Source organism: Gottfriedia solisilvae, assembly GCF_002128405.1.
GTDB classification, from domain to species: domain Bacteria; phylum Bacillota; class Bacilli; order Bacillales; family Bacillaceae_G; genus Gottfriedia; species Gottfriedia solisilvae.
The window spans coordinates 230,686-288,356 of record NZ_NETJ01000003.1 but is presented as its reverse complement, the minus strand read 5'-3'; the positions used below and the strand labels follow the sequence as shown (position 1 = coordinate 288,356).

The 57,671-nt window shown below is 32.3% G+C and carries 57 protein-coding genes, 2 pseudogenes and 2 riboswitches (2 of these 61 only partly in view); of the genes and pseudogenes, 8 read left to right on the top strand and 51 right to left on the bottom strand.

Going from position 1 to position 57,671, the window contains the following annotated elements; all coding sequences use genetic code 11:
- The 4 genes from CAB05_RS10650 to CAB05_RS10635 all read right to left on the bottom strand — a co-directional run.
- Positions 1 to 774, bottom strand: partial view of a methyl-accepting chemotaxis protein gene (locus CAB05_RS10650; RefSeq protein WP_087999818.1) — the beginning only. It extends 927 nt beyond the left edge of the window; the window shows 774 of its 1,701 coding nt (coding positions 1-774); it begins with the start codon at positions 772 to 774; the stop codon falls past the left edge of the window.
- A 171-nt stretch (positions 775 to 945) separates the two neighbouring features.
- The gene (locus CAB05_RS10645; RefSeq protein ID WP_087999817.1) at positions 946 to 2,106 is read right to left on the bottom strand and encodes an MFS transporter; all 1,161 of its coding nucleotides are present in this window, start codon (positions 2,104 to 2,106) and stop codon (positions 946 to 948) included.
- Positions 2,107 to 2,241: 135 nt separating this feature from the next.
- Positions 2,242 to 2,610 (bottom strand): ArsR/SmtB family transcription factor, encoded by a 369-nt coding sequence (locus CAB05_RS10640; RefSeq protein ID WP_087999816.1) that lies wholly within the window; start codon positions 2,608 to 2,610, stop codon positions 2,242 to 2,244.
- Positions 2,610 to 3,035: an SRPBCC family protein gene (locus CAB05_RS10635; RefSeq protein ID WP_087999815.1), complete on the bottom strand. Its 426-nt coding sequence runs from the start codon at positions 3,033 to 3,035 to the stop codon at positions 2,610 to 2,612. The genes CAB05_RS10640 and CAB05_RS10635 overlap by 1 nt, the downstream gene beginning before the upstream one ends.
- Before the next feature lie 264 nt (positions 3,036 to 3,299).
- Between CAB05_RS10635 and CAB05_RS10630 the strand changes: the two genes are divergently transcribed.
- Positions 3,300 to 3,947 carry an HAD hydrolase-like protein gene (locus tag CAB05_RS10630; RefSeq protein WP_087999814.1) on the top strand — a complete coding sequence of 216 codons (648 nt, stop codon included), beginning with the start codon at positions 3,300 to 3,302 and terminating at the stop codon, positions 3,945 to 3,947.
- A gap of 140 nt (positions 3,948 to 4,087) precedes the next feature.
- On the opposite strand, the gene CAB05_RS10625 is transcribed toward CAB05_RS10630, so the two are convergent.
- The 7 genes from CAB05_RS10625 to CAB05_RS10595 all read right to left on the bottom strand — a co-directional run bounded on the left by CAB05_RS10625 (position 4,088) and on the right by CAB05_RS10595 (position 10,862).
- On the bottom strand, positions 4,088 to 4,630 hold the full coding sequence (locus CAB05_RS10625) for a histidine phosphatase family protein (protein WP_087999813.1): 543 nt from the start codon (positions 4,628 to 4,630) through the stop codon (positions 4,088 to 4,090).
- Between the two features lie 25 nt (positions 4,631 to 4,655).
- Entirely contained in the window at positions 4,656 to 5,084 is a 429-nt protein-coding gene (locus CAB05_RS10620) for an NUDIX hydrolase (RefSeq protein ID WP_087999812.1), read from the bottom strand.
- Between the two features lie 171 nt (positions 5,085 to 5,255).
- A complete protein-coding gene (locus CAB05_RS10615; RefSeq protein ID WP_087999811.1) occupies positions 5,256 to 5,546 on the bottom strand; it encodes a hypothetical protein in 291 nt (96 codons plus the stop codon).
- A 651-nt stretch (positions 5,547 to 6,197) separates the two neighbouring features.
- Positions 6,198 to 7,400 (bottom strand): CapA family protein, encoded by a 1,203-nt coding sequence (locus CAB05_RS10610; RefSeq protein WP_235821429.1) that lies wholly within the window; start codon positions 7,398 to 7,400, stop codon positions 6,198 to 6,200.
- 169 nt (positions 7,401 to 7,569) lie between these two features.
- Positions 7,570 to 8,616, bottom strand: coding sequence for a TolB-like translocation protein (locus CAB05_RS10605; RefSeq protein ID WP_087999810.1), 1,047 nt, complete (start codon positions 8,614 to 8,616; stop codon positions 7,570 to 7,572).
- A 90-nt stretch (positions 8,617 to 8,706) separates the two neighbouring features.
- Positions 8,707 to 10,170: a sensor histidine kinase gene (locus tag CAB05_RS10600; RefSeq protein WP_087999809.1), complete on the bottom strand. Its 1,464-nt coding sequence runs from the start codon at positions 10,168 to 10,170 to the stop codon at positions 8,707 to 8,709.
- On the bottom strand, positions 10,167 to 10,862 hold the full coding sequence (locus CAB05_RS10595; RefSeq protein WP_087999808.1) for a response regulator transcription factor: 696 nt from the start codon (positions 10,860 to 10,862) through the stop codon (positions 10,167 to 10,169). The genes CAB05_RS10600 and CAB05_RS10595 overlap by 4 nt, the downstream gene beginning before the upstream one ends.
- A 273-nt stretch (positions 10,863 to 11,135) precedes the next feature.
- Here CAB05_RS10595 and CAB05_RS10590 point away from each other — a divergent pair, with 273 nt between their 5' ends.
- A complete protein-coding gene (locus tag CAB05_RS10590) occupies positions 11,136 to 11,534 on the top strand; it encodes a hypothetical protein (protein ID WP_087999807.1) in 399 nt (132 codons plus the stop codon).
- Positions 11,535 to 11,567: 33 nt separating this feature from the next.
- On the opposite strand, the gene CAB05_RS10585 is transcribed toward CAB05_RS10590, so the two are convergent.
- The 5 genes from CAB05_RS10585 to CAB05_RS10565 form a co-directional block, all read right to left on the bottom strand.
- Positions 11,568 to 12,413: a class I SAM-dependent methyltransferase gene (locus CAB05_RS10585; protein WP_087999806.1), complete on the bottom strand. Its 846-nt coding sequence runs from the start codon at positions 12,411 to 12,413 to the stop codon at positions 11,568 to 11,570.
- 70 nt (positions 12,414 to 12,483) lie between these two features.
- The gene (locus CAB05_RS10580; RefSeq protein ID WP_087999805.1) at positions 12,484 to 13,203 is read right to left on the bottom strand and encodes a toast rack family protein; all 720 of its coding nucleotides are present in this window, start codon (positions 13,201 to 13,203) and stop codon (positions 12,484 to 12,486) included.
- A 156-nt stretch (positions 13,204 to 13,359) separates the two neighbouring features.
- Positions 13,360 to 13,857 carry a YfbM family protein gene (locus CAB05_RS10575; protein ID WP_087999804.1) on the bottom strand — a complete coding sequence of 166 codons (498 nt, stop codon included), beginning with the start codon at positions 13,855 to 13,857 and terminating at the stop codon, positions 13,360 to 13,362.
- A gap of 519 nt (positions 13,858 to 14,376) precedes the next feature.
- A complete protein-coding gene (locus CAB05_RS10570; protein ID WP_087999803.1) occupies positions 14,377 to 14,559 on the bottom strand; it encodes a hypothetical protein in 183 nt (60 codons plus the stop codon).
- A gap of 2 nt (positions 14,560 to 14,561) precedes the next feature.
- Entirely contained in the window at positions 14,562 to 15,818 is a 1,257-nt protein-coding gene (locus tag CAB05_RS10565) for a helix-turn-helix domain-containing protein (RefSeq protein WP_087999802.1), read from the bottom strand.
- A gap of 414 nt (positions 15,819 to 16,232) precedes the next feature.
- On the opposite strand from CAB05_RS10565, the gene CAB05_RS10560 reads away from it, so the two are divergent.
- Complete coding sequence (locus tag CAB05_RS10560) at positions 16,233 to 16,730, top strand: hypothetical protein (protein ID WP_087999801.1); 498 nt, start codon at positions 16,233 to 16,235, stop codon at positions 16,728 to 16,730.
- A gap of 44 nt (positions 16,731 to 16,774) precedes the next feature.
- Here the strand turns inward: CAB05_RS10560 and CAB05_RS10555 are convergent, their stop codons facing one another.
- The 10 genes and pseudogenes from CAB05_RS10555 to CAB05_RS10510 all read right to left on the bottom strand — a co-directional run bounded on the left by CAB05_RS10555 (position 16,775) and on the right by CAB05_RS10510 (position 24,398).
- Positions 16,775 to 17,242, bottom strand: coding sequence for a hypothetical protein (locus CAB05_RS10555; RefSeq protein WP_235821428.1), 468 nt, complete (start codon positions 17,240 to 17,242; stop codon positions 16,775 to 16,777).
- A 141-nt stretch (positions 17,243 to 17,383) separates the two neighbouring features.
- Positions 17,384 to 18,625, bottom strand: a complete 1,242-nt coding sequence (locus CAB05_RS10550) for an MFS transporter (RefSeq protein WP_087999800.1) — start codon at positions 18,623 to 18,625, stop codon at positions 17,384 to 17,386.
- 190 nt (positions 18,626 to 18,815) lie between these two features.
- Positions 18,816 to 19,304, bottom strand: a complete 489-nt coding sequence (locus CAB05_RS10545; RefSeq protein WP_158093243.1) for a GNAT family N-acetyltransferase — start codon at positions 19,302 to 19,304, stop codon at positions 18,816 to 18,818.
- Positions 19,305 to 19,497: 193 nt separating this feature from the next.
- Positions 19,498 to 20,217: a YebC/PmpR family DNA-binding transcriptional regulator gene (locus CAB05_RS10540; protein WP_087999798.1), complete on the bottom strand. Its 720-nt coding sequence runs from the start codon at positions 20,215 to 20,217 to the stop codon at positions 19,498 to 19,500.
- A 270-nt stretch (positions 20,218 to 20,487) separates the two neighbouring features.
- A complete protein-coding gene (locus CAB05_RS10535) occupies positions 20,488 to 21,420 on the bottom strand; it encodes a hypothetical protein (protein ID WP_087999797.1) in 933 nt (310 codons plus the stop codon).
- Positions 21,410 to 21,934: a sigma-70 family RNA polymerase sigma factor gene (locus CAB05_RS10530; protein WP_087999796.1), complete on the bottom strand. Its 525-nt coding sequence runs from the start codon at positions 21,932 to 21,934 to the stop codon at positions 21,410 to 21,412. The genes CAB05_RS10535 and CAB05_RS10530 overlap by 11 nt, the downstream gene beginning before the upstream one ends.
- A 120-nt stretch (positions 21,935 to 22,054) precedes the next feature.
- Positions 22,055 to 22,537 carry a GNAT family N-acetyltransferase gene (locus tag CAB05_RS10525; protein WP_087999795.1) on the bottom strand — a complete coding sequence of 161 codons (483 nt, stop codon included), beginning with the start codon at positions 22,535 to 22,537 and terminating at the stop codon, positions 22,055 to 22,057.
- Positions 22,538 to 22,692: 155 nt separating this feature from the next.
- The gene (locus CAB05_RS10520; protein WP_087999794.1) at positions 22,693 to 23,211 is read right to left on the bottom strand and encodes an LURP-one-related family protein; all 519 of its coding nucleotides are present in this window, start codon (positions 23,209 to 23,211) and stop codon (positions 22,693 to 22,695) included.
- Positions 23,212 to 23,269: 58 nt separating this feature from the next.
- Positions 23,270 to 23,725, bottom strand: a complete 456-nt coding sequence (locus tag CAB05_RS10515) for a hypothetical protein (protein ID WP_087999793.1) — start codon at positions 23,723 to 23,725, stop codon at positions 23,270 to 23,272.
- Positions 23,726 to 23,933: 208 nt separating this feature from the next.
- Positions 23,934 to 24,398, bottom strand: a pseudogene (locus tag CAB05_RS10510) (DUF2935 domain-containing protein).
- 215 nt (positions 24,399 to 24,613) lie between these two features.
- Between CAB05_RS10510 and CAB05_RS10505 the strand changes: the two are divergent.
- Positions 24,614 to 25,132 carry a cupin domain-containing protein gene (locus CAB05_RS10505; protein ID WP_088000394.1) on the top strand — a complete coding sequence of 173 codons (519 nt, stop codon included), beginning with the start codon at positions 24,614 to 24,616 and terminating at the stop codon, positions 25,130 to 25,132.
- An 80-nt stretch (positions 25,133 to 25,212) separates the two neighbouring features.
- On the opposite strand, the gene CAB05_RS10500 is transcribed toward CAB05_RS10505, so the two are convergent.
- Entirely contained in the window at positions 25,213 to 25,737 is a 525-nt protein-coding gene (locus CAB05_RS10500; protein ID WP_158093242.1) for an SH3 domain-containing protein, read from the bottom strand.
- 311 nt (positions 25,738 to 26,048) lie between these two features.
- Between CAB05_RS10500 and CAB05_RS10495 the strand changes: the two are divergent.
- Positions 26,049 to 27,611: pseudogene (locus tag CAB05_RS10495) on the top strand (catalase); the annotation flags it as partial.
- A gap of 180 nt (positions 27,612 to 27,791) precedes the next feature.
- Positions 27,792 to 28,286, top strand: a complete 495-nt coding sequence (locus tag CAB05_RS10490) for an acyl-CoA thioesterase (RefSeq protein WP_371870384.1) — start codon at positions 27,792 to 27,794, stop codon at positions 28,284 to 28,286.
- A gap of 69 nt (positions 28,287 to 28,355) precedes the next feature.
- On the opposite strand, the gene CAB05_RS10485 is transcribed toward CAB05_RS10490, so the two are convergent.
- The 4 genes from CAB05_RS10485 to CAB05_RS22345 all read right to left on the bottom strand — a co-directional run bounded on the left by CAB05_RS10485 (position 28,356) and on the right by CAB05_RS22345 (position 31,539).
- A complete protein-coding gene (locus CAB05_RS10485) occupies positions 28,356 to 29,249 on the bottom strand; it encodes a WD40/YVTN/BNR-like repeat-containing protein (RefSeq protein WP_087999789.1) in 894 nt (297 codons plus the stop codon).
- A complete protein-coding gene (locus tag CAB05_RS10480; protein ID WP_087999788.1) occupies positions 29,246 to 29,704 on the bottom strand; it encodes a flavodoxin in 459 nt (152 codons plus the stop codon). Before CAB05_RS10480 ends, CAB05_RS10485 begins: the two co-directional genes overlap by 4 nt.
- A 31-nt stretch (positions 29,705 to 29,735) precedes the next feature.
- The gene (locus tag CAB05_RS10475; protein WP_087999787.1) at positions 29,736 to 30,134 is read right to left on the bottom strand and encodes a hypothetical protein; all 399 of its coding nucleotides are present in this window, start codon (positions 30,132 to 30,134) and stop codon (positions 29,736 to 29,738) included.
- 802 nt (positions 30,135 to 30,936) lie between these two features.
- Positions 30,937 to 31,539 carry a hypothetical protein gene (locus tag CAB05_RS22345; RefSeq protein ID WP_188483357.1) on the bottom strand — a complete coding sequence of 201 codons (603 nt, stop codon included), beginning with the start codon at positions 31,537 to 31,539 and terminating at the stop codon, positions 30,937 to 30,939.
- A 392-nt stretch (positions 31,540 to 31,931) separates the two neighbouring features.
- Here CAB05_RS22345 and CAB05_RS10460 point away from each other — a divergent pair, with 392 nt between their 5' ends.
- On the top strand, positions 31,932 to 32,966 hold the full coding sequence (locus CAB05_RS10460) for a glycosyl hydrolase family 18 protein (RefSeq protein ID WP_087999785.1): 1,035 nt from the start codon (positions 31,932 to 31,934) through the stop codon (positions 32,964 to 32,966).
- Positions 32,967 to 33,016: 50 nt separating this feature from the next.
- Here CAB05_RS10460 and CAB05_RS10455 read toward each other — a convergent pair whose 3' ends face one another.
- From CAB05_RS10455 to CAB05_RS10390, 14 genes are all read right to left on the bottom strand, one after another.
- Positions 33,017 to 34,345 (bottom strand): LLM class flavin-dependent oxidoreductase, encoded by a 1,329-nt coding sequence (locus CAB05_RS10455; protein WP_087999784.1) that lies wholly within the window; start codon positions 34,343 to 34,345, stop codon positions 33,017 to 33,019.
- Between the two features lie 13 nt (positions 34,346 to 34,358).
- The gene (locus CAB05_RS10450) at positions 34,359 to 34,892 is read right to left on the bottom strand and encodes a GNAT family N-acetyltransferase (RefSeq protein ID WP_087999783.1); all 534 of its coding nucleotides are present in this window, start codon (positions 34,890 to 34,892) and stop codon (positions 34,359 to 34,361) included.
- Positions 34,889 to 35,389, bottom strand: coding sequence for a DinB family protein (locus tag CAB05_RS10445; RefSeq protein WP_087999782.1), 501 nt, complete (start codon positions 35,387 to 35,389; stop codon positions 34,889 to 34,891). The genes CAB05_RS10450 and CAB05_RS10445 overlap by 4 nt, the downstream gene beginning before the upstream one ends.
- Before the next feature lie 9 nt (positions 35,390 to 35,398).
- On the bottom strand, positions 35,399 to 36,565 hold the full coding sequence (locus tag CAB05_RS10440) for an amidohydrolase (protein ID WP_087999781.1): 1,167 nt from the start codon (positions 36,563 to 36,565) through the stop codon (positions 35,399 to 35,401).
- Positions 36,566 to 36,588: 23 nt separating this feature from the next.
- A complete protein-coding gene (locus CAB05_RS10435) occupies positions 36,589 to 37,599 on the bottom strand; it encodes an LLM class flavin-dependent oxidoreductase (RefSeq protein ID WP_087999780.1) in 1,011 nt (336 codons plus the stop codon).
- 21 nt (positions 37,600 to 37,620) lie between these two features.
- The gene (locus CAB05_RS10430; RefSeq protein ID WP_087999779.1) at positions 37,621 to 38,373 is read right to left on the bottom strand and encodes an amino acid ABC transporter ATP-binding protein; all 753 of its coding nucleotides are present in this window, start codon (positions 38,371 to 38,373) and stop codon (positions 37,621 to 37,623) included.
- Positions 38,370 to 39,080: an amino acid ABC transporter permease gene (locus CAB05_RS10425; protein ID WP_087999778.1), complete on the bottom strand. Its 711-nt coding sequence runs from the start codon at positions 39,078 to 39,080 to the stop codon at positions 38,370 to 38,372. Before CAB05_RS10425 ends, CAB05_RS10430 begins: the two co-directional genes overlap by 4 nt.
- Positions 39,077 to 39,859 (bottom strand): amino acid ABC transporter permease, encoded by a 783-nt coding sequence (locus CAB05_RS10420; RefSeq protein WP_087999777.1) that lies wholly within the window; start codon positions 39,857 to 39,859, stop codon positions 39,077 to 39,079. The genes CAB05_RS10425 and CAB05_RS10420 overlap by 4 nt, the downstream gene beginning before the upstream one ends.
- Before the next feature lie 25 nt (positions 39,860 to 39,884).
- Positions 39,885 to 40,712 (bottom strand): transporter substrate-binding domain-containing protein, encoded by an 828-nt coding sequence (locus CAB05_RS10415; RefSeq protein ID WP_087999776.1) that lies wholly within the window; start codon positions 40,710 to 40,712, stop codon positions 39,885 to 39,887.
- A gap of 27 nt (positions 40,713 to 40,739) precedes the next feature.
- Positions 40,740 to 41,300: an NADPH-dependent FMN reductase gene (gene ssuE, locus CAB05_RS10410; protein WP_087999775.1), complete on the bottom strand. Its 561-nt coding sequence runs from the start codon at positions 41,298 to 41,300 to the stop codon at positions 40,740 to 40,742.
- Positions 41,301 to 41,522: 222 nt separating this feature from the next.
- A complete protein-coding gene (locus CAB05_RS10405; RefSeq protein ID WP_087999774.1) occupies positions 41,523 to 42,401 on the bottom strand; it encodes a LysR family transcriptional regulator in 879 nt (292 codons plus the stop codon).
- Between the two features lie 234 nt (positions 42,402 to 42,635).
- The gene (locus tag CAB05_RS10400) at positions 42,636 to 42,803 is read right to left on the bottom strand and encodes a Fur-regulated basic protein FbpA (protein ID WP_235821453.1); all 168 of its coding nucleotides are present in this window, start codon (positions 42,801 to 42,803) and stop codon (positions 42,636 to 42,638) included.
- Between the two features lie 137 nt (positions 42,804 to 42,940).
- Positions 42,941 to 43,038: riboswitch (SAM riboswitch) on the bottom strand.
- A gap of 95 nt (positions 43,039 to 43,133) precedes the next feature.
- A riboswitch (SAM riboswitch) is annotated at positions 43,134 to 43,236 on the bottom strand.
- A gap of 185 nt (positions 43,237 to 43,421) precedes the next feature.
- A complete protein-coding gene (gene fumC / locus CAB05_RS10395; protein ID WP_087999772.1) occupies positions 43,422 to 44,810 on the bottom strand; it encodes a class II fumarate hydratase in 1,389 nt (462 codons plus the stop codon).
- A gap of 247 nt (positions 44,811 to 45,057) precedes the next feature.
- Positions 45,058 to 50,058: a pullulanase X25 domain-containing protein gene (locus tag CAB05_RS10390; protein WP_087999771.1), complete on the bottom strand. Its 5,001-nt coding sequence runs from the start codon at positions 50,056 to 50,058 to the stop codon at positions 45,058 to 45,060.
- Between the two features lie 411 nt (positions 50,059 to 50,469).
- On the opposite strand from CAB05_RS10390, the gene CAB05_RS10385 reads away from it, so the two are divergent.
- Positions 50,470 to 50,928 carry a hypothetical protein gene (locus CAB05_RS10385; RefSeq protein ID WP_087999770.1) on the top strand — a complete coding sequence of 153 codons (459 nt, stop codon included), beginning with the start codon at positions 50,470 to 50,472 and terminating at the stop codon, positions 50,926 to 50,928.
- A 235-nt stretch (positions 50,929 to 51,163) separates the two neighbouring features.
- Here the strand turns inward: CAB05_RS10385 and CAB05_RS10380 are convergent, their stop codons facing one another.
- The 6 genes from CAB05_RS10380 to CAB05_RS10355 all read right to left on the bottom strand — a co-directional run.
- Positions 51,164 to 51,385, bottom strand: coding sequence for an aspartyl-phosphate phosphatase Spo0E family protein (locus CAB05_RS10380; RefSeq protein ID WP_087999769.1), 222 nt, complete (start codon positions 51,383 to 51,385; stop codon positions 51,164 to 51,166).
- A 95-nt stretch (positions 51,386 to 51,480) separates the two neighbouring features.
- A complete protein-coding gene (locus CAB05_RS10375; RefSeq protein ID WP_087999768.1) occupies positions 51,481 to 52,395 on the bottom strand; it encodes a LysR family transcriptional regulator in 915 nt (304 codons plus the stop codon).
- A gap of 643 nt (positions 52,396 to 53,038) precedes the next feature.
- Positions 53,039 to 54,133 carry a Ger(x)C family spore germination protein gene (locus CAB05_RS10370; protein ID WP_087999767.1) on the bottom strand — a complete coding sequence of 365 codons (1,095 nt, stop codon included), beginning with the start codon at positions 54,131 to 54,133 and terminating at the stop codon, positions 53,039 to 53,041.
- A complete protein-coding gene (locus tag CAB05_RS10365; protein ID WP_268876407.1) occupies positions 54,126 to 55,220 on the bottom strand; it encodes a GerAB/ArcD/ProY family transporter in 1,095 nt (364 codons plus the stop codon). The genes CAB05_RS10370 and CAB05_RS10365 overlap by 8 nt, the downstream gene beginning before the upstream one ends.
- A 10-nt stretch (positions 55,221 to 55,230) precedes the next feature.
- Positions 55,231 to 56,838, bottom strand: coding sequence for a spore germination protein (locus CAB05_RS10360; protein ID WP_087999765.1), 1,608 nt, complete (start codon positions 56,836 to 56,838; stop codon positions 55,231 to 55,233).
- A gap of 236 nt (positions 56,839 to 57,074) precedes the next feature.
- Positions 57,075 to 57,671, bottom strand: partial view of a sensor histidine kinase gene (locus tag CAB05_RS10355; RefSeq protein WP_087999764.1) — the 3' end only. It continues 1,131 nt past the right edge of the window; only the last 597 of its 1,728 coding nucleotides appear in the window; the start codon falls outside the window, past its right edge; the stop codon is at positions 57,075 to 57,077.

The window sequence follows — 57,671 nt, the reverse complement described above, 5'->3', positions numbered from 1 at the left end:
GCCTTTTAAATTCTCTGTCATTGCATTGACATGATTTGCAAGCTCACCAATTTCATCTTTATTTTTAATGTGAATTGGGTCTATTCCTAGATTACCGTCAGCTACTTCTTTTACCTGACTAGATAATAAGATTAAAGGTCTTCTGATACTTCGAACTAATAAATATGTAATAGCGATTGTAAAAATTATCGAACCAATAACGATGTAAATGTTGATATTTAAAGCATTTTTAGATTGCTCATCACTCTCGATCGTTATCTTTTCTGAAACTTGGCTATTTAGCTTTGTTAATGCATCTAAATCGCCTTGCATCTTTTCAAAAAGAAGGACGCCATCTCTAAACGTTTGATTAGCCTCTTCTTTATTATTTCCATTGCTTTCACTGATCACTTTATCCTTCTTATTAAGAAAAATCGTCCATCTGTCCTTTAATTGATTATAGTAGTTTTTCTCATCGTCACTTTCGATTAACTTTCCATATTTTTGAAACGAATCATCTAATGCGGCTGTCGTTTCAGTTATTTTATTTTCGTATCCATCTTTTGTTGCTTGATCTTCACTTAGTAAATGATTTTGAGTTAATGTCATAACATGTTCAGTATAATAATTAATATCACCTATAAGTGATACTTTTGGTAGCACGGTTTTACTTAATTGCTGTGTATTATTGTTTAGTGTATAAGTATTTCTTAATGAAAAAGCACTTAGTGTAACCATGATTAACATGATTAACACTGATGTAGTAAATAATTTTTTACCTATCGTCCATTTCAATGGATGCTCCCCCCAGAGATAACAATTTTTTATATTTGATATCCATTTTATCGGCCATTTTCACTAAAGAATTTAGTTGTTTAATAGGTATTTAAAAATATAAATCGACAAATAAAATAAAAAAAGCGATACATTTATGCATCGCTTTTATCCTTCTTTATGCAATTATACCTAATTCGTTTTTGCCACTGTTCTACTATTTAGAGAAAATGAATAGGCAGCTGAGACCAATGCTAAAATGACAATTATGCCTCCCACTACTGCATTCGTCCTTGCAGTATATTCATTTATCAGAATCCCACCTAAACTAGATCCTAATGCGATTCCGATATGTGAAAAGGAATTATTTAGTCCTACCTGGATATCTGCTGTATCCTTCGCTGCTTTCGCAAGACTATCCTGAATGCTTGGGCTAAGAGACCAAGAAAAACAGCCCCACAAACAAAGGATTATCATTAAACTGATAATAGAATTAGTTGCAATCGGAAGTAATAAGATTGAAATTGCTAACAATCCTAATAAGATTAAAATCGTTTTAGGTCCTCCAAACCGATCTGTAGACCATCCGCCAATCCAACCGCCTAAAATACCAGCTACCCCAAAAATCAGTAATGAGATACTAATCATTTTTGTAGATAATCCCATCGTACTTTGCAGAAATGGAGTTAAGTAAGTGTATATTGTAAAATGACCAGTTAATTGTAAAAATGAGATTAACTGAATTGATAAAATGCGTTTATTTTTTAATGTAGCGATTTGTTTTATTAATGGAATTGAAGGCTGTGGATTCACCTTTGGAAGAAACTTAATAATCCCTAGCATTGATAATAAACTTAAAACGCCAACTAAAGCAAAAGTCATTCTCCAACCATAATGCTCTCCAATTAATGTGCCTAAAGGAACTCCAAACACTAATGAAGAACTGATTCCCATAAAAATAACGCCGATTGCTCTCCCTCTAATTTCATTAGACACGATATTCGCTGCAGTAGTAATTGAAACGACAATGACAACTGAACAACTTGCTGCAAGAATGATTCGAGCTATTAATAAAATAGTAAAGTTAGGACTGACGATTGATAAAACATTTCCAATGAAGAATACGGTCATTGCAATTAGTAATAACTTTCGTCGCTCCACTTTTGATGTAATCGCAATAAATACAGGTGCTCCAATAGCAAAAACTAAAGAGAAGATCGAAACTAATTGGCCAACGATTCCTACAGATACATGTAAATCACCTGCAATCATTGCCAATAAACCTGTAATAATAAATTCTACTGTTCCAGCTACAAACGTAGCGATTGCTAAAATATAAATACCTTTATGCATTTCAATACCTCTCAAATATGAGCTTTCTATTCCTTTGATTTTTGCCACATTATATTATTATAACGTTAACAATACAAAAGTCTATTTAAAAAAAACGAACCCATTATTAGGCTCGTCTTTTATACACAAAACTATTTACAAATCTTTATCATCTTTCGTCGGTACAACTCTAATACTATTCTCTTCATTGTTTTCGACAAGATGTTGGAGAATTGATAATTTATTAGACCAAAACTGATCATAATATGCTAACCATTGTTTCAATTCACGAAAAGCTTCAGGTTGTAAAGTATATCTTCTTTCTCTTCCAACCTTCCGATCAGTTACAAGCTCAGCTTCAGAAAGTATATGCAGATGTTTAGCAATTGCTGTTCGACTCATCGTAAAATTACTTGATATCTCAGAAATCGGTAACTCTTTATTCGCAAGTAATCTAAGAACTTCTCTTCTAGTTGGATCAGCTATTGCTTGGAACACATCATATTTTTGTGGGGAAGTAGACACTATTTCTCAACAACTTCTTTAAGTCTTGCAACTAAGCCAACCCATCCGCCATTCATGCGCTCGCGAATTTCTCCACTTTTTTGTTGTGGTTTAGGTAAGATTTCATCCGCTGGTTTCCAACCACCGTGAATTAATGTGAATTCAGTTTTGTCTCCAACTTCTTTTAATAGAAATGAAACAAACCAACCATCAAGATCCCATGTAAAAGTAATTTTATTTGGTTCATCTACTTCTAATACTTTACAAGGAGATGGTCCGAATTGTGACTGTAAGTGAAACTCATGTCCAACAACCGGTTGAAAATCATTCGGCATAAACCATGATGAAATACCTTCTGCAGTTGAAACAAAATTCCATACTTTTTGAATTGGTGCATTGTAAACGACTGTTTGTATAATATCTTCTACTTGATTTTGAACGCTCATAATTCAATCCCTCTTTCAATTAATATAAAACCTTTTGGTTACATATCGAATTATATAAAACCTTTTGGTTTCATGTCAACAATATTTTCACAACTATTTTTGCCAACTATCTTATTTCTATCAATAAAAACATCAAACAATCCATTTGACTACAAATCGCTTTTTCACTCAATTCTTATAAGACTCAACGTTAAAATGTGTTTACCTACTATAAAATCAAATATGCTACCATTAAATCAAATTAAAAATTGGGGGATATTTTTTATGAAACGAGCAGCAATATTTGATATGGATGGCACTTTATTCCAAACGCAAAAAATTTTAGCTACTTCTCTCGAAGATGTCTTTGAGTACTTACGGCAACAAAAATTGTGGGACAGCATTACACCTATAAATCAATATAACGAAATTATGGGCGTACCTTTACCTGTTGTTTGGGAAACCTTATTACCGCAACATTCTTATGAAATTAGAGAGCACGCGAATGCATTTTTCCATCAGCGCTTAATCCAGAACATACAATTAGGTAAAGGCGCATTATATTCAAACGTAATTAAAACTTTTGAACTGTTATTAGATCAAGATTATTTAATTTTCATTGCGAGTAATGGCCAAACTGAGTATTTACAATCCATCGTAAACTATTACAAATTAAATCAATATGTCACAGAGATTTTTAGCATTCAGCAAATCGAGTCACTAGATAAATCACTTTTAGCTGAAATGATTCTTAAAAAGTATCATTTGATAGAAGGTTTTGTTGTAGGTGATCGACTATCAGACATTCAATCTGCAAAAAAAAATTCCTTAACAGCTATCGGTTGTCGATTTGATTTTGCACAAGAAGCTGAGCTTGCACATGCAGATTTTATTATTAATGATTTACTTGAAATAAAGTCAATTATGAAATAGGAATAAATGACTAAAAAAGAGCCTATCATTATGATAGGCTCTTACTATTGTTGATTCCAGCTCTTGGACGCGTTTATAGTGCAGCCAATTGGGCTCGCATCCTCCGCTTATTCACAATTATTTGTTTAACATTCTACCTTTCATCCATTCCAAATCCGTTTAAACTCAGTATGTTGAGTATCAATACTCAGCTCATATACGTCTGGATTGCTAAGCATTCTCCATTGTTCAAAGCCGAACTCTGAATCAAAATGCATCAGCAATAATGACATTAAGTTACCATGAGTAACAATAATAGTATGCTCACTTTCATGATTGATGATTTCTTTAACTAACGAAAGAACTCTCTCAATCGCTTCTTTACTTGATTCTCCACCTTTAAACTTAAGTTCTAAATCAGAATAAGTTTCTTCTAATCTTCTAAGCCAATCTGGATATACCTCTGAAGTTAAAACTCGTTCAGCCAACCGATGATCAAGTTCTAACTGTATTTGTTTATGGTTTAGCGTTGGTTGAATGGATTGAACTGCTCTTAAAAAAGGACTGGAAATAATACGATCAACAAGTATATTCGAAAAAAAATGACTTAGCTCTTGAGACTGTTCTAAACCCTTTTGAGTAAGGCTTGATTCAGGTGGTTGTCCAGTTGCTTCACAATGTCTAACAATATATATTTTCTTCATACATACTCTCTCCTACAAATTGATTCTACCTAGTCAAACTTATTTTTAATTCGGCTTGTTTAATACTTTCTTTTAAGTAAACAGGCGCTTTACTGTGTCGTTCTATTTGATCTGATGACATCCATTTTACATCTTCTACCTCATCAGGACTTTTTGGGTAAGCAATGCCTGACTTATATTCACATAAAAATACAATATTCAAAACATGTTCATTTTTGTCTGTTACAAATGCAGAACTATATAGATAATTTACATTTTTTATTTCAACATCTACTTCTTCAAGCACTTCACGCTTAAGATTGCTCTCTAAAATTTCTACTGGTTGTTGTCCTAGTTCAACTGTTCCTCCAACTAATGAAAGCATTCCACCTGCATGTTCTTCTTTCTGACTTCTTTCTATAACTAACCATTTGCCTTCATGGTTGATTGCAGCTTCAACATTTACGATAAACATAAAAATCCCTCCGTTATAACAATTTAAGTAATTTCTATGTACTATATCCGAATTCCTCTTTAACCAAATTAAAAGTCTCTATTCTAATAGATTGGGTACGAAAACAGCCAAGTAAAAAGCATTACTCCTTTAAAAGAAGTAATGCTCATCCAATTTCTATAAAAGTAGAGTTTATTCAACAGTCCGTTGTCTTAAGAAAAACATAACCAAAATATTAATCAAGAAAATACCAATGAAAGCAACGATTAATGTATATACACCTGAAAAAATATTAAAGCCATAATCTGCATTTAATAATAACCATATACTCCCACTACCTAGTACAAGTAAATTGATATTAAATGCAATCGACATAGTTGCCAAAATACTATTTGTATTCTTTTGCATTTTGACCTCTAACCAAACTGATAAAATAAGTGATACGAAAATAAAACTAAGGAAAGCAATAAATTGTAAATCCATTCTTATTCCTCCTATATTTTATTTGGTAATCCTCTAACCTTTACTGGTAATAACTTTGATTCTCTATAAATTTACCAAAATCCTTCTTAAAATAAGATGCAATACATTTTTAAGAAAGAATACCTACTTCTACTACTAATCTTTATTTTGTAAATACAAATTAACCCATTTAAGAAACAGTTAAAACTATATCTTTCGTCACATGATAATCTATTGATATACACTCATAGTCTTTAAGAACGGGCTAAATAAAACAGTTTTGTAATATTCGAATCTCAATGTGTGGGACACTCATCGATTTCCACTCTTAGGATACCTCGCTTTCCGTGGGGCGTGCGGTGAGCCTCCTCGGCGCGCCTCCGGGGTCTTACCTGTCCCGCAACTCCCACAGGAGTCGAGTACCTTCCGCTCCAATCATACCCTGTATCTTCAGTGTCTTTTTAAAGAACAAAAATACAAATCTTTTAGAAGTGAATATTAATGAAGAAGAGTGTTAATATAATACACACAAGACTACTGCTAAAAAAACAAAACCATAATTGACCTTATTTAAAAACAAAGTTTACACAAAGCAGACTTTTAAAAATCACTCTATAAATTTACAGTGTAAAATAAAGAAAAGCATTCCTCCCAAGAAGAAATGCTTTTTTATTATTTTTCATATTTTGTCCAAGCAGACCCGTTAATTTTATTTGACACTTGAATGATCTTATTTTTAACTCTTTTTGCTTCTGACCCTTTTAATAACATTGGTTGATAATTATTTCGGTAAGAAACAGATGAAACTGAAAATGGTACTACTTTAATCTGTTTTTGATTTGTTAAAGTGTTATTTTTGAAATGGAATGTTTGTTGGAAAACGAATGTATCTTTATCACTTGGATTTTTATTCCCACCAAACATAAAATTTCCTAAACTATAGGCTATGAATTTTCCTTTATACTCTTCAATTCCTTGAACTACATGAGGATGATGACCAACAATTAGATCTGCACCATGATCAATTGCATAATGGGCTAAATTTTTCTGCGTTTGATTTGGAACATATACTCTTTCAATCCCCCAATGGAAGTTAATGAGTACAATCTTGGCTCCAGCTTTCCGCAATCGTTGTATGTCATTGTTTATTTTAACTCGCAACTCAGGTGAATCATTCCATCCTTCATAACCGAGTGCTCCAATTTTTATTCCTTTTACAGTTGTTACATACGAATCATTGTAACCAAAATAACCAATCTTCTGCTTTTGTAATGAATTAATTGTATCTTCATAACCTTTTTGCAAATAATCGTGACTATGGTTATTTGCTAGATTGACAGCTTCAATTCCTCCAAAAGTCAATATTTTCGCGTATGAAGGGTCCCCCTTAAAACGGAACTTTTTCACTGCTTTCTTTGTTGCTTTTGTAAGTGCTGTTTCTAAATTGACCGTCGTAAAATCATCTTGTTTAAAAATATTATCCAATCTTTTAACAAAATGGTCTAAGCCATGCTTATTAGCCTCGTCCACAAATGAACCAGTAAAATAAAAATTTTCATCTGTTCCAATTGTAAAATCACCGGCTGCACTTACTTTTATTGTTGTTTCTGTCACTGGTTTTACTTCTGGTTTCTTTACTGGCGGTTTAACAATTGGTTTGTCATCTGATTTATTTTCTGGTTTTTTTACAGGACTTTTATCTTCACTTGATTTTATATCTTCTTTATTTTCTGTAAGACTCTCATGGTGATTTACTATGGTTGAATATACATAATGACTAATAATCGTAATACATCCAAATAGAGCTAAAATCATCATCCAAACTACAAATTTTTTATTCTTGCTTCTCCTCGGATTGCTATTTTTGCTCCTCATATCATAAATCTCCTTATACTAGTATTAAAGAATTTCACCGTAGGATATTTTTAAAATATTTTAAATAATTAAATAATGTGTTAACTATATTAAAACATCTTTTAAAAATTTTGTAAAAAAAAGAAAGTGAGCCTATTTGTCACTCACTTTATTAGAAACTAATGTTATTCTAATTTTTCAAAGATAAAACATACGCAACAAATTCATTTTTATTATTTTTCGTGATTACTTTTGAGACGAGTAATTTCTTACCTGATGGACTCCAAGTTATTGGCCCTGAAATTTCGTCTAAGTCAGTAGAGAGTTGAGTAATCTTCTTCGTATTCACATCTATAACAAATAATCCCCGCTCCCCTTTATCTTCAGAAATAACGGAAAATGCGATCGTTTTTGAATTCGGAGACCAGCTTGATCCAAATATTTGGGTACCTTTAGCTAAAGAAACAGTTTTTTTACCACTTACATCCGTAATAAGTAGTTCTCTTTTTGTTTGAGATATTTTCCTTACAACGACAAATTTCTTATGATTCGGTGACGGTATAACCCATTCAACTCTTAATCCACCAAATTTCTTTTTTAAGACATTTATTACATCTTTATTCGAATCTATTTTCGTTACTTCACCATTAACATCTGCACTATACATTTGTTGGTCAATGGTTGGAAAGATGATTGTTTCATTGTTGATCCATCTACCCTCAGTTGAAAATGCAAAGATTTTATCTACATCAGTTACTTTTACTTTTTTCTTACTTTCGAGATTTATAATATATCCTGTCCCAGTGGTTCCATCGATCGATTGTTTATAAAATATATGCATTTTATCGGGCGAAATAGTTGCACCTATTTGTCCACTTTCTTCACCAGATATTACATTAGCTGTTTTACTCATTAAATCATAACTAAATAAATTTACATGATAATCGTACTGTCCATCATCAGTCATTGCGGTTTTTGGCATTTGAGTATTTTTTTGTTCTATTAAGATTGAATCTTCGTTAAGCCAATCCGTTCCTCGAATACCTTCATATCTGTCTATTTTTTCTAACGCAAGTTCATTGGTAACAACTTCTTCATTTTTGGTAAGTACAGTAATTTTTTTATTTTTCTTTTCAATGACTACATTATCATTCTCATTTTGCAATCCACAACTAGTTAAGATAAAAGAACAAGATGCAGCGATCAAAATCAATCTATACCACTTTTTTATATCCACCTTACCACTCTCCTTATCTCTTACCATTTGTATGATATGCATTTGATGTTTCAATTTAGGGCATTAGTTGTTTCCAAATTGTAAATTTAGTTAATCTATTTTAGGAAATGAAATGACAAAGTTCGAGCCAACTCCCTCATGTGATTCAACGGTAATCGTTCCATTTTGTTTTTCAATCAAATCTTTCGTTAAAGCTAGCCCTAATCCTGAACCACCTGAAAGGCGTGAACGGTCTTTATTAACTGTATAAAATGGTTCAAAAATTTTATCAATCACACTAGTAGGTATCCCAATCCCAGTGTCTCTAATACTAATTAATACACGATTATTTTTAATTTCATTTGAAACGATGATGTTACCATTAGTTTTGTTATATTTAATTGCGTTATCCAATAGATTCATAAAAATTAATGTGAAACTTTCTTTATCGATATTAATAATAGCGGGTAGAAAACTAGTTTGAATTGTTAATCCGAATTTTTTGATTTTTCCTTTCATACGTTGACAATAATCTTCTAAAAGCTCTTTTACATCAATACTTTCTTTATTTAATTCAAAATCATATTTTTCTAATTCAGCTAATTTTAAAATCTTCTCTACCATTTCATAAAGGCGATGGGATTCCTTCCCAATATTTTCTTTTGCTTCTTCAATTAATTTGGGATCATCAGCATACATATCCAACAAATCAATGTAAGCTCTAATGACAGTTAGAGGCGTTTTAAACTCATGAGTAATTGAACCAATAAAATGTTTTTGCTGTTGCTCTAAGATTTCCAGTTTATCAACTGCCAATTGTAGATTATCTTTTTCTTGTTGCATTCCCTTAATATTTTTTTGAATTTCATTACTCATAAAATAAATTGCTTGGCTTAAATAACCTAACTCATCATTTCGATTTAAAATTGAACGATTAGGATATTGTCCAGATTTTATTTCCTCAGTTACTTTTCTAAGCTTTAATATATTATTAACAAGTGAATTGAAGAAAAAATATCCAATGATAAAACTTAGGAAAATGATGATCATGCCAATTTTAATAAACAGCTTAATGATCTCATTATAAAACTCATTATTCTTAGTTAATGAATAGTCAAATTGAACAACACCAATCTGTTTATTCGTATTATAAATAGGTGCGAAATAATTGAGTATTTCATTAGCTTCCTGATATACTGTTTTGCCTTTTAAGCCATATTGAAGTGTATCTTCAATGTCTTTATTTGTTGTAGTCTCTAGGGGTAGTGAGTCCCCAACAATGTTTCCAGACATATTATAAATCGTAACATGTAAACTACTGATTATCCCGATTTGTCTAGCAATTTCAAAACCGTAACGTTTAAAAAAATCATTTGGATTTTCAGAAGTTTGACTAAGATACACTTGTTTGACATATACGTTTGCAAGTTTACTTTGCTGAGCTAGCATATCTTCTGTTTGCTTTTTTTGATTTTCATGGATTCCTTGTAGTATAAGTAAGCTTAGTCCAAATACAGTACCAATTAGTAGAATGGCTAAAAATAAACTTGATTTAACTTTAATACTAGACCTCATTTTATTTCCCCTGACATTTTATAACCAATACCAAATACAGTTTGAATGAAATGTTGGTGCTCCTTACCAAGCTTCTTACGTAATCGTTGAATATGAATATCAACAGTTCGTGTACCACCAATGTATTCAATTCCCCATACTAAATCTAGTAAATCATCACGTCGAAAAATACGCTCTATATTTGTAGCTAGTAATGCTAATAAATCAAATTCTTTCGGAGTTAATTCAATTGAAATTCCACTGATACTCACTTTTCTTTGTTCAAGATTGATCATAAGCTCTTGAATTGTGATTACTTTAATTTTCTGTTCTTCTATATGGGATGATTTTTTCAATCTCCTTAATAATGACCTTGTTCTTGCAAGTAATTCCCTGATATCAAACGGTTTTGTTATATAATCGTCAGCACCAAATTCTAACCCTAAAACTCTATCAATAATATCATCTTTTGCAGTCAGTAAAATAATCCCCATTCCATCTTTATTTTCAATTTGTTTACATAAATCTAAACCATTCATTTCTGGCATCATGATATCTGATATCATAATGTCTGGTTTGAATATAGGAACTTTTGATAATGCATCGATCCCATTAACTGCAGTCTCGACGATAAACCCTTCTCTTTTGAAGGCATATGATAATGGATCTAAAATACTTTTTTCATCATCCACAATTAAAATTTTTTCTTGCATACGCTCACCTAAATCCATTTTTATATTTAGTGTTCTTACAAATTTCTTTCACTCATTCATTTTTAAATTATTTTATCCTTAAGTTAAAATTATAGATAACTTACACGTCATTTACTAAATTATTTTTTATAAAATATAAAAATTTACAATTTCGAAACAACTCATTCGATTATTATGAAGCATGTTCGTATGAATCAATTATTTTGGACAATATTCTAGCCCCTTCTTTATTTTCATACATTAAGTAATGAATAACATCATGGGAGGGGCTTCATGAGCGAAAACATAAGGTATTTGAGTGGTAAATGCAAGTCATATAAAGACTGTTATGTAGTTTTTCAAACGGAAGAACGAGCATTATTAGAGGGCATTTTATTAGAATCTGATAACGAGAGTGCGACCTTACTTACACCAGAAGATCTACCTGCACCACCAGATTCAGACTACGAAGTACCACGTAATGGTGGCGAAACTTTTGGCCCAAGATATCGTCGTTATTATAGGGTCTTGATTCCTTTGTCAAAAGTAACAGAAGTACACTTATTCCCTTATCACTTTCCATCATTCCCATATATATATTCAAGAAATTATCCTTACAATCCTTATCTAGATCAAAGGAATTATTCATACAACCCTTATGTATATCAAAGAAATTATCCTTATAGGTATTAAATGAAAAAGCATCTATAATTAGATGCTTTTTCCCTACTCTGCTACAAATGCGAAAATAGATAGCGGCTTAATCCCGTTCGTTTTTATACTTTCTTCTAACATTTTCATTTCGGATTGAATAAGCCCTTTAAATTTTGCAGGCATGTCGTTAATTTTACTTAATTCTATGTCGATGTCTTCTATTGTTTTATACACTTCCCACTTACCGTCCTGTAAATCAGGTGAACTAATTGTTATTTCATCAATGACCGACCATCCTGCTGATCCAGTAATTGCTTTCAAATCGTTTGGAGTAAACAGTGTTCGTATATTTGATTCACTATTTTGCTTGAAAGACTCATATTGTGCTTGAATTAATATTGATAATAAATGTGGGTATTGTTCAATTTCACTTATTCTTGTGTCCCACTCTGCAAAACATAATTTTTTTCCCCATTTTTTTATTTTTTTCAAAATGTCATTTAATTCATCTGTTGAACTTAAGTACCACGAACAATGAGACAAGACAATATAATCAAATGCTTTTGTTGGAAAATTAAATTGAGGTGATAATACGTCAACTTCAAAATCCATTTTAATCTGCCTTCCGAGTGATGAATTCTGTAAATGATCCGCTGCTTCCCCTAATGTTGATGGACTTCCATAATCCCTTGACCCGTTATCAATTCCATGAACGAAACCATTTTCGCCAACAGTATATGCTAATACAGCCGTTGTATCCCCTTGTCCACAACCTATTTCTAACACCTTACTTCCTTCTTTAATATTCCAAAATTCTACTAGTTTGAATCGATGTTCAGTTTGGATACTTTGTATGTTGGACATGTCATTATTTGATGTCATACATTTTACAACAGAATCGATTTTGGCTTGCAACATAAGCCCCCCTTTTCATCAAATATAAATAATGGACTGTTTTCACATAAACAGCCCACTTTACATTTTTTTATTAATCTAATTTAAATGAAACTTCACCTACACCCATATCCATATCAACATTTAACGTTTCTTTACCATTTTCATAAGCTTCATTTACATAAACACCATTGCCTTTGGAAATAAAATCGACAACGTTTGCTTTTCCAATTCCTTTATCTGAGTGTATTTTCACGCCGATATCTGAGGGTAAAATAATTGTTGTTTTTCCAACACCCGTTTCGATTTTTGTATTAAAACCATGCTTCCAGTCTCCACCTAAGTCAACTGTAAGTTCTCCCACTCCATTTTCAATATCTAAAGAGCTAAGATCCAATCCTTTCAAATCAAGATCTGTTTTTGAAGCCCCTGCATTAACGTCTAAATCTAAAGGAATTTTATCCGTGAGCGTTAAGTTCCATTCATTTTTAAATTTACCAATCTTCATATTTGGCAATTTATGTTTTCCTTGTTCGATCTTCACTTTACCTTTGGATTCGTTCAAATTGTAAGTTACTTCAGGCTTAAGCGGTTTATGACTATATTCGGCAATTCCTTCTACCCACTCATTTCCGCCTTTCTTAACATTCAACTCCCCTGCACCTAAGTCCACCTTAACGTCCAATGATTTTGCGTTATCTTTTTCAATAGAGATTAACTCTTCTTTTACTTTTCCATTTGTAAATATATTACAACCTGTTGTAACAACTACTGTCGCACCCACTAAAACAGCAATAAAAAATGATTTTTTCATTATAGCCTCCATAAATAAGATTTCTCATACACTTATTTTATGGATATATACTTTATTAGATAATGACCTTACGCATTAAATAAAATCAGACCTTAGTATGAAATCGTAAACACCGGCTGACTTATCTAGAATCAAGTAACAAAACTTTTCTCTTCATTAATGCATTAAAAGTAGAATCGACTCTTCATTACTAGCTGCTATTTGATAAAATTTAACTAATTCTGCATAATGCTCTACTAAATAATCTCGATCCTCTTCAGTCCAGTTACCTTCCGATGGATAAATTTCTTCTTTGTTTATTTTTTCTAAATGAAATCTAGAAGCTAATTCACTTACTGAAATACTTGATAATTCGCGGTGAATTTCGATTACTTTACTTGCTGGTAAAAATCGTAATGGACCATACCCCTGTTCTTCCCCTATTTCATCTCCACCTAAGATAGCCTGTCCAGCTAATGATTGATTTGCCGTTTCAAAGCTTGCATCACCAGTAAGTAGAAAATAGATCCCATGCCAAGATTTATCAATGTCTAACTCAGTATCTTGAATCTCTTGTGATTCATACAGTATTTCGTCAATATCATCTATGTTCGACATAATTGTTTGAAGCATACTATTTGATACTCTATAAAAACTAGCACTCATTCCCATCATCTAATCCCCCTGATCTTTAAACATAGTACATTCATACTTTTTTACTATTCACTAGATTGTTAATTTCGTATATGCAATAAAAATTCCTTCTTTATTAGGAAAAATTACAAAGAAAAAACCCATTGTTTATATAACAATGAGTTGGGATTTGAAGGCTCGCTTTCCGTGGGGCGTGCGCTGAGTCTCTCCTCGATTAAGGAAGGCATGCTAAAACCACGACGTCCTGTCGTAACGCATGCATGCCCCACTTCCTGTGGACCTCCTGCTGGGTCTCACCTGTCCCGCATCTCCCACAGGAGTCGAGCACCTTCCGTTCCAATCATTATGTGTTAATGTATGGACTCTTAACGAAACTTAATACTACTAGCAAATTAAAAAAAGCAATACTCTTAATTAGTCCAAATCTATTTTTTCTATTTTGTGGATAGTCCCCTATTTCTCAGAAAAAAAGGAGACCAAATCATATGCGATTTGGTCTTCTAATTACTTATCTAACTAAGTTTATCGTACTCATATTCCTTATAACCATTTGTACCAATTCTTTTTATAACCTTTCGGATTGATTGGATCATCTAGCGCTAAGGTTTTCGTTTCTTTTGTATGAATTGAATCATTTACTGCTACATGTTTACTAGAATCTAAGTGCACACTTTTGATCAATAAAATTGTAATGAAACTTAACAATACAATGAGTTTTTTCATCATTAAATTCCTTTCTTATTTAATATTGAAAGCAATATCGAATTATACTCTTGTAGTAAAATGTTTTGTTCTTCTATTTTACAATTTTCTTTGTAAAAGTCATTAAGAATTTTATAATATTTAATTAATTTATCACTTTCGCTATTTTTGATCCAAAAAGGTAGCGCCACTTCACGTAAATATTCAACTAAATTACATTTTTCTTGTTTAGCTTCAAAGTACAACACTTGTATTTTAATGTATAATGAACTATTTTTATCCTCTATTTTAGTTAATTTATCTTCTAGAAGTTCAGTTGCGGATTGATATTCTTTTAATATAATCATGTTATTTGCGATATTAGAGATTACCGTGTAATATTCTTCACTGCCGTCCTGCACACTTTCTAGATATCTTTGATAATATGTGATTGCTTTTTTATTTTGATTGGAATGAAAATATAGATACCCTAAATTATGCAAAGCGTTATAATAAATTGTTTTATCATTTAATATTGTTGAATTATCTAGTACTTCTTCTAATATTAATTCTGCTTTATCCAGTAGCTTACTCTTAATTAATTGGAGCGAAAGTAGCATTTTAGAATCTAGTATTCTTTTTATATTATTGTTTTGTACAAAAATTGGGATCGCTTTATTACAAAAGTACATCGATACTGATGGTTGATTCATTATTTGATAGATTAATGCTCTATAAAAGCAAAACTCTTGAAACTCAACCTCTATATTTGGGACAAGGTCTTGCACTTCATCCATAATTAAAAGTGAATCATCATATCTTTTTTCCTTAATATAAAATATCGAAAGTGTAAACAAAAATTTAATGAATTCATGTTGGGAAAATTTTTTCCTTTTTTTCTCAAGTTGCTTCCACTTTTTCCTTGCATTTTGCATATCTTCGATAAAAATATAATATCTCCAAATAACAATTGAAAATTCATTTGATATACTAGTATAATGAATCAATTCTTCATTTAAAATAAGCTCATCAAATATCTGCTTACTTAGTTGATAGTCTGCTCTTTCAATAAGATTCCATAATCTTTTTAACTGGATCATTATTTCATCTAGATTAATCGTATCTTCTTCTTTTTCAACTTTCATCCTTTTTAGAAGTAGTTCAATCGTTTCTATAGCAGCCTCTTTATTCCCATTTTCTATTTTACTTAAGTGTGATACAGAACAAATGCCTTCACATAATTTTTCCTGAGTCCATCCTAATTTCTTTCTATGATGATAGATCATTTTGCCGTATTGCATATCGAATCTCCTGTTCTAATTAATCGATCCATTTAAAAAACAACTCTATTTTTTTATTATATTAATATTTTTATATTTCAAATATATATTTTTCTCAACATTTTTTTCATCAGTAGTATACAATCATTTTTTCGTAAAATTCTTGATTCCCATGTTAAAAATTTTCCCAATACAAAATCCTTCTCTAGAATGCTATCATTTGAGTATAAGCAATTAAACGATACTAACTTTTGTCTCTTTATTAGTATTATTTAAATGCACCCCCATTTAATAACACTTTAAAGCAAGATGTATTTGCTACATCTTGCGATTTTTTTGTTTTTTACTATATTTTCAAGTATGCCCAGGACTAAAATCATTCTAATAATTAGTAATTTATATCCTTAATTTGAATATAACTTGAAGGGGACTCAAATGGTCAAAAAACAAGATTTATTATTTTTGGTAATATTTGGTATATCCATTATACTTCTTTTATCATTGAATTTATATATTGAAAAAGAAAAACAAGCAACAAAAGATGAAGAACTATCAACTGAGTTAACAGAAGAACAAAATGTCCAAGACACTGTAAGGTTTTATATAACTTCATTAAAAAGACAGGATATAGAAAAATACAATTCAGTAATGGTAGATGATTTGAAAATTAATACTTCTTCGTTATATTTTACTAAAATAATGACAAATGTAACTGACTCAAAGTATGTCGGTGATAATCTGTCTGCTATTCATTTACTTAAAAATGATCGTAGAGTTTCAATAAAAGTAAAATACGAAATAACCTTTAAAGAAGACTATAATCCTGAAGGAATTTATAATGAAGGAAGAAACAAATGTAATGTTTTAATAGATTTAATAAAGATTGATAAAAGATGGGCAATCAAGAAAGTACATAATGTTCAAATTGTTTAACTAAAAAAGGATTACTTCTATTTGAAGTAATCCTTTTTTACTATTCAACTCTGTATATTTTCTAAATCCTTAGTAAGCCATCCTTTACTTTCATCATCTACCACTTGACTTGTAAAATGAAAGGCAGTTTCCAAGCTCTCTTGGCATTTTACAGCTTCCCCTAGTCCTTTATATGCCCGAGCTGCAGCCTCATGGGCATACGCTATGTAAAACGGCTTCAATTCAGCATTTGTACTAATCTCTATGCATTTCTCAGCGTAATGTAAAGCAGTTTCCCCTTTTCCAGTTACAGCATATACTCTCGATAACTGCCAATATCCAATTGATAGATTGGTAGGTGTATGCTCCTGTACCATTGTCCAATGCCAAAACGAACTATGACATAAATGAACCATTTCTTCTGATTCTTTCTCGGTCCTGTTTTCCAATACAAGTAAATCCCATACCTTATTAAAGCATGTGACTGCTATTTCCCTATGTGTAAAGCTTGGTTTCTGAATGATTTCCTCCAATTGTGGACCTCCTTTTATGTAAATAGCTTTTATATAAGTTCATAATTAATTATAAGAAAATTTAGATAATAAGTATATGTAAATCTACAATATTAACATCAAAGAAACCGATTACCTATTGGTAATCGGTTTAAGTTTAATTTATGATTTTGCTTCAACAGAAACATGTTTCATTATTTTGAACATTGGTATCATAATAAGAATACCGAAGATAAATAGTAAAGCTGAGAATTGGTACATTGAGAATAATGAGAACTGTTCTTTTAAAACACCGGATAAACTCATTGTAATAACCATAGAGCCCATAAATAATGGCGTTAAAATTCCGTTTACTCTACCAACAAATTTCTCATCTGTGTTTTTTAGGATGATTGTATTAATACCAATATGTAATGCTGGCATAAATAATCCCATAAAGAATTCAGCGACTAAAGTGATCCAGAAAAATTCTGACCAACCCATTACAAAAATACCGATGGCTGTAACAGACATACCAAGTAATAATAAAACATGTGGAGCAAGTTTATTTGAAATAACCATTATTACTCCACCACCAATAATCATGGCAGCCCCATTTGCAGCAAATAACCATTGTAAATAGTCCTTATCTAAACCTAATCTTTCAGTAACTAAGAAAATAGCTAAAGGATGAATAAAACCTAAACCTAATCCTGCAGCTGTAAATACGCCGCCTAAAATTACCAAAACCTTACGTGACCACACATATTGAAACCCTAGCTTCATTTCTTCCCATAAAGAAGTTGTTTCCTCAGCTTTTTCTTGAAGTTCATCTTTTGGTAGTTTCGTTAAAACAAGAGCTGATAATAAAAATGCAATTCCTACGATTCCCATTGAAATATAAATACCTGATTGTTGATAAACAAAAGTACCCAAAACTGGACCTAAAATCATAAAAATTGCCATCATTGTTTGAAATATAGACATACCAGCTTGCATTTGTTCCCCAGGTACATGTACTTTAAATAATTTCATGCTTGAAGGCTGTGAAAACTGGGACAAAATTGCCGACACCAAAGTAGCAAAAAATACGAATTTCCAAGTACCATTTAGTAGTGCAAGTAATATAACAAAAATTGATGCTGCACTTAAAAGGTCACACCAAATCATCGTACGCTTTGGTCGCCAACGATCTGCAAAAGTTCCACCGATAAAAGAAAAAATAAAAATCGGTGCAAATTCAGCAACTGAAATAAGAGATATTGCTGTTGCATCACCATCCGTTTTTTCCATAACAAATAATAATATGGCAAAATTACGAATCCATATCCCTATTTGAATGAATAAACCTGCTGACAGAATCGTCTGGACAAAACGATTTTTTAATAATGATGCCATCGAAGGATTAGAAGTACTAGTAGTCATTTTTTACCTCTCCATAATCATTTTATTTTTTCTAATCAAAATAACATATGTAAATATTTACAGTTTATGCTAAAAACAAGAACTAATGTTCCTTAATAGAACGTACTTTCCTATATTACATTAAAGTTTCTTAATGTTCAATGGCTTATTTAAATTTATTTTATCCAATTTTCTGAATCTTTAACACGAATTATATTTCATAATGAAAAACTAATTCTTCACCATGTTCACCAGAATACCTAATTCCTTTATCAACAAAACCACATTTTCTATATAAATGGATTGCAGCTATATTCGTATGATGTACTGTTAATATGATTTCATTTTTATTAGCCATCATTTTTTTCGTAAAACTAAATAATATATTTATTGATTGCTCTCCAAGTTTTCTTCCTTGAAATCTATGATCGATCGAAAAAGACTTAAAAACAATAGCATTCTTATTGTTGGTATAGAGATTACCTTTAGTTCGTCCATCTAAAATAAAAAAACCTATAACGTCATTTTCCAGCAAGATCAGCACTGGTATTACTTCCTCACATTCAAATTGCTCTAATGCTTCAATTGGATATGAAGTATAGATTGCCTGTTCTTTAGGTAAATCATAATTTGCGATTGCATTTCTGTATTTTTCTTCATAAGGTATTAACTTTAATTTTTCAAATGAATTAAATCCCATATTTTCCACTCCAACTCCATTAAGTTTCAAATTTTTATAAACAAACAATCCCATCCTAAATAAAGGGTGTAACATAACAATTTTAAAAAAAAAGCCTAAATATTATCATGTTTTACACTTTCAAAAACGATTACATGTATACAAGACCTGAATTCGTAAAAAAAGTAGACCCTTAAACAGGTCTACTTTTTAATTATTCTCCTAAGTCTACATTATGGTAAACACGTTGAACATCTTCAATATCTTCAAGTACATCTAGCATTTTTTCAAACTTTATTTGACCGTCTTCTGGTAATGTTACATCATTTTGTGCAAGCATTGTTAATTCTGCTACTGTAAATTCTGTAATACCTACATTCTTGAATGCTTCTTGAATTGCATAGAATTGATCTTGGTCTGCATATACAATTACTGCATCATCTTCTTCTAAAATATCACGAACGTCTACATCAGCTTCCATTAAGATTTCAAGTACTTCGTCAGCTGTTTTCCCTTCAAGACCAATTACTGCTGTTGCTTCGAACATATACGAAACTGAACCTGTTACACCTAAATTACCACCATTTTTACTGAATGCCGCACGCACTTCAGCAGCTGTACGATTCACATTATTTGTTAAAGCATCAACAATTACCATTGAGCCATTTGGTCCAAAACCTTCATAACGTAATTCATCGAAATTCTCTTCTGAACCACCTTTTGCTTTTTCAATAGCACGATCGATAATTGTTTTTGGTACGCTATAAGTTTTTGCACGTTCAAGTACAACTTTTAACGCTTGGTTTGATTCTGGATCAGGTTCACCTTGTTTTGCAGCTACATATATTTCACGACCAAATTTTGCATAAATACGGCTTGTATTAGCATCTTTTGAAGCTTTTTTTTCTTTAATATTATTCCATTTACGCCCCATCTTGTTCCACTCTCTTTCAACATAAATCAAATTTATTAAGTAATTTGCTAATGCTTTAATTCAATAGAGTTACCTCAATCTATTAATACATTAACAAATAATCTACCTTATATTATACCTTATTTTTAAAATTTTTCACGAATATAAACGAATGAATCTATAACATTATAATCCATTCTATAAAATGTAAAACAAAAAACATCCTACAGATTGTCAGGATGTTTTTTTAAGTGATAGATTATCAATTATATTTTTAGTACTTATTCTTTACTATTTCATTTGATTCCACAGGTTCATTAATACTTCATGATCTATTTTGAAATAAAGCGCATTGCCGTAACTAATATAACCATCTTTTACAACCCATAATGTTACATTCGTTCCATCAGTTAGTGAAATTGTTAACTCCTTATATTGTTCATTATTTTGAAAATTTCCTAACTTAGCTTCAACATCTTCTCTTAAATAAGGTATTGAATCATTTAATGCATCCACAAAAGAATTTAATAATGCTTTATCATTTATCTCTGTATATTTTTCAGTACTATTATTCCAATCATCGTATGTTCTCGATTTTGCCTTTGCAATATTCATCAAATGTAATTTCTCTACGATTTCACTTCCACTACTAATTGTCACACCATTTAAACTTTCATAAACTTCAGCATATCCGCTGCTTAAATCATACGTCATTAATCTAAACTCTTGTTGATATCCTTTTACTGAATAAACATCTACTTCTCCAATTGATGAAGCGAATTCAACTGCATAATCATCTTGATTACTCCATTCATCAAGACCAGCTCTCGTTTTCCCAAGCTTTTCATCTAATAAATTTTTTACTTGGGATGGATCAATTTTTGTAGATGATTGTGTATATATTCTTCCTTTATATACAAATAAAGGCATCATTTTTGCCGTTTCTCCACTTTTAGGTAATTCAACGGCAGGGATCGTAACTCCGTTTTTATCAAGACTTGATACTATATTCTGATTTTCATATGATTGATGATTAGCATTCCAAACACTATATCCACCAACCGATAAAAAGACAATACTGACAGCCAATGGCACAACTTTATATAGATAATTTTTGCGCTTTGTCATTTCACTTTTTGCATTCTTCACACCAATTATAGCTCTTTCATGAAGTTCATTCGGAATTTGGATTCGATTCATTTCTTGTTTGATTTTATCGCTCATACATTTCATCTCCATTCAATTCTTTTCGAAGTTTATTTAATCCTCTGTATAAAATTGTCTTTGCCGTACCAAGTGGAATGTTTAAAGTCTCCGAAACTTCTTTAATTGTAAAATCAAAATAATACCTTAATATAATTACTTTCTTTTCAGTTTCATTTAATAATTGGATTAGATCATCTAAGGTCATTGAAAGAGATATATCCTTTTCATCCTTACTCGAAAGTACTTTTTCAACTTCCGGTTTTAATTCAACTACTTTTTTTTGTTTTCGTAATACGTCAATTGAACAACTGATGGCAATTTTTATAATCCAAGTTTTTAAATATTTTGGTTCCTTTAAGTTTTTGATTGATTTAAATGCACGATACGCAGTTTCTTGGACTACATCTAAAGCGTCTTCTTGGTTTTTCACATAAACAAATGCTGTTCGATAAATATCGTTCTCATATTCTTGGAACAGTTTTAAAAATGCATTGTCATTTCCTTGTTGTGCTTCCTTTACTAACTGAATCATTTTTTGCACCTCCACATCCCACATATATTAGACGTATAATGTGATACTTTAGCTTTTATTTTTTTATACGAATAAAAAAAAGCTCCAACAAGAGCTTTTTAGATGTTATCTATTTAATCATTACTTATTTCTATGTAAGGTATAGCTGTAAATAAATTGTTCACCAATTGCACCAATTTTTCTTCTACCTGTATCTTGGTAACCAACCTTTTCATATACTTTTTGAGCAGCGATATTTTTATGATTCACTGCTAAAACAATCTCATTGCAGTGTTGAAAAAATTCACTAACAAAATGTTCGATTTGAAGTAATCCTATTTTGGCATATCCATTTCCTTGCTGCTTATGGTCAATCGAAAATGATGTCAGTAACATTGCATTAGTATTATCAGTATAATCTCGAACCCTCGAACTGGAATGTAATATAAAGAACCCAACTGGACGAGATTCACTTAAGATTACGATCGGATACCGTCCATCTGAAGCTTCTAACATGGCTACCGGTAATGAAGTAAATTGTTTTTGCTCCTCTGGTAAACTAAACTCGCTTAACGATTCATAAAATTCAGTTTTATAATGCTGTAATTCTACTCCATCTAACATCTTTAATAATCCTCCATAGTAAACTCCCAATAGCAGAACATATATTCTCATTCTATTATATAAGACGAAAAAAGAAAACTATTTTAGAAGTAAACTATATCTCAAAATGTCGTTAACTCATAACAATATGCTTTTTATATTTGAAGGAATTTAAATCACATTGTTGCCGATGCACTGTTAGTACCACTGTTATTTCGTCTTTGAATAGCATGAACACCCATGACAATTAGGATTAATTCTTCTGGTGAAAGCTCACTTGTGAAGCTTTCTAATCGAAATGCAGGTGAGGAAAAAAAATCACTAATTTTCTCGAATTTACATACTAATGTCGTTTCATCTTTAAATACTTCGTACAATTTGGAAAATCCACCTGATTTAATATAAAAAGTATTTTTACCATAAGCATCAAACTCATATTTCTTAGAAAATAAAGAAAACCTTCCTCTTAAAGAGCCAATCTCCTGACCCGATTGATTACTAATCTTCCACTTTGAGCTTAAAAATGGGAATTTACCACTCGCAATAATATTTCCTTGTAAGTCAAGTACATCCACTCCAGATGAAAACATACTTTTCAAATCAAGTTTCCCTACATTTTCTTTTGCTTCATTATATATATCTGTAATTCCTGTAGAAAAGAAGTTCTCATTAAAATACAATGTTTCATTCTTCATATCATCCCTACTTCCAAAAATCAAGTTTACATCAACCAAGCATTATCGTAAAAAATAATTAGCTCACTTTTAACTTTATGATATAAGTAACATAATTATTTCCTTTCCAAATCCCTCTTACCTCAAAAACCCGCTCACCCTTCTGTGAATCTATCTGAAAAGCATAACCTTGATAATCATTTGTATTTTTATCATAAATATAACTTTTTTTATGTTTTTTATGTTCCAAAATTTCAACATTTTCAGGGCGATCAGAAAAATGAATATGAACATATTCTCCCATAAATGCAGAGGTTCCTTCTGTCCCTTTCACACTGCTATACGTATCTTTCATGATTAGTTTATCTTTATTTAGAACTTTTCCCCAAGAATAGTTTGTTATTTTATAAGGAATCGCTTTATCAGCTAGTACAAATTTCACCTGTGGTTTTTCTTCTTTTGTTAAAATTGTCTCTTGAATAATTAAAAATAAAGTTGAAATTGCAACAATCAATAAAATTCCTTTTTTAAACATATTACTTACTCTCCAAATTTCTTTTGTTAACTATAATGTAAGCTATCCTTAATCAATTGTATATTGGGAAAATTATAAGAAGTATTTCTAATAGTATGTTCACTGCTCTCCCGTTCTTAGTAAAAAAGAACTACGAAATAAGTAGTTATGTCCTATAAAATGATAATACTAATGAAAAAACACCTAATTTTTTTAGGTGTTTTTTCTTTTATTCCATATTATTTCCGGCATTTGTTGACTGGGCTAACTTTTTTAAGTAGTACAATTCTTCTCTCATCATGTGATCAGCCATTAAAGCCGAGAATGTACCGAGTACTTCATGAGATATTTCTAGTTCATCTAATTCATTTAAAAATACTTGGAAAAGTTCTATTTCTAATTTTATATCATGATTCATTTTTCGTAATTTCCGAGGTTAATTGCTTCTGCAATAAAGACAATTTAAAATTTCTCAATGCTACAGTCATTTCTTCTGCATCTTTCGTAATTTCAGCAATATTACTTCCCGTGTTCAAACGGTTGAGTAGTTCTTGAAATGCATGTTTAAAAGCCTTAGCTGTATCTCCTCTTTTTCCTTTTCAGCCAATCCATCTAAAATAAATTGTGAGTGGTCTCTTAATACTTGTAACCAAAAGGAATGCTCGTATGTAGCAGTTTGGATGAAATTGTCCATCGTCTCCCCCTTAATTATGAAACATTAGTTCATTTTATTAAGGGCAAAACAAATTTATTAGTCTATCATCAAAGTCGACTATTTTATATATACAAGGTAAGTACTATTTATGGTCTACATTCAATCGTAATATGGTTACATTGCTTAACAAACAATTGCTCGGGTATTATGATAAATAAGTGAACACTTTACATATGAAAGGACTTGATTTCAATATGAATCATCAACCTGAATACTGGATCTCAAAATTGGATTTGGCCTCACATCCTGAAGGTGGCTATTACAAATCTACATATCAATCAACCGAACAAATTACTGATCGAGAGTTATCTGTACAATACAATGGTAATCGCTTACTATACACTAGCATTTATTTCTTATTAAAATCGGAGGATGTTTCTCATTTTCACCGTTTAAAATCTGATGAGTTATGGTATTTCCATGCTGGAAGTGCTCTCACAATCCATGTAATCCATGAAAACGGACAGTATGAAGAAATTAAATTAGGTTTAAATCTAGAGAACGGAGAAGTTCCACAATATTTAGTTCCAAAAAATTCGATCTTTGGTTCATCTGTAATGGAACAAAATACATTTTCTCTAGTTGGATGTATGGTATCCCCTGGATTTGCATTTGAAGACTTTGAGTTATTTACTCAAAATGAATTATTAGAACAATATTCCGAGCATGAAGAAATTATAAGAAAACTAGCTTACGAAACACTTCCGGTGTAAATAAAAAATGGCAACTAATCTTAAATTAGTTGCCATTTTTTTATTCGGTTTTCAACCTTGTTTAAAAATTACTTTCTTCTTTACTTCATATCTAAATAGGCTGTGCTTGCATATCCTTTATAGCCTTTGTAGGTTACGATTGCCCACCCAGTATTTACCGACGTTTTACTTTTCGCATATCCTAAGAAACTTACATTTGCACCTTTAGGTATAACAGTTAATACTTTGTATTTTGTACTTGGACCTGTACGTAAATTTAGATTCGCTTTCGTTTTAATAATTGATTGTACTTTTGCTAAATACTTTGTACTAACATATGCCACGCCACTTTTAGTTGTAGTTGTTTTGATCTGAGCCCAGTTTGCATTTGTATATTTAACAATTTCTATTTGATCTTTTTTTCTTAGTGAATCAACAATTTTTGAGTTTGTACTTGGTGCAGAACGAACATTCAACTTACTAGCAGTAACCTCATACACACTAATTGGTGCATCTATTACGGCTGCGCTTACCTTTTGAGGAGTTATTACCCCACTACCTGAAAATGTAATCGCACTAGTTAAAGCGACTGTAGAAACAAATGCTTTTAATAATTTATGTTTCATATAATATTCCTCCATTATTACTTAATATTTTCGTTGTCATTGTTACAATTAAATAAGGAAATTCGTTGATTTACTCTAGGATGTGTGTATTCTCCTTTCCTTTGATAGCTATATCATATGGCAATGTTGTTTCAAATTAAGTCATCAGATGTTTCGAAAATGTAAACATTCTTAAGCTATTCGTATGAAAATAAAGGGAGCTCAATTGGTAAAAATACACTGAAATTAACAGGAAATATTTGTATACAGCTTCCAATATATGGACAATCTAAACTTTGAATTTGTTTATTGGAGGCATACAAATGGACAATGAGCACAACCAGGAAGACATTTTAACAAATCGTCAAGGACATCCAATTACTGATAATCAAAATGTTAGAACTGTTGGGAATAGAGGTCCCACAACATTAGAAAACTATGACTTTTTGGAAAAAATCTCTCATTTTGACCGAGAGCGTATTCCCGAAAGAGTTGTACATGCACGAGGTGCGGGTGCAAGTGGTTACTTTGAGGCTTATGGTAAAGTCGGTGAGGAAACAATCTCTAAATATACTAGAGCAAAATTATTTCAAGAAGCTGGCAAGCAGACTCCTGTATATGTTCGCTTTTCTACAGTTGTTGGTGGTGGACATTCTCCAGAAACTTTGCGTGATCCTCGAGGATTTGCAGTTAAATTTTATACTGAAGATGGGAACTGGGATTTAGTCGGAAACAATTTGAAAATATTTTTTATCCGTGATCCATTAAAATTTCCAGATATGGTTCATTCATTTAAACCAGATCCAGTCACAAACTTACCAGATCCTGAAAGAATGTTTGATTTTCTACATCAAACTCCTGAGTCCACTCATATGGTTACATTTTTATTTTCACCGTGGGGCATTCCTGCAAATTATCGTCAAATGCAAGGCTCTGGTGTCAATACATACAAATGGGTAAATAAAGACGGAGAAGCAGTCCTAATTAAGTATCATTGGGAACCGCTTAACCAAGGTATTAAAAACCTTCTACAAAGTGAAGCAAATGAAATACAATCGACAAACTATAATCATGCAACACAAGACTTATATGAAGCAATTGAACAAGGAAATTTCCCAGAGTGGGAATTATGCGTACAAATTATGAGTGATGATGAACATCCTGAACTCGATTTTGATCCACTTGATCCTACTAAACTTTGGGATCCAGAGAAGTTTCCATTTTTAAAAGTTGGAAAAATGGTACTAAATAAAAATCCAGAGAATTATTTTGCTGAAGTAGAACAGATTGCTTTTGGTACTGGTGTACTTGTTGATGGACTTGATTTTTCAGACGATAAACTATTGCAAGGACGTACATTTTCATATTCTGATACACAACGTTATCGTGTAGGAACAAATTATTTACAACTACCAGTTAATTCACCAAAGAAACATGTTGCTACAAACCAACGTGACGGCCAAATGGAATATAAGGTTGATATGGCACCGGGACAAAACCCACATGTGAACTATGAGCCTTCATCTCTTGGCGGATTAAAAGAAGCACCAAAAAATAGCAAAGATCATGAACCTAGTTATAACGCAAAATTAGTACGTCAAAAAATTGATCGACCAAATGATTTTGCCCAAGCAGGTGATACTTACCGAGCTTTCGATGAAACAGAAAAAAATGAGTTAATCTCAAACCTTGTCGACGCTTTAAAAGTATGTAAGCCTCATATTCAAGAAACAATGGTTGGCTATTTTATGGAAGCTGATGCAGATTATGGAAAAAGAGTTCGCGATGGCTTAGAGAAAGCGAATCGTGAACGATCTGAACATACAAGTAATCATGCAGCAGACAATGCAGTAGATAAATCGAAATCGATGGGTCATGAATCCGATCGATATTAAAAAACAGGTGTTGGTACAATTGTACCAGCATCTTTTTTTGTAACATCATCTTAAATGCGAAAACGTCTATTACAAAAACTAATAGTTTACGCATGTTTCCTCACGAGCTAAAATAAGAGTATGACTTTTTAGAAAATTATGACATACAATTCACAGTACGAGATATGGAGGGGAATGACCTTGGATAAATATTGCCATGAGACAAAAGTGATCCGAACAAAAAGAGTATTTCCTAATGAAATTAATCACTTCAATACATTATTTGGCGGCGTTTTAATGTATGAAATCGATGTAGTTGCTAGCGTTTCAGCTGCAAAGCTTTGTTTATGTGAATGTGCGACCGTTTCAACAGATTCCGTTGAATTTCTTCGTCCAATTTTACCGACTGATGCTGTTTGTTTAGAAAGTTTTATCAGTTGGACAGATGAACGTTATATGGAGGTATTCGTCAAAATCACGACAGAAAACTTACGAACTGGTCAACAGCAACTTGCTGCTACTGCTTTTCTCACATTCGTTGCTTTAGATGAAAATGGAAAACCCCGTCCAATTCCACAAATTCGCCCTTCTACAGATGAGGAGTATGCGTTATATTTCGGAGGACATGAACGCGCACGTTTGCGAAAAGAGAGACGAAAATCTACTTATGCAATTGCAGACATTTTAACTGTATAAAACTCAGCCTGTTTTTGATAATCTACAATAAAAAAAGGAAATTCATCATTGTGAATTTCCTTTTTCATGTTAACAAACTCTTTGTGAGTTCTTCTCAAAAAATCTAGTTTCATTTTGTGCTGCAACTATATAATTCTCGTTTTCGTTGCAAATTCTCCAGCCGTGTCCTCTTACATAGTCGCACGGAACGATTTGCTGACTTTCTAAATATACTCTAGAAACCGTACTATATCCTGATTCATTTTGACTTGAAGTAGTAAATAAGACACCATTATGAGCACTAATATCTAAAAAGCTACCTTGAACATCAGTGCTATAACATTTATTCCATTGATAATCTGTTTTCCTTTTGATATCATCTAACGAAATAAATTCAATGATGCCGTCTTTCCCACGACAAGATCCACTTACCGTTACTAATTGGTGATTCGTAACAAGCATAGCTGAAATCATCTGATTCGTTTTTGCATTCAATTTTGTTACTTCATGAGAAGATAAATCCATCATCCATACTCCACCGTTTTCTGGATGAATCTTGGTGCCAATAAACAAGTACTTTTCATATAAACAAAGTGAGCGAATTGAAGGAGGATTATGAACGCCAAAAGGTGATAAAACACTCCATGTCTCTCCATAATTAGTTGATATGTAAATTACTTTCTCTCCATGAGCAACTACTAGCCCTTTTCCATTACTAACAATGCTCCATACATTTGCTTTAGTTGGAAAATGCTCTACTAACCAATCAATTCCACCATTTGTACTTCTAATAAAAATACCGTTATCTCCAGCGCCATAAATGATTCCGCCTGAACACGTCAAGTCTCTAATTTGGTAGTTTGATAATGATAATGAACAAATCCACTTTCCATTTTCTTCTATGAATATATTCTCACTAGTAGCTAAAACGATACTACCTTCTTCAGTTCTTGTCACTGCTGTAGAACTGAGTAAGTTATTCATAGTGCTGCGCCCTCTAATCGCCCAGCAAAGTTAAATGCAAATGTAATGCAACGTTCAATATCTTCTTCTGTTTCTGGTGCAAGTTCTACTTTTAAACCTTGCTCCACAATTTCCGCTCCACATGCCATTAATCTTTCCTCTAATATGTCAACAGCTGCACAAAACTTTGGATAAGCATGGTCACCTGAGCCGAATACTGCAACCTTTTTCCCTGTTAAATCCAATGTCTCAATGTCATCATAGAAGTCCTCTACCTCATAAGGAAGCTCGCCATCTCCCCAAGTATAAGCACCTAGAATAATACCATCGTATTCTAATAGTTTTTGAGTATTGATGTTTTCAATTTCCTTCATTTCTATTTCATGACCTAAAGGTTCTATACTTGTTTTGATTAGTTCAGCAATTTCCTCAGTATTTCCAGACATACTAGCGAAAGCGATTAAAATTTTTGACATGTGTATTCTCCCCTTACAATCTACTTTTTATTTAAATAGTCTGTGCATATGCTTCCATCATTTTAGTTTTCATTTCTTTTAACAAACGGAGTTCATTTGCATTTGAAATAAATCCTTCTCTATCATTTTGATCAAGCGCTTCGTTAACTTTAAAATGTAAATGATTTAGCTTTAAGTCTATATCCCAGGCTGAACAAATATTTCCATTTGAATGTAGTGTATCCAAATCTTCTACATGAATATAAAACTCAAATTCATCATTGTTCTCTACTAAATAATGCCATCCTAAGCAATCAACGTATTTACGTTCATTTGTAATTACCCAAATATCACCTTCATGAAACTCAATTTTATGTTGATGCTTTTGACCAGGACAGCAACAAGTGACTTCCTGTTGAAATGTTTCAAGTATCATAAAAGTTTTATCCATAGTTGCACTCCTTTGCTAATTAATACTTCTTTGCATAGCTCTATTTGTTCATATAAAGATTCATATTTAGATCCTAAAAAAATTCACTTTCTAAATGAATTCTCAATTAGTTGAAAGTGATAATCATTTTCATTTATTATAATATATGATAATGATTATCATTGTCAATTTAATTTTCTAATAAATTTATTGTAAAATGTCCAAATAAAAAAGAACCTATTTACAGGCTCCCACATTACATAAAATAAATTTTTAGCAGAGTATTATCTTCTTTGTCTCGAACCACCAAAAAATAACAGAATAATTACGAGACATGTAATACCTACAATAATAAACGGCATTAACCCAGAACTATATACCATATAAATTTTAATATGACGAATAGCATTAACTATAATAAAAATGATTAAGAACAGAAATAAGACAAGGATCAGAGCCCCATTTTTTTTCCTTCTCAAATTTACCAGCCCCCTTCAAAAAACAAGTTCAATTGTTTTCTCGAATATGAAAATAAAGGAGTTTAGTAAACTTTATTAAATATGACTTGTATACATTCGAACATTTCAATTTTTGTTTAAACGGTTTATTCTTATCTTAGTTCTGAATAAACCTCTTGCAGTTTCATTATTAAATGAAAAGAATCCTTAGGTCTTTATCATAATTCCAAAGACTTGTCCTAACAAAAATTGACATTATAAAAGATAGTTAGACATGGCTGTACTAACTATCTCTATGTTTTTTTTATTCACAAAAATAATAGTTCCTTTTATTAAATAACTAATCTATTAATTCTGTAAAACAATTATCTACAGATCCATTTCCAGCCTTGGTTCGTCATCATCCAACCGCATTGTTGACCCATGCCTCCACCTTGGCCCATGCCTCCGCCTTGACCCATGCCTCCGCCTTGACCCATGCCGCCACCTTGACCCATGCCTCCGCCTTGACCCATGCCGCCACCTTGGCCCATGCCTCCGCCTTGGCCCATGCCTCCGCCTTGACCCATGCCGCCACCTTGACCCATGCCGCCACCTTGACCCATGCCGCCACCTTGACCCATGCCGCCACCTTGACCCATGCCGCCACCTTGACCCATGCCGCCACCTTGACCCATTTGAGGACATTGTACGCCTAAATATTGTAGACCGACCATATCATTTTTGTGAACCATATTAGCTATACCGTTTTCCATAATATTAACCATGCCTGTAGCTGCATTTATTCCTAATAAGTTAAATGTATGTTCTCTTCCGCCCCAAAAAGATTTAAAGCAATGACCTTGTCTTCCTAACTTAATTTGATCTTCAATTGTAGCTTGTGGAACTAAAGTTGGTGCTGTGCCTACTCTATAATAATAATCATATAAACTACGATAATATTCATATTCATCATTGTTATAAAACAAATTAAAACCCTCCTTTAAGATACATAACACTATATGACATTATCTAAAAATGGTTATTCGTGGACAATTCATTTTTTTGCCTATTTTGAAAACGCTTAAGTGGTTGGAAAATCATTATGTAACTTCTATTTCAATTACCTGACTTGCACTTACATTTTTGGAATTGACAGCTTTCTTTTTAATTATGACTACTCTTTATCCCCTATTACTAGATGTTAAATAATTTGTAGAAATTTGATAAAATCAACAAAATTGTGATTTATTTAAAATATTCAGTTTAATACAGAATATTAGGTGTCGATAAAACTAATAATGATAGATAACAGCAGATTCATTCATAAACCATATATTCGAGCTTGTTATCACTCACTTATTAAGGAGATGACATTTTGATGCGTAAATTTGCGGTAATTGTCGCTGTTATATTTTTCTCATTATCAACTCTGCCAAAGCATCCCTCAGCTGTGACGAAAAAACTAGTTCTTGGTTATTATACAAACAAACCTAGTTCAACTAATTCTTTTCAAACAAATTATAAATTTATGAATCAAATCGCAACTGATACATATAAATTTGATGCTACCGGTAAAGTTTTGGGGACAGCACCAAAGGAGATTGTAGATCTTGCGAATTCTAAACAAGTCCAACCATTTGCAGTTGTCTCAAACTATGGGAAAACTGATTGGGATACTGCTCTTGCACATAAAATTTTATCAAACACGGACATTCGAAAAAAATTCATCTCTAATTTATTGTCATTACTTCGCACGAATCAATATAAAGGTGTCAATATCGATTTTGAAGCTTTATCACCAAAGGATAGAGTTTTATTTAGTAAATTCATTCAAGCAGTATCAAAGAAACTATCCACAAACGGATATTTAACAATGGTATCTGTTCCAGCAAAAGTTAAGGAGAATCCATCAGACTCTTGGTCAGGAGCATATGACTTTAAAACATTAGGAAAATGCGCGAATTTTGTTCAAATAATGACTTATGATGAAACAGGTTATTGGTGGAATCTTCCTGGATCAGTAGCAAGTCTTCCATGGATCAACGCTTCTCTAAATTATGCTATATCAGTTATGAGCCCGAAAAAAATTTTAATGGGCATCGGTGCATACGGAAATGATTGGAATATCACGAGTCGTAACATAAAAGAAAATAGAAGAGTACCTTTGAGTGAAATCCCGCAATTACTTAAGCGCACAGGAGCAGCTCCGATTCGAGACAAAGCTTCAGCTTCTTTGCATTTTAGATATAAAGATCAAAACGGGCACACCCACGAGGTTTGGTATGATGATGCTACAAGTATTTCAAAGAAAGCTCAATATACAAATAAATATAATTTAGGTGGTATTTCTATTTTTGCGCTTGGGATGGAAGGTCCAGAATTTTGGGGAGCAATAAATAGAGGACTACAATAACATTAAAAAAACCACCTTTATAGGTGGTTTTAATTTAGCTTCATTTAGAATTAATTCCTAACTAAGCTTGATGAGTAACGATTTTCTGGTATTTTCAGACCTAAATTCCCTCTTAATGTTGATGCCTCATATTCTGTTCTAAAAATTCCTCTTTCTTGCAGTAAGGGAATAACTTGCTCTGTAAAATCTTTTAAAGCACTTGGTATTGCTGAATAAATCATCAATCCATCTGCTGCTTCTTGTTCATACCATTCTTGAATTAAATTCGCTATTTTTTCAGGTGTCCCAATAAATGCACTTCTTGGTGTCGCTGCCTGTAATGCCACTTGTCTAAGCGTTAAACCTTTTTCTTTCGCTTCCTTTTTAATTTTATCAGTACCACTTCTAAAACTATTTTTCCCTAAATCACCTACATCTGGGAATGGTTCATCTAGAGGATATTGGGAGAAATCATGATGTTCAAAGAATCTGCCTAAGTAATCGAGTGCATTTTCTATACTTGTTAAATTAACCAGATCTAAATATTTTTGTTCCGCTTCTTCTTGTGTTCGACCTACAATTGGTGCGATTCCTGGAAAAATAGCAATATCATCTTTAGATCTGCCGTATGCTACTGCTCGCTCTTTAACTTCTTTATAAAATTGTTTAGCATCTTCAATATTATCATGCCCAGTAAATACTGCGTCAGCAGCCTTTCCAGCTAACTCTTTCCCACTTTCAGAAGAGCCTGCTTGAAATACAACTGGCTGCCCTTGTTTCGAACGCCCTATATTGAGTGGCCCTTCGACTTGATAATATTTACCCTTATGATTTAATCTGTGTAATTTTTGCGGGTCAAAAAATACGCCAGATTCCTTATCTCTAATAAATGCATCATCCTCCCATGAATCCCAAAGCCCTCTTGTCACTTCTAAATGTTCCTCTGCAATCTTATAACGATCATCATGGGAAGGGTGATCGTTTTTACTATAATTTTTAGCAGAACCTTCTAAAGGAGAAGTGACTAAATTCCATCCAGCCCGACCATTACTAATATGATCAATAGAAGCAAACTGTCTCGCTACTGTAAATGGTTCGCTGTAAGTAGAGGATAAAGTTCCAACTAATCCAATATTTTTTGTAACCGCTGCTAGTGCAGAAAGGATTGTAATTGGCTCAAAACGATTTAAGAAGTGTGGTATCGATTTTTCGGTAATATACAATCCGTCTGCAATAAAAACTAAATCGAACTTTCCATCTTCTGCAATTTTCACTTGTTCTTGATAATAATCAAAATTAACACTAGCATCAGTTTGCACCTCTGGATGACGCCAACCAGACATACTTCCACCAACACCATGCACTAATGCTCCAAGCTTTAATTGTTTTCGTGTAGTCATTTCTTTCCCTCCATTAATTCGTTAATAATGTCGTTTCATTTATAGTTAATTCGTAGCTTTTTACTAGAATTTTTCCATTCATAAATTCATATTGTTTCGCCCTTTTAAAACCTAACTTTTCATATAATTTTATAGCTGATTGCATCATGTCCGATGTATGAAGTACAATTCGATCAGAACCCCATTCTTGTGCTAGATTACAGCTCGCTCGAATTAATTCAGTTGCAATCCCTAACCCTCTAGCCTTTGGTGAAACACCTAATAATCGAACAATCGGATATTTAATCTCTAAGTCTGGTAAACCATATGCCTTTTCAGCTGAATCATATATAAAACAAGCTCCCAACATAACATTGTCAACCAATGCGACAAGCTTAGTCTTCGTTTGACTGTTTTCAGTGGAGTCAATAATACTATTTTTATAGTTTTCCCATTGCTCAACGGATAAAATAGTTGCATATTGCTCATACGAATCAACTAAAACCTTTTTCACCTGATCTACTTCATCTGGTTTACTTTCCCTAATGACCAAACGATTGATCGTCATTCGTGATTTCCCCTTTCAATTTGAACTGAAATATTGAAATCATCAGTTATGCGTTTGATTTGTTTTATATGATGATAAACATGTGAGATGAAGCTTTGTATAATTTCTTCTACCGTTACCTCTTGATTTTTAGGACTAATTCCACTTTTATGCCAATCGTCATTTTTTAACCGTCTCAGTAATTGACCATTGTACTGTAATACAGAGCGATACGTTTCTAGTAATTCTGTAATATTGCCTTCATTCGCATATTGACCTTTGATCCACTCATCTTGATTAAATGCTGGCAATTGAACACTAGATCCTGATAAAACTTCTCTCAATCTGAAGTTCACTACAAAGGCATGATCTAATAAATGTGTTAACACTTCTGTAATGCTCCATACAGTTTCATTTTTCTTCCATTGAAGCTGATCCCTTGGAATGTCAGAAACTACTTGATTGATTCGTTCAGATAATTGTAAATATTCATTTAAGTCAATTGACAATTTATACATTTTGTCCTCCTATATACTAATTACATCTTTAGATAGTTTATTTAAAATAGCCATTGAAAAATCCTTGAAGAATCTTACACTTAACGGGATTGCTTTCTCATCCAGATTGAATTTAGGATGATGCCATTCATATTCTCCAGAAGTTCCAAAAAAGATGAACAATCCAGCTTGATCTTCAAGATAATAGGAAAAGTCCTCACTTGCTGCTGAAACCTTGGGTTCTACGACATGCAGACCATTTCCTACTGCAACTTCTCGTGCTATTTGGGCTAATTTTTCGTCATTAATAACAGGTGGTGGACCGGCCTTCCAAACTGTATTAATCTCAGTTTGAAAAGCATTACCTACACTTTGATTCATTTCAAAAAGTCTATTTCGAATTATTTTTCTTACCTCTTGATTGAATGTACGAACAGTTCCGCTAAAAACAGCTTTATCTGATATGACATTCCAAGCTGTTCCACTATGAAATTTCGTCACACTTACAACTGCACTTTCGAGTGGACTAATATTCCGGCTTACAATTGATTGAATTGATGTAATCATATGTGAAGCAGCTACAATTGAATCAAATCCTGATTCTGGGACTGCAGCATGGCTTGATTTCCCTTTTACTTCCACCGTAAACCCATCTGCAGATGCCATCAGTGGTCCAGACTTAATACCAACTGTTCCAACTGGTAAATCTGGTTTATTATGCATTCCAATAATAGCTTGAACATCACTTAAGACATTTGTTTTGATGATATCCAATGCACCTTTACCAATTTCTTCAGCAGGTTGGAAGACTAGAAGAATTCTACCAGGAAGTTCATCTTCTATTTCCTTTAGTAATATCGCGGTACCTAATATTGCAGCTGTATGAAAATCATGACCACACGCATGCATTTTACCAGGATTCCTTGAAGTAAATGGAAGCTCAGTTTCTTCTTGGATTGGAAGTGCATCGATGTCTGCTCTGATCGCAATAGTAGGACCTTTACTAGCATCACCTATTTCTGCGACGACCCCAGTCTGTAATCCTAAAGGGATGATTCGAATGTAATTTTCTTTTAGGACACGTATAATTGTTGCTGTTGTTTCAAATTCTTCAAATGCTATCTCTGGATTTTCATGCAAGCTTCTTCTTATATCTATTAGTTTTTCAATTAATTTTGTGGGTATCTCCTGTTGCATGAGCATCTACTCCTATCATTTCATTAAACTGTAATTTCACTAAATGCTTCTTTGATCAATTGAAGAGATCGCACTCTTCTTTCATAATCTGGAATCAACGAAGTAAAAATAAATTCATCAACGCCAAATTCATTTTGATATTCATATACACGTTTTTGAAATGCATCTTTTGTTCCTTTCAACACATCTGCATCACGAATTTCAGTAGTATAAGTTTGACCGGCTTGTTTTGCATAAACTTCAGCTTGCTCGAGCGTTCCAACATTTACAATTTGACCGTTTCCTAATGTCACGCGAACAGTTTGTAATTGAATCGATAATTTTAAAGCTTCTTCTTCCGTATCTGTCACAATTGTAGACAGTGCTAAAATAAATTTTGGCTTCCGTCCACTTTCATGATTAAACGAGCTATTATAAACTTGAATGGCTTCCTTCGCTGCAGCTGGATCATTATTAATAAATAAAGCAAATGCATAAGGGTAACCTTTTTGAGCTGCAAACTTTGCACTTGATACACTCGTACCTAATAAGAATAGCGGTACTCTGATCTGAGGTAGTGGTGAAGCTTGCAGTGAGTCAAATGAGCTTACCTTAGAAGCTTCTTGATATATAAATGTCTCTAATTCATCTATTTTCTCTTCTAGTGATTGGGGTTCTTTTATACTTTTTTGTAATTCCTGACTAGATTTTGGAAATCCACCAGGCGCTCTTCCAACACCAAGCTCGACTCTTCCTGGAGCTAGATTTGCTAATACATTAAAGTTCTCAGCTACTTTATAAGGACTATAATGCTGTAGCATGACACCGCCTGAACCAACAGCAATTTTTTCTGTTTTTGCTAGAATATGAGAAACTAATACTTCAGGGGATGAGCCCGCAATACCTTGTGAGTTATGGTGTTCTGAAACCCAAAATCGATTGAATCCTAGTCTTTCTGCTTCCTTTGCCAAATTAACAGTATTGATTAGTACTTCATTTGCTGTTTGACCTGGAAAAATAATACTTTGATCTAAAAAACCGTAATTAAGTCCCATATTACTTTCCTCCATTTTTGATTAAATATAGTACATTTCCTCTTCAGAAAATCGCTTTAAAAACTGTATTGTTCTTTCTTCTTTTGGGTACTGAAAAATCTCCTTAGGGTTTCCCTCTTCAACAATTACCCCCTCATCCATAAACACCACATGATTGGCAACATCTCTAGCAAATGCCATTTCGTGTGTAACGATGATCATTGTAATTCCTTCTTTTGCTATTGTTCTGATAATCGACAATACTTCACCAACTAATTCAGGATCTAATGCAGAAGTAGGTTCATCAAATAGAATGACTTCAGGATTTAAAGCGAGGGCCCGGGCAATCCCAACTCTTTGTTGTTGTCCTCCAGATAACTGTACCGGGTATGAATTTAACTTATTTCCTAAACCTACTTTTTCAAGCAGTTCTACACTTTTCTTGAATGCCTCTTCTTTTGGCAGTTTCTTTGCAACAATCAATCCTTCCATGACATTTTCAACGACCGTTTTATTTTTAAACAAATTAAATTGTTGAAACACCATTGCTGTTTTCTGGCGCAAAGAGAGAATTTCTGCTTTAGAAGCTCGACTAAAATCAACCTGAAAATTATCTATTTTAATTTTCCCTTTATTCGGCTTTTCCAAATGATTAATGCAACGAAGTAAGGTGGTCTTTCCTGACCCACTAGGACCAAGGATCGCAACAACTTCTCCCTTATTTACTGTTAAATCAATTCCTTTTAAAACCTGGTTTTTTCCAAATGATTTCGATACATTTTCTAGCGTAATCATTTCACACCGCCTCTACTAAATACACTGAATCTCTTCTCTAGTAAACTTGTCATCTTTTCTATGACAATCGTAATTCCCCAAAAGATTAAAGCTGCTGCAATATACGCTTCAAAAAACTTCCAATTTGTAGATGCTACAATTTGTGCTTTTGCGTTAATATCTACTACTGAAACAATAAATGCTAGAGTTGAACCGTGTAGCATACCAATAAATGTATTTGACAAATTTGGTAGACTAATTGCGAAAGCTTGTGGAAAAATGATTCGTTTTAAAGCTTGTGTAGTTGTCATTCCTACTGAATAAGCCGCTTCAATTTGTCCACGTTCAATACTTGTAATACCTGCTCTAACAACTTCTGATAGATAAGCTCCCGCTGTAATAGAAAATGAAATAATTGCAAAAACCATCATTGGAATAGAAGCTGAATTAAATGGAAGGTGATAATTTTTAGCTAATGAATCTAACAGCATTGATAATGAGTAATAGATGATTAGCAAATGAGTAATCATTGGTGTACCTCTAACAATTGTTACGTAGCCAGACGCAATTTGACTTAAAAATGGCACTTTATAAATGCGAACAATTGCACTAAAGGTTCCAATTAAAAATCCTATAAAAACGGAAACGACCGTTATGAAAAGAGTATTTGGTATTGCGGGTAAAATTTGTATAAATGCGGTCCAAATAAAAGAGAGATCCAGTTTCATAGTCTAGTACCTTCTTTCACTACAATGACATCGCGATTCAATTTTCCAAATAAATTACGAATTTTAAAGGCATTTCCTGACTTTTCCACACTTGTTTTTTCATATTTTATAAATCGTCTTTCTAATAAGATAAATCCTTTTTCAAGAAAAACACTTAATATAAAGTAAACCAATGCTAAAGCAAGATAGGATTCGATAAAATGGCGATTTAATAATCCTAATGTTTGTGATTGACCAGTTAATTCCATCACACCTAAAGTAAATGCGAGCGAAGTATCTTTTAATGTTCCTATTATTAAGTTCCCTAAAATCGGAATCCATATAGCGAATGCCTGCGGCGCAATAATGCGCTTAAATGCCTCGTAACCATTCATTCCAACTGAATATGCTGCTTCAATTTGACCGCGATCGACCGCACTAACTGAAGCTCTAATTCCTTCAGATATAAAAGCTGCACTGTGTAACCCATATGTTAAAATGACAAAATATAAAACATCGAATCGACTAACATCTACATTTAATAGCTTTAATATTTCAGGTACTCCATAGTAAATCAAAAATAATTGAATTAAGATTGGAGTCCCTCTAAAAAATGAAACATACACCTGCGATAATCTTTGAAATATAGGTACCTTATACATTCTAGGTAGGGCGACGAGCAATCCAACGCCCAAACCTACTAAAATTGAACTCCCTACAATAATCAAAGATATCTTTATAAATGGTAGTAATTTCAAAAAGTATTCGAAGATTAAACCAAAATTAAACTCAGCACCCATTTCTTCTCACCCTTTAGATTGATCTTTAGTTATCTGAAGTGAAATCTGCTCCCAACCATTTTTTACTTAAGTTCGCTAGTGTTCCATCAGCTTTAATTTCAACTAATGCTTCATCTATAGAATCTGCCAATTTTTGATCTTTCGCGTCATTCTTTCTAAATGCAAATAATACATCTGCCTCTGTTAAAGCCGGTCCTACAGTTTTCAATTCACCTGTTGGATCTGTTAGTGATAGAACAAAATCGGCTGCAACTGTTGCATCCACGCGTCCAGAGGTAATTTGTTGAACAGTATCATTTGCTCCACCATTTTGATAAACAATCTTAATCGCGTTATTGTGTTCTTTATTATAGTTTTCTAGAATTTGTGCTTCTGCACTCGTAGCAGTTGTTAATACTTTTTTTCCTTTTAAATCATCTATTGATTGAATTGAATCATTATCTTTTGCTACAACAATTTTATTTCTCCAGTGTGCATAGCTTTCTTTGTTAAATAAGTACTTCTTTTCTCTCTCTGGGTTTTTCTCAATTTCATGAGCAACAAAATCAATTTTCTTCGTTTCTAAGCTTAATAATAAGCTTGAGAACTCATATGTTTTTAAATCAAACTTGTATTCTGGTAATCTTTTATCTATTTCCTTTACTAGTTCAACGTCAAAACCAGTTAAATTTCCATCTTTATCGATAAAGCATACATTTGGAAATTGTGTACCCGTACCAACAACAATCTTTTGTACTTTAGCTTTTGTGCCTGAGGCCTCTGCACTTTCTTTGTCTTTATTGTTTCTTAACACACCAGCTATAATTAGGACTAAAACAATTAGTATTGCAAAAGTAATCGCAAATTTCTTCATCTTCATTTCCTCATCTCTAAAATTTTTTTAAAGTTTTGTTCCTTGTGGTCTTAGGGCTTGCCAAATTAACTCTTCTGATAATTCTTCCGTAGCTATGTTCAACCTTTCTGTTAATTCATCAGATAAAATAAACTCATAATTGTCTTCTCTTTTTATCCAATCATCAATCGCATAAACACCTGTTACAAAATGTTTTCCTCCAAGAACAGAGAGAACTGGCTTTAGTGCATACTCTAGGCTCAATAAATGAGCGATTGTACCACCAATAAATACAGGTAAAATGACTTTGTTTTTTAATCCATTTTGAGGTATCAAATCTAAAAATGTTTTTAATACACCGGAATATGAAGCTTTATAAACGGGACCAGCAATCACGATTCCAATGGATTTTTCGATTTTATTTAGTGCTTCTTTTATTTCTGCATCATGAAAGTCACTATTTATTAAAGACTCTGCTGGTAACTCCCTTATGTTTACTTGACACACATTCAAGCCCTCATTTTCCCATTTCCTCTGTACATATTGAACGATGCCGTTTAATCTGGATTTTGTTGATGTACTTGATGAAATAATAACAATATCCTTCAATGTTTCTACCTCCTCTATGAAAATGAGTTAATACCTATATTTCTTATTGGTTAACTAGGAATTAATTGTTACCAACTTTATCATTGACTGAAAATTTCGTCAATCTAATTTCTAATAGAACTTTTCTATACATTTATTGAATATTTGAATTAGCCTATGTAATTTTTTTCTATCTTTGAAAAGTTTGCTTGAACAATATGAGAATAAACAAAAAAGAGTTGGCTATTTTACCAACTCTTTACTTAATTTAACTATTTCATTTACTAATTCGGAATACTCTCCTCGATTACAAAAGATATTAGTTTGTAAATAAATCCCCTTCGTTTCTTCAATATGGATTGGGTATAATAGCCCGTCTTTCACTTCTTTCTTAACACTAATACTAGGTAAGAAGGCAATTCCAAATTTCTCTAGTATTAGCTTTTTGGCCATTTCTGAACTATCTGTATGAATTTTTATATTTGGTGGGGATTCTAGATTTTCAAATAAACGATGAATTCTAAGCCAATCTAAAGAACCACACTCAAAGAAAATAAGATTCTCCTTAGCAATATCTTGGATACTGATAGATTGTTTAGAAATAAAAGGATGGTCCTTATAAACATATAAAGTAATAGGATCCTCAAATAATTTAATAGATTGTAAACTAGGATGACTAATCTTCCTTACAAATGCAATATCAATTTCATTATTTAATGTCTTCTTCACCAATTCATCTGTACTACCCGTAATCATTTTATAATGTACCTCATCATTCATGACTGAGAGTTTAGGAATAATCTCAGAAATGACATAGTTTGAAACAGAAACTGTACACCCTATCTTTAATTCATTTGTTTGCGATTTTTTTTGATTTATATGCATCTTACCCTTTTCATAAATTTGCACGACTTGTTGTGCATAAGGTAAAAAACGTTTTCCCTCTTCTGTGATCATCACTTGCTTTCCTGTTCGATGAAAAAGCTTGCAGTTTAATTCTCTTTCTAATGATTGAATTCTAGCAGTAACGGTTGGCTGTGATAAAAATAAAGAATCTGCTGCTTTATTAAAACTCCCATAGTGAATCACGTAAATAAACGCTTCAATATTTTCGATATTCATTTTCATCACATCCCAAACATATTTTCATATCATTGATATAACATTTATTACCGTTATTTTATTCATAATTTATTCGTTACTATCGCACTAAATCCTTTTCAAATAAAAACTTACATTTTTTATTAGACGAGCCTAAAAACTCTGTAAAAAGACACACCCTCTTGATGGGGCGTTCTCTAGAAATCTTTCAAAGGAGTATTGATTTCAACTGTAAACATGAATAGAGCCAAATATTTAATGAACTCTATTGTGCTTTTTCTCATTCATTACTCGAGTGTATTCTTCTTCTAACTCAGATAACGTTATTTCAAATAAATGAGATGATTCTATTTTATAAACTCCAACTTTGATTAACTTGTTGATTAGATCATTCTTTCGAGTTTCAACCAATTTTCTTAACATATTTTCCAATTTAATTCCTCCTTACATCACAAATGTTTTAATCTATTTTATTTAATAACTTTACTTTTCTCATAGGAATACTTGGTATTTTATTTATAAAAATCCATCCGCCTCCTTTAAACAACATATTAATACCCCTCTCAACAAAGGATATCCCCTGGAATTGGCACGGTATTTTAAAAAACCGATGCCGAGGTATCATTGGACCAGTCCCTCCACCTCTTTTGGATAAGAAATTATTTATTTTATTATGCAAGCATTACATCTCTAACACACTTAATAAAAAAAATCCTCTTCTAAGATAGAAGAGGACTAGATTAATATCATCTCTTCTTATCTTTCAGGTATTACCTGATGGAATTAGCACAGTGTTCAAAAGAACCTGTTGCTGAGGTATCATAGGGCCAATTCCCTCCACCTCTCTGGATAAGATTATTTTTATGTATTTATATAATTTCCGACTGATTGAACCAAGATTAACCGATTTAAAAAATCGAGTCAACCCATTTTACAAATGTTAGATTTTTCAGTTATTTATTTTACTGTTTTTTTTAAGATTTATTATCTAATACAAGTAGGAAGGAATTGTTCTTTTGATTTCCATATTGTCTAAGTAACTTATTCTTTTGGTTTAGTCATATTTTCTGGTTTAACAATCCGGTCAAAATCCTCTTCTGTAAGAAATCCTGTTTTTAAGGCAGCTGCTTTTAGTGTCGTGCCTTCTTCATAAGCTAATTTGGCAATACTAGCTGCTTTTTCATAGCCGATGTGAGGATTTAGTGCAGTTACTAGCATAAGTGAATTATTTAAATGACTTTTTATGACTTCTAAATTTGCTTCTAACCCGCTCGCACAATGCTCGTTAAATGAGTTCATCACATCTGATAGCAGCCGAATCGACTGAAGAAAATTATAAATAATAACTGGTTTAAATACATTCAATTCGAAGTTCCCTTGACTCGCAGCAAATGCGATTGTCATATCATTTCCTACGATTTGAGTTACGACCATTGTCATTGCTTCTGATTGTGTAGGATTTACTTTACCTGGCATGATTGAACTTCCTGGCTCATTTGAAGGGATCATTATTTCACCAATTCCACTTCTTGGTCCACTCGCCATCCACCTTACATCATTCGCAATTTTCATTAGATCAGTAGCCAGCGCTTTGAGCGCACCATGAGTATAGACCATTTCATCATGGCTTGTTAATGCATGAAATTTATTCTTTGCTGATGTAAATTCATAACCAGTAAACAAACTAATTTCTTTTGCAACCAGTTCACCAAACATGGGATGTGCATTTAGTCCAGTTCCTACTGCAGTTCCACCAATAGCAAGTTCGTTCATATATTTCATACTGTCCAATATCATTTGCTCACTTTTTTCAAGCATACGATGCCATCCACTAATTTCTTGCCCTAAAGTTAAAGGCGTTGCATCTTGTAAATGTGTCCGACCTATTTTAATAATATGCTGATATTCATCTGCCTTTTGTAAAAAAGTATTTTTCAGTTCATTTAAAGCAGGAAGTAATTGTTTATTTAATTCAATGATAGCTGCTATATGCATTGCAGTTGGAAATGTATCATTCGAGCTTTGTGACTTATTCACATCATCATTTGGATGAATGCTCTTTATACTTCCAAGTGCTTCCAATATTTGATTTCCTCTATGTGCGATTACTTCATTTACATTCATATTTGTTTGCGTACCGCTACCAGTTTGCCAAACTACAAGAGGAAAATGTTCATCTAGCTTCCCACTTAGAATTTCATTTACAGTTTCAATAATGGCATCTGCCTTTTCATTATCCAATTTACCTAGCTCTTTATTTACCGATGCTGCACATTTTTTTATGATGGCTAATGCATGTATTAATTGAACTGGCATCCTTTCAGTACCTATTTTAAAGTTTTGAAAGCTTCGCTGAGTCTGAGCTCCCCATAATTTATCTGCTGGAACGTTTATCTCACCAATTGAATCTTTCTCAATTCTATACTTCAATTTCTGACCTCCTAGTTTTATAAAACTAATGAATTATTTTTATGCATGTATTACCAATTTTATAAAGTTTAAATCTTTTTAATGCTATTGCCTTTTGCAAAATTTGTTGGTCACTATTATTCTGCATTTAATAAATACATATTATTTAAGTAAGCGTACACTATTCATAAATTGAAAGTTTAAAATTAGAAAAAGCCAAAGACTAGTCTTCAGCTTTAACTACATTCATATATCATTTAGATTTTTATTATTTCCTTGTAATCGTATATGTGTACGATTTTGTAGCTTTTTTAATAGCATCTCCATCATTTTTGAAAATACTACTTTTAGCTTGTTCCGATGGTTCAATTGATACAGTAATCGTATTTACGCCCATATTAAGTGGAACATTAGCTGTAAAGGTTTGATCTGCATTAATCGCTACGAGCTGATTATTTATTTTTAGAATTCCATCTTTAATCGCATTACCTTTAAAATCAATTGATGTATTGGTTGTTTCACTAATAGGAGAAAATGGTGTAGTCACCACTACTGGTCGATCAATCCATCGGAACAAATTATCACTTATTGTCATCTTGTTGCCCCCATCATTTCGAACGATGATTTTCATATCAGTACCAATAGCACCATAACCATATAAACTAATATCATCATCAGTCATTGTATTTGGTGTATGATCTGGTAATCCTTCTTGATCCCACGTTCCACCTCTGACATATTTATACGTAATCTCAGTGCCTTCCTGTAATTCAACAGTGTATTCCCAATCTGCTGTTACCGCACCATTATGTGACATTTCCCAAGCATTTGTATCCCAGCCGTTCATACTATTTGGAATTGTCACCTTGTCATTTAAGTTTGTGCTTTCTGGAGCATGTACTTTAAATGTTACTTGTACCATTACGATATCTGGTTTTCCGATAACCTCATTAGACGTAACATATTTTCCTTTCTGGTTATAGACGTATAGTTTATAGTTATACGTTTTTCCATTTTCAACATCAAAATCTTTATATGTGGAAGTTGATGCACTTACAGTATCAACAATGACACCATTTTTCTCGATTGCAATTAAATATGGTACATCAATTGTACTAGGATTATTGATTAGCCATTTTAAGTTAACTTGCCCTGACTCCTGAACAGGCTGTTCTATACTAACTGAATCTGCTGGTGATACTGATGTTCCTTCCGTTAAGGTTACATTCTGATTTTCTGCATTGATCCAGCTTCTTCCACCATCCGAACTAAATTGCATATAATACGTATAACTACCTGCTTTAAATGATTTGAAGCTTGATGTAAATGTATTTACCCCATCCTTTGCTTCTACAAATTGAGCTGGATATACTAGAGTCACCCCTTCTAATTTCACTGCTAATCGAGCAGATACTCCCTCAGCTTGATTCATTGTTACACCTTGTATTGAAATTGCAGCTGAAACATTATGAGTTTTTGCTAGATCCAATTCTCCTTGTTTTACAAGTTCCTGATAGGTTAACACTGCTTTATCTAATGAATAATGTGGAACGGCCGGGACACTTGTCATAATCCTTGCAAGTTCATTTCCTAAATCATCAACCGCAATGACTTTAAAGTAGTAATTTTGACCATTAGTTAAATTATTTACTACAAATGTATTTGTTTTCACTTCTCCAACCTTATGGAATAATGCCCCATTTAACTTGGATTGGTAAACGATATATTTATCAGCATTTCCTTTCCAATTTAAAGTTGCAGTTTGAGAACCTTCTTGTACTGTTAAATTGCTTATTGAAACTGAAGGTTTCACTAATTTATTTGAAATTGTCATTCTTCCCGATAATGCAGGAATTGTCACAGTTATCTTTCCATTTGATACTTTTGCTGAGTATGTTGAATCTAATTGATCAACAAGTGTAGCACCATTTGGAATTAGTCCCTTTATGTCAATTTCAACAGTTTTTGATTCGTTTGAACGATTGATCATAACCAGAGAGGCTCTATCCTCATTAGTACGAACGAAACCATACACATCATCTTTTCCGTATACGTTATCTAAAGTACCCTCTGAGAATAAATTTTGATACTCTTGACGAACTTTCCCTATTTTTTGATAGTGCTTTATTAAATCTTTATCTTCTTTCCCCCACGGGTAAGTTCTGCGATCATCTGGATCTTTAGAACCGGTTTGACCTGCCTCGTCTCCATAATAAATAGTAGGTGCACCAGCATACCCCATTTGGATAATTGAAGCTAACTTTAATCTTGCTTTTCCAATCGAATAGTTATAATTCGGATCATCCTCAGCACGTTCGAATGAATCACTACCATTTCCCAAAACAAAAATAGCTCTAGACGTATCATGTGATCCAAGTAGATTCATTAATGCATATTGCGCTTCTTTTGGATAATCTTCTTGAATTGCAGTTAACGATTGAATGGTTTGATCAGCTTTTCCATTTTTTAAGAAATCTAAAATAGCACGTTGGAATCTATAATTCATGACTGAATCAAATTGATCCCCTAAAAGATATTTTGAAGCATCGTCCCAAATTTCACCTAAAATTAAAGGCTTTTCATTTTTTTCTAATGTTTTGGAATGTTCCCACTGATTATCGTCTTCGTTAAATGCTTTCAATTCTTTTCTAAATTCACGCCAAAAGTCTGTATCTACTTCGTTTGCTACATCTAAACGCCAACCTGATGATCCGTTATTAATCCAAGTCTTAGCAACAGAATCTTTATCATAGAAAATATAGTTAGTGAATGCTTCATTATTTAATTCTGAAGAGTGATTAACTTTATTACCATTAATAGATTTAAATACTGGCAAACTTTCATAACCCCACCAACCATCATAAGCATAATGCTCTAATTTATTTTCTGAATCAATCACTTTTTTATTTTCGATTGAAAACCAATTTTGGAACCCATATGGACTAAATTCTTGTCCTTCTTTATTAAATTTAGCAACCGCTAGCTTCTCAGCTTCTGATTGAGTGATTCCTTTTGAATTCATTAAATCATAGATAGTGGACCAATATTCATAAGCACCAACCGTTTTGTATTTATTATATCGATCAAAATAGATCGAATCGTCTGAGGAATGATTAAATACACCATCTAAAATTAAATGCATTTTACGTTTTGATAAAGATTTTACAAATTCTTTGAATTCCTTTGGTGAGCCAAACATTGGGTCTATTTCTTTATAGTCCGTTGCATCATATTTATGGTTCGAAGGTGCTAAAGCAATTGGATTTAAATAAAGCGTATTTACTCCTAAGGATTGTAAGTAATCCAATTTCTGCTCAATACCAAAAATATCTCCACCAAAAAAGTCATTACTGTATTGCCCATCTCCAGTGTACCCTGTTGGATTTTTGTCTTTTAATCTAGGATTGTCCGGTAATGCATTCCAATCTGTTTGATGTTCAATTAATTGAGGCCCTCGTCCATTTTTCTTAGCATAGTCATTTTTCTTATTTCCATTATTAAATCTATCAGGGAAAATTTGATAAACAACTGCCTTTTTCATCCAATCAGGTGTTTGGTATGATGGATCATAAACGGATAACTGAAATAACTCAGCATTTTTATCTACAGCAATCCCATCTTTTCCTTCTGCTCCACTTTCTCCATATTCAGCAGTATTACTTCCATCACCAAATAAAAATTTATAACCATATACTCCAACACTGTCTGGTACAAATGTTACTTCCCAATACTCTACTTGCTTTCCTTCCCTTTCATCTATGCCTACTTTATTCATTTTATAAATGGTTGTTTTACTCGTTAAATTGTTTTTTACAAAAGCGCTAGCACGTGTTAGGTCACCCATTTTTGCTGAAAAACGAAGAGTAACAGGTATTCCAGCACTTACCGCACCAAACGGTTGTCGATATTCTTCTTTCCAAGTATCGTGATAAATCATATCTTTATTTATTAATCCGTCATGCCCATTTGGATTATAATCTGTATAAACAGTTTTATTTTGACGGTTATAAAAGAATGTAATTTTTGTATCATCTAAGACATTTATAGAAGCATTCGAACTTGGATAAGCTTCATCCCAGCTATTCCCTAGTGTTATTTTATATTCATACTTTCCTTTAGGAATATTTGTAGAGAATTCATAAATACCGTCAAAGTTATAATCTGTTAAATATAATTTAGAATTACTTGGTGACCAATTCTCAGTTTCACCGATCGGAATTTGCAAATCCCCAACTAGTCTCGGCGTCTTTTCAATTGGAAGTGCATTATATTTTGTAGAATCAGTTATTTTATGAGTGCCATCATGATAATAAAATGTTACCTCAGAATCATGTTCTAAATGTAAAGCAATATTTTTACCATCTTCACCATAGTTTTCATCCCATGTTTGATTAATTGCTACTTTATATTCATAATCGCCTGCTGGTAGTGTACCTGTAAAAGTATATAGTCCATCACCTATCTGGTTCATAACTGTTATCCCTGTGGGATCCCAATCACCTGAATTTCCAAGTACTTTCTGAACATTACCTACGAGTGTTACTATTCGTGAGTTTGTTGGAGGAGCTGTTGTCACTACTGCATTTACTTCGTTTGTACTAGCATTATATGAAAATAAATAATATTGTTTAGAAACTACATTTAAACTCGCATTCGAATTTGGATAAGCTGCCGCTGTATTCCAATTATCTCCTAATATTATTTTATATTCGTAATTTCCCGCTGGGACTTGTGTAATATATGTGTACACATTATCGAAATCATTATCCAATAAAAATGCATTAGATTCTGATGGAGACCATTCTCCCCCATGATTAATACTCGGTTGAATATTTCCTACTATTCTAGGTAATTTATCTGAAGCTATTGGTGTATAAATAGAAGAGTCTGCAATTTTGTGAGTATTAGCATGATAATAAAATGTAACATTTGAGTCCGTGCTAAGCTCTAACACAATATTGTCTCCTCCTTTGCTTCCATCTTTTCCATAGTTTTCATCCCAACTACCATTAATAGCAATTTTATATTCATATTTTCCTGCTGGTAGCGAACCTGTAAAAGTGTAAAACCCATTTCCTTGATTTGTCAGGACTGTTTTAGAATCTGATGGATCCCAATCGGTACTTGCCCCTAATTCACTTTGTAAATCACCTACAAGTGTTACTGTTTTAACTTCTGCATTTACATGATGAGTTGGTACAACAAAATTCGAAACGATCTGTGCGACTAACATTAAAACAACTAAAATAGAAATTTGCCTTCTCCCCAAGTTCTTCCCTCCAAATGATTAATATAGAAAACATCTCGTAAATTTGACTCACACAACTAATGCAACCGCTTTCATTTTGGTAAATAAACAAATTGCAGATGTGTATAAACTAATTATCGATTGAAAATATAGTTTGTTCAACAAGTACTATTAGTCAAGTTTCTACATTTTTCATATACTTCTAGATAACATTTGCAATCGAATGCATACATTAATCAACTTTCTATTGGTATACTCAGGTGTATTTTTGGAGTGATTAGGGAAAACTAAAATAATAGTTCAGGTTCCAGAAGGCAGTTGGTAGTTTGCTGGAGAATTGGAATCCAACGAAAACTACTGAATTTGATGTAGAGGACTATACTAAATACAACTTCTATAAGAGAAATTTTCATAAGAAAGAAGGTATGAGACATGAGTGAAAACTTTTTTGCAAACTATAAAAAATTTGTTGTTCCACCTCAAGATCAACAAAAAGTTGAAAATGAAGAGTTTAACCCAAAGGATTATGCCTCTTATTATATTCTGACACTTTCTCTTAATGACCCCCTTATAGCAAACTGGAAAGATGCAATTGACTATGAAATAGATATTCATAAAAGCATATTAAAAGTATTAAAAGAGTTCAATGAAAAACAGATTGGTCATTATCACCTTAGGTTACTTGAGTTAGAGGATGATAACTCTTATTTTGTCATTGCTTTGTCTTGTAAAAATGAAATTCATGAACCAATTGAAATGATCTCCGATTATATAGAAAAAATGATTTCAACACCTTTTTATATTGGGCAAAACTGGTACAGAATTATCGGTCATAAAGGTAGGGTTGAACGTAAAATCTTTCATATTTCATTACAGGAATACAGTACGTAAAAATGCTTCAAATGATAAAGTTCAACATAGAAACCAAACTATAAAAAAATGAAAAACCACCTTAGAAGGTGGCTTTTTATATATATTTCAAACTCTGCGATAATAAAAGATGATGTTATTACTGATTATCGGGTTACCAAAAGTTCCTTCATGTTGATGAATGATCTTTCTTTTTTCAAAAATACTCATTGTTATATAGGTTTGAATAGCCACTGAATATTATTAACTAAACCTATTATCGCTGCCCATTAGTCTTTTCCTTTACACTTTTATCGTACTTATTTAATAAACAATCTAAATTTTGACTAATTTGAATGACTTCTTGAGAAGACAGGGAAGATTGAAGAGTTAAATTGATCATTTCTAACCGTTGTTTTTCAATTTCTTCCAGTAATTTCTTTTCTTTATGCATTCCCAAATTACCTCTTTTAAAAATAATTAGAAATTCATCAACCACTGTAACCTCTTAGTCCTCAGATGAAATTCCAAGAAACTATAAAGGTGTACCACTGACCATGTTTCATTAAAATTCTAAAATCGCAATGCATTGTCTTATTTATATAAATCATTTAATAGACTATCTATGCGACTATATTTTTCTATATATGAATTTAATAAATTTTTAAAGATATTAGCGGCAGCTCCAATATGCTTTTCTTTATGGTGGATTATTGTTACTTTTCTTTGAAGAGCTGGTTTGATCCGAATTGCTCTCAAACTTCCATTATCCTCTAAATTATAAAGTGTCCTTGATAGGATTGTAGCTCCTCTACCTTCCTTCACTAGACTAACGATTGATTTTATATCAGACGATTCAATAATTGGTTCTATCAATATGCCTTGGTTTCCACATAGATCATCAAACCATTTTCTAAAAGAATGATCTCTAGGGTTTAAGATGAATGGTATATCTTCTATTTGACTTAAATCTAGATAGTTTCTGTTTGCTAATAAATGCTCCGAATGTACGACTAGACAAAATTCCTCTTCATATAAAGGAATGATATTTAATCCGTCATCCTCTTTCGGCATGATTGTCAATGCTAGATCCAGTTCATTTTGTTTTATTTTTTCAATAACATCATCAAGCACAAAAAACTGCAACTGTATTTGTGGATACATGGCATGAAACTCTAGTAATGCCATAGAAGCAATATGACTTAAATCACCTGAAAGTGCACCGATTATCAACTTGCCTCTATTCAGTTTTTGTAATTCCTGTAATTGATCATTAGCACTTTTGATTATATTAAAAATTTGCTGTGAATGTTCTAGTAAAATTTTGCCTGCTTCAGTAAGTGCTATTTTTTTACCTAATCTATCAAAAAGTCGTATACCAAGTTCCTCTTCTAAGGCTTTGATTTGATAGCTTAAGGTAGGTTGCCCAATTCTTAATTTATCTGCAGTTTTTGTAAAATGCATTTCCTCACAAATTGCCATAAAATATTCTAATTGTTTCAGCTCCATTTTTTTCACCAACTTTTTCATTTTCATCATGTTAGGGTGCAATTCGTAAATACTTCAAAATAATTAGAAAATATTTAGTAAAAAAAATTAATACATTTTGTAGAGGAATTTATATTTCTATGCAAACACGCTCTTTGAAAGTTCCTACTGAATCAGCAATCTGTTTACCTTTTATAAGCACACTACTTAAGTTATCATTTTTTGCAGTATCAGAAAAAGTAATTTCATTATCTTTTCCTATAATTTTTTCAACTATAACTATCCTAATTTCTGGTTTCTTTTAAACTTTAATAATATTTATGCTTCTAATGTTTCTACCAGCTTTCATACAGTTACGCTTAATATTAAGAGGATTCTGATCTTATAACAATACAAGATTTTCGATTAGAATGATTCATATTTTTAATGAAATGATTTTAGTATATTCTCTCATTCCAATCAACTCCTATTCAATTGAAGTAAGACTCCTTGATAGGATACCGATTATGAAAAGTATTTTAAAGAAAAAGAACACATTCCAAAGTAACGAATGTGTTCCTTTCAAATACTTCCTTATCTAAAAAGTTATTAACTCTATTGAGTTGCCATTGTCATTTTATCTGCTTATTAAATGTAAAGAATGGATTTCTACTCATATCCGAATTCATTTTGATTTCCCTGTATTAACCAAATCTACGTTTACTTTAACTTTAAAATTCAGGTTTGAGTAAACTTCATTCCAATTCATCTTGTTCCATCTTTCATAAGTTAAATGATTACGTACCAAAGTTCCTATTCCAATAGGATCTGTCTGATGTTTTTGTAATTTGATAAACAGCTTTTTTGAATTGGTTTTTAAATAATTTTCTAATTGTCTTTGATACTTTTCTTTACTCAAATCCATTTTACCTGTGTATTCAAGGACGCTTCCTTTTAAATCTAGAATTACTTCAGCCGACATATTCTTTCTTTTACTAGTGTTTATTTTTTTATCATTCTTAGAAATGATATCACTTAACAAAAGCTGATCATTTTTTCCTGACTCTTCATCACGAATACTCATCATTAAACTACCATTTTTGATGTCTCCGCTTAATAAATTAAGGATTTGTGTTTCACTTAAAGTTAGGAGTTTAACATATTGATCTCCTTTAAAAGTACCTAATCCTATTAATTCTATATTCTCGCCTTTATATGAAAAAACTGGTAAAACCGGATCAATACCATCGTCATAATAATCTCTTAAAAAACGATATTTATCTGTATTTAAAACTTTATTTTGAGATGCTAATTTATCAATGAACGTATAAAGGTATTCAGCATTATCTGGTACTGATGGTATCTTTTTTTTTAGAAGCTCTTCTCCTTTTCCCTCCACAATCGCAAATTTAGTGCGAGTTCCGACTTCTGGATCACTTGTAAGCGTCTCAACAATATTTATAAGTCCTTTTTTTGATAGTTCCTCCCCAAAGAGAACCGTATTCTGCCCTCCAACTAGCTTTAAATTTGTTAAATTTTGAAGTTTAATGAAGGAGTCATGAGATGATTTTCCATTTGCAGTTATAGTCTGAGTACCAAACTTTCCTTCTTTAGAAACAGTTGGAAATAGGACAGTTATATTTATAGGATTTTCTTTAGTTTCCGACAAATCGAAAGCAACTGATTGAATAATTGCTAAATCTTCAATAACATTACTACCTCCACAACCTGTTAAAAACAAACTACTTATTGCGAACAATACAGTAATTTTATTAAGCATGATCTGTCTCCCTATTATTCATTTTTTTAAGAAGAATTTGAGTAAAAAGGATGCATAACACAAAGATAGGTAATGCCCAAGCTATACCAATTGCACAATAACTCAGCCACTTTAACCACTTTTCGACATCCACCAAGGAATCTGGGATCAATGCAAGTATAAAACCACTTGCTAGTATAATGAATATCCAAAAATTAGGCTTAACCCTTTTCGTCATATTTCCAAAAATTTGCTGAGCTCCCCAGAAATAAATTACACTTATTGATAATATCTTGAAAGCAAAAACGGAAAAGCAGAGATTTTCTGCTCGTGAAAGAAAAGCAACTTCTGTATATTCAAACAATGTCATAACTGGGAATAAATCATTTATTATTTGATTGAAGCTAAAAAAGCCAAAGCATATAGCAGTGACAAGTAAATAGCCTACCGTGGTCAGAAGATTTCCAATAAAAAGAGCCTTTGTCCATTTTTTTTCTACCATAGGGAAAAAAAGAATGGAAACTTCAATACCCAAAAATGCTGTATAAACATGAAGTGCCCCCTTAAAAAAATCAGTTTCTCCTTTAAAAAAGAAAGTCGTATAACGTGCAAAATCAAATTCTGGAATAAGATAAAAAAGCAAAAAAAGCATCGGTTGCACGATAGCGCATAAAACAACAATTGCTTTAGTCATCTTGTAGATTCCACCTCTTAATAATTGGAAACAAAGAATAATAAATAAAATGACAAAAAGTGAGACTGGTAAAGTTGGAAAAAACATCATTTTAAATACGAAGATATATGCCCTCATAATCATGCTTGCCATTCCAATCCAAATACCAATAATAAACAAATAGATGGGCACCATTACCCATTTGGGAACCGTCGCCTCAATGATTTCAAAAATTGACCTTCCTTTACCCAACTTATAAATGATTGCAATCATCATAATATTAATATTAACGAGTACGAAAATGAAAATAATACTTAACCAGCCATTTGTTCCGAAATATTCGGCAATAAACCGAGGTAAACTATACAAGACAAGACCATTTTGAATCATATAGATTAGTATAGATAATTGAAATGGATGGAGTCGTTCCTTCATATGATCACCATTAATTCCTCTCTTTTTCACCATCGTTTTGCATCGCTGGTTGCCCCTTCTTTATTTTATAAAAAGGCCCTCTCACAATACTATCCATCCAATCTTTGAAAAAGGTTGGAGAAATCGGCATAAAATAAGGTGAAGATAAATTTGTTAATCCTGTTATGTGGATGGTTAATATACCTAAAGCGAAAAAAATCCCAATATTCCCCATAAATCCTGCCATTATAATAAATAGAAACCTAACCATTCGAATGGAAGCACTCATAATATAACTTGGGACGATGAATGAAGCAATGGCCGATACAGCTACAACAATGATTAAGATATTACTAGTAATCCCAGCTTCAACAGCTGCTTGGCCAATTACAATACCGCCTACAATTCCAATTGTTTGACCAATTTTTGTAGGCAGTCTAGCACCCGCTTCCCTTAGCAGTTCAATGACAACTTCTAAAAATATAGCTTCAACGATAGGCGGAAAAGGAACTCTACTCCTAGACTGCATAATGCTTTGAAGTAGTGATTGTGGAATCATTTCGTAATGATACGTACAGATAGAGACATAAAAAGCTGTGAGTATTAATGTAATAAATAAAGCTATGTATCGCAGAATCCTAACCCCTGTTCCTATAATCCAACGCTGATTATAGTCATCTGGTGACTCAAAAAAATCAAAGAAACTAGAAGGAGTACAAAAAATGTTTGGACTATCATCGACAAGTCCGATTATCTTTCCAGCATATAGTTTTGATACAGCTATATCTGGCCTTTCAGTCGTATAAAATTGTGGGAATGGCGAATTTTGATGATCATCTATTATTTGAATCAAAACATTAGAGTCAGTTATGGAATCAACTTTAACAGATTCAATCCTCACTTTTAGATGATTCACAATATCCATATTTGCAATACCCTCAATGTAAATTAAAAGAACTTTTGTTTTTGAAATTTCCCCAACAGATAACTTAATCATTTTTAAGCGAGGACTTCTGACTCTTCTTCTTATCAACGATACGTTTGTTTTTAATGCCTCATTAAAAGAATCATGAGGCCCACTTATGACAGTTTCTGATTCAGATTGTGCAATGGCACGTTCCTCGGATCCTGATACATTTATTAAATATGTATTCCTCCCAATGAACAATGCTACATTACCATCTAATATTCCATTTAATACTTCTTCTTGATTATTTTCTCGTTTAAACAGTGATTGTTGAAACGATTTTTCGAAATTATTGAATGATGACATTTCTCTTAAGGGTGAAAGTATTTCCCACTCTAATGTGTTGGAATCTACTAATGAGTTTAAATAAATAATGTGAATTTCATCCTGATTAAATGAACGATGAACAAGGTCAAAACTATTCCCTAATTCTGTCAGCGTCTTTTCATAAGTAGCTTCTATAATAGTACTTTCATTAGAGGCTTCAATAATTGTTTTTTCATAAGAAACTTCAGTAATTGTTTTTTCATTAGAGGCTTCAGTAATTGTTTTTTTTTCATTAGAAGCTTGTATATTACGATTCTTTTGATGCATATAATATAGATTTATAAAATCTGTAGCCTTTTGTAAGAGAATCTTAATCCTTTTGATTATTGCTCGAAAGCGACCCATTTTAGTACCTACCTTTTAAAACAGTATAATTTGTATTATTTACCATTAATTTTACAAATATGTATTTAGACACTTATACAAAATAGATGGATTAGTTCAATAAGTTCATATATCTAGTCAATTTTTTATCTCCTAATATTAAAAAGCAGCAATCCTAAGATTTGCTGCCCTTCTTTACTATATTTTTAAATAAAACTTTTGTTTAACGAAACTTAGTAGTTTTAAACTCATACTATTTATATTGAATCACTTTTTAGGGTTTTAATTCGAATCATAACTTTAGTACCTTTACCAATAATGGACTGAATACTAATTCCATAACTTTCACCATAGTAAAGTTTAATTCGCTTATTTACATTAGATATCCCTATACCACCAAGTTTTGCTGTTTTCATTTTGTTAATTGCATTCAATTTGGTTGTATCAAAGCCAATTCCATTATCTTGAATGAAAAATAAAATGTCCTTATGATCTTTTTCTAAGCGTATCGTAATTTCCCCATTCTCATCTGATTCTCGAATTCCATGATAAATAGCATTTTCGACAATAGGTTGTAATAATATTTTAGGAATCTTCACATCATTTAATGCAGGGTTATAGTCAATGGAATATGATAATTTTTCTCCATATCTTTCTTTCTGAATAAATAAATACTGTTTAACGTGCTCTATTTCATTTTGAATTGTAGTAAATTCATTTCCTCCACTCAACGAAAGTTGAAAAAATTTAGCGAGTGCTTTTGTTATAGATATAACACGTTCTTTTTCTTCAAATTCTGTCATCCAGACGATTGTATCAAGTGTGTTATATAAAAAATGTGGATTGATTTGACT

Coding starts and splice junctions, on each gene's coding strand:
- CAB05_RS10645 (WP_087999817.1), bottom strand. CDS start 2,106: ATGCATAAAGGTATTTATATTTTAGCAATCGCTACGTTTGTAGCTGGA.
- CAB05_RS10635 (WP_087999815.1), bottom strand. CDS start 3,035: ATGAGCGTTCAAAATCAAGTAGAAGATATTATACAAACAGTCGTTTAC.
- CAB05_RS10630 (WP_087999814.1), top strand. CDS start 3,300: ATGAAACGAGCAGCAATATTTGATATGGATGGCACTTTATTCCAAACG.
- CAB05_RS10625 (WP_087999813.1), bottom strand. CDS start 4,630: ATGAAGAAAATATATATTGTTAGACATTGTGAAGCAACTGGACAACCA.
- CAB05_RS10620 (WP_087999812.1), bottom strand. CDS start 5,084: ATGTTTATCGTAAATGTTGAAGCTGCAATCAACCATGAAGGCAAATGG.
- CAB05_RS10615 (WP_087999811.1), bottom strand. CDS start 5,546: ATGGATTTACAATTTATTGCTTTCCTTAGTTTTATTTTCGTATCACTT.
- CAB05_RS10610 (WP_235821429.1), bottom strand. CDS start 7,400: ATGAGGAGCAAAAATAGCAATCCGAGGAGAAGCAAGAATAAAAAATTT.
- CAB05_RS10600 (WP_087999809.1), bottom strand. CDS start 10,170: ATGAGGTCTAGTATTAAAGTTAAATCAAGTTTATTTTTAGCCATTCTA.
- CAB05_RS10595 (WP_087999808.1), bottom strand. CDS start 10,862: ATGCAAGAAAAAATTTTAATTGTGGATGATGAAAAAAGTATTTTAGAT.
- CAB05_RS10590 (WP_087999807.1), top strand. CDS start 11,136: ATGAGCGAAAACATAAGGTATTTGAGTGGTAAATGCAAGTCATATAAA.
- CAB05_RS10585 (WP_087999806.1), bottom strand. CDS start 12,413: ATGTTGCAAGCCAAAATCGATTCTGTTGTAAAATGTATGACATCAAAT.
- CAB05_RS10580 (WP_087999805.1), bottom strand. CDS start 13,203: ATGAAAAAATCATTTTTTATTGCTGTTTTAGTGGGTGCGACAGTAGTT.
- CAB05_RS10575 (WP_087999804.1), bottom strand. CDS start 13,857: ATGATGGGAATGAGTGCTAGTTTTTATAGAGTATCAAATAGTATGCTT.
- CAB05_RS10570 (WP_087999803.1), bottom strand. CDS start 14,559: ATGAAAAAACTCATTGTATTGTTAAGTTTCATTACAATTTTATTGATC.
- CAB05_RS10565 (WP_087999802.1), bottom strand. CDS start 15,818: ATGCAATACGGCAAAATGATCTATCATCATAGAAAGAAATTAGGATGG.
- CAB05_RS10560 (WP_087999801.1), top strand. CDS start 16,233: ATGGTCAAAAAACAAGATTTATTATTTTTGGTAATATTTGGTATATCC.
- CAB05_RS10550 (WP_087999800.1), bottom strand. CDS start 18,625: ATGACTACTAGTACTTCTAATCCTTCGATGGCATCATTATTAAAAAAT.
- CAB05_RS10545 (WP_158093243.1), bottom strand. CDS start 19,304: ATGGGATTTAATTCATTTGAAAAATTAAAGTTAATACCTTATGAAGAA.
- CAB05_RS10540 (WP_087999798.1), bottom strand. CDS start 20,217: ATGGGGCGTAAATGGAATAATATTAAAGAAAAAAAAGCTTCAAAAGAT.
- CAB05_RS10535 (WP_087999797.1), bottom strand. CDS start 21,420: ATGAGCGATAAAATCAAACAAGAAATGAATCGAATCCAAATTCCGAAT.
- CAB05_RS10530 (WP_087999796.1), bottom strand. CDS start 21,934: ATGATTCAGTTAGTAAAGGAAGCACAACAAGGAAATGACAATGCATTT.
- CAB05_RS10525 (WP_087999795.1), bottom strand. CDS start 22,537: ATGTTAGATGGAGTAGAATTACAGCATTATAAAACTGAATTTTATGAA.
- CAB05_RS10520 (WP_087999794.1), bottom strand. CDS start 23,211: ATGAAGAATGAAACATTGTATTTTAATGAGAACTTCTTTTCTACAGGA.
- CAB05_RS10515 (WP_087999793.1), bottom strand. CDS start 23,725: ATGTTTAAAAAAGGAATTTTATTGATTGTTGCAATTTCAACTTTATTT.
- CAB05_RS10505 (WP_088000394.1), top strand. CDS start 24,614: ATGAATCATCAACCTGAATACTGGATCTCAAAATTGGATTTGGCCTCA.
- CAB05_RS10500 (WP_158093242.1), bottom strand. CDS start 25,737: ATGAAACATAAATTATTAAAAGCATTTGTTTCTACAGTCGCTTTAACT.
- CAB05_RS10485 (WP_087999789.1), bottom strand. CDS start 29,249: ATGAATAACTTACTCAGTTCTACAGCAGTGACAAGAACTGAAGAAGGT.
- CAB05_RS10480 (WP_087999788.1), bottom strand. CDS start 29,704: ATGTCAAAAATTTTAATCGCTTTCGCTAGTATGTCTGGAAATACTGAG.
- CAB05_RS10475 (WP_087999787.1), bottom strand. CDS start 30,134: ATGGATAAAACTTTTATGATACTTGAAACATTTCAACAGGAAGTCACT.
- CAB05_RS10460 (WP_087999785.1), top strand. CDS start 31,932: ATGCGTAAATTTGCGGTAATTGTCGCTGTTATATTTTTCTCATTATCA.
- CAB05_RS10455 (WP_087999784.1), bottom strand. CDS start 34,345: ATGACTACACGAAAACAATTAAAGCTTGGAGCATTAGTGCATGGTGTT.
- CAB05_RS10450 (WP_087999783.1), bottom strand. CDS start 34,892: ATGACGATCAATCGTTTGGTCATTAGGGAAAGTAAACCAGATGAAGTA.
- CAB05_RS10445 (WP_087999782.1), bottom strand. CDS start 35,389: ATGTATAAATTGTCAATTGACTTAAATGAATATTTACAATTATCTGAA.
- CAB05_RS10440 (WP_087999781.1), bottom strand. CDS start 36,565: ATGCAACAGGAGATACCCACAAAATTAATTGAAAAACTAATAGATATA.
- CAB05_RS10435 (WP_087999780.1), bottom strand. CDS start 37,599: ATGGGACTTAATTACGGTTTTTTAGATCAAAGTATTATTTTTCCAGGT.
- CAB05_RS10430 (WP_087999779.1), bottom strand. CDS start 38,373: ATGATTACGCTAGAAAATGTATCGAAATCATTTGGAAAAAACCAGGTT.
- CAB05_RS10425 (WP_087999778.1), bottom strand. CDS start 39,080: ATGAAACTGGATCTCTCTTTTATTTGGACCGCATTTATACAAATTTTA.
- CAB05_RS10420 (WP_087999777.1), bottom strand. CDS start 39,859: ATGGGTGCTGAGTTTAATTTTGGTTTAATCTTCGAATACTTTTTGAAA.
- CAB05_RS10415 (WP_087999776.1), bottom strand. CDS start 40,712: ATGAAGAAATTTGCGATTACTTTTGCAATACTAATTGTTTTAGTCCTA.
- CAB05_RS10405 (WP_087999774.1), bottom strand. CDS start 42,401: ATGAATATCGAAAATATTGAAGCGTTTATTTACGTGATTCACTATGGG.
- CAB05_RS10400 (WP_235821453.1), bottom strand. CDS start 42,803: ATGTTAAGAAAATTGGTTGAAACTCGAAAGAATGATCTAATCAACAAG.
- CAB05_RS10385 (WP_087999770.1), top strand. CDS start 50,470: ATGAGTGAAAACTTTTTTGCAAACTATAAAAAATTTGTTGTTCCACCT.
- CAB05_RS10375 (WP_087999768.1), bottom strand. CDS start 52,395: ATGGAGCTGAAACAATTAGAATATTTTATGGCAATTTGTGAGGAAATG.
- CAB05_RS10370 (WP_087999767.1), bottom strand. CDS start 54,133: ATGCTTAATAAAATTACTGTATTGTTCGCAATAAGTAGTTTGTTTTTA.
- CAB05_RS10365 (WP_268876407.1), bottom strand. CDS start 55,220: ATGAAGGAACGACTCCATCCATTTCAATTATCTATACTAATCTATATG.
- CAB05_RS10360 (WP_087999765.1), bottom strand. CDS start 56,838: ATGGGTCGCTTTCGAGCAATAATCAAAAGGATTAAGATTCTCTTACAA.